55 protein-coding genes, 1 other RNA gene, 4 pseudogenes and 2 riboswitches (2 of these 62 cut by a window edge) are annotated in these 54981 nt (G+C 70.8%); of the genes and pseudogenes, 30 read left to right on the forward strand and 30 right to left on the reverse strand.

Annotated elements, in window-relative coordinates; genetic code table 11:
- Positions 1-617 carry the 5' portion of an SCO2322 family protein gene (locus ACFY1L_RS13675; protein WP_388822779.1) on the reverse strand. Its footprint begins 22 nt before the window's first position, so the window shows 617 of its 639 coding nt (coding positions 1-617); the start codon lies at positions 615-617; its stop codon lies beyond the left edge, outside the window.
- Positions 614-1843 carry a prenyltransferase/squalene oxidase repeat-containing protein gene (locus tag ACFY1L_RS13680; RefSeq protein ID WP_388822781.1) on the reverse strand — a complete coding sequence of 410 codons (1230 nt, stop codon included), beginning with the start codon at positions 1841-1843 and terminating at the stop codon, positions 614-616. The genes ACFY1L_RS13675 and ACFY1L_RS13680 overlap by 4 nt, the downstream gene beginning before the upstream one ends.
- A 151-nt stretch (positions 1844-1994) precedes the next feature.
- Positions 1995-2068, reverse strand: a riboswitch (cobalamin riboswitch).
- Between the two features lie 91 nt (positions 2069-2159).
- Here ACFY1L_RS13680 and ACFY1L_RS13685 point away from each other — a divergent pair.
- Entirely contained in the window at positions 2160-2843 is a 684-nt protein-coding gene (locus ACFY1L_RS13685; RefSeq protein WP_388822783.1) for a phosphotransferase, read from the forward strand.
- Between the two features lie 22 nt (positions 2844-2865).
- On the opposite strand, the gene ACFY1L_RS13690 is transcribed toward ACFY1L_RS13685, so the two are convergent.
- Positions 2866-3870 carry a PP2C family protein-serine/threonine phosphatase gene (locus ACFY1L_RS13690; protein WP_388822785.1) on the reverse strand — a complete coding sequence of 335 codons (1005 nt, stop codon included), beginning with the start codon at positions 3868-3870 and terminating at the stop codon, positions 2866-2868.
- A 184-nt stretch (positions 3871-4054) separates the two neighbouring features.
- On the opposite strand from ACFY1L_RS13690, the gene ACFY1L_RS13695 reads away from it, so the two are divergent.
- A complete protein-coding gene (locus tag ACFY1L_RS13695) occupies positions 4055-6172 on the forward strand; it encodes an ATP-binding protein (RefSeq protein WP_388822787.1) in 2118 nt (705 codons plus the stop codon).
- A gap of 12 nt (positions 6173-6184) precedes the next feature.
- On the opposite strand, the gene ACFY1L_RS13700 is transcribed toward ACFY1L_RS13695, so the two are convergent.
- From ACFY1L_RS13700 to ACFY1L_RS13710, 3 genes and pseudogenes are all read right to left on the reverse strand, one after another.
- Positions 6185-6574 carry a RidA family protein gene (locus ACFY1L_RS13700; protein ID WP_388822930.1) on the reverse strand — a complete coding sequence of 130 codons (390 nt, stop codon included), beginning with the start codon at positions 6572-6574 and terminating at the stop codon, positions 6185-6187.
- A gap of 27 nt (positions 6575-6601) precedes the next feature.
- Positions 6602-7039 (reverse strand): annotated as a pseudogene (locus ACFY1L_RS13705) (nuclear transport factor 2 family protein); the annotation flags it as partial.
- A 41-nt stretch (positions 7040-7080) separates the two neighbouring features.
- The gene (locus ACFY1L_RS13710; RefSeq protein WP_388822788.1) at positions 7081-8109 is read right to left on the reverse strand and encodes an MBL fold metallo-hydrolase; all 1029 of its coding nucleotides are present in this window, start codon (positions 8107-8109) and stop codon (positions 7081-7083) included.
- Positions 8110-8279: 170 nt separating this feature from the next.
- On the opposite strand from ACFY1L_RS13710, the gene ACFY1L_RS13715 reads away from it, so the two are divergent.
- Positions 8280-9737 carry an aldehyde dehydrogenase gene (locus ACFY1L_RS13715; protein WP_388822790.1) on the forward strand — a complete coding sequence of 486 codons (1458 nt, stop codon included), beginning with the start codon at positions 8280-8282 and terminating at the stop codon, positions 9735-9737.
- A gap of 6 nt (positions 9738-9743) precedes the next feature.
- The gene (locus ACFY1L_RS13720) at positions 9744-9977 is read left to right on the forward strand and encodes a ferredoxin (protein WP_388822792.1); all 234 of its coding nucleotides are present in this window, start codon (positions 9744-9746) and stop codon (positions 9975-9977) included.
- Positions 9978-10045: 68 nt separating this feature from the next.
- Positions 10046-10221, forward strand: a riboswitch (TPP riboswitch).
- Positions 10222-10233: 12 nt separating this feature from the next.
- Here ACFY1L_RS13720 and ACFY1L_RS13725 read toward each other — a convergent pair.
- The gene (locus ACFY1L_RS13725; RefSeq protein WP_388822794.1) at positions 10234-10860 is read right to left on the reverse strand and encodes a TetR family transcriptional regulator; all 627 of its coding nucleotides are present in this window, start codon (positions 10858-10860) and stop codon (positions 10234-10236) included.
- A gap of 210 nt (positions 10861-11070) precedes the next feature.
- On the opposite strand from ACFY1L_RS13725, the gene ACFY1L_RS13730 reads away from it, so the two are divergent.
- The 3 genes from ACFY1L_RS13730 to ACFY1L_RS13740 are packed head-to-tail and all read left to right on the forward strand — an operon-like array spanning position 11071 to position 14314.
- The gene (locus tag ACFY1L_RS13730) at positions 11071-12504 is read left to right on the forward strand and encodes a glycosyltransferase family 4 protein (protein WP_388822796.1); all 1434 of its coding nucleotides are present in this window, start codon (positions 11071-11073) and stop codon (positions 12502-12504) included.
- Positions 12498-13247 (forward strand): class I SAM-dependent methyltransferase, encoded by a 750-nt coding sequence (locus ACFY1L_RS13735; RefSeq protein WP_388822798.1) that lies wholly within the window; start codon positions 12498-12500, stop codon positions 13245-13247. The genes ACFY1L_RS13730 and ACFY1L_RS13735 overlap by 7 nt, the downstream gene beginning before the upstream one ends.
- Complete coding sequence (locus ACFY1L_RS13740; RefSeq protein WP_388822800.1) at positions 13244-14314, forward strand: prenyltransferase/squalene oxidase repeat-containing protein; 1071 nt, start codon at positions 13244-13246, stop codon at positions 14312-14314. The genes ACFY1L_RS13735 and ACFY1L_RS13740 overlap by 4 nt, the downstream gene beginning before the upstream one ends.
- 22 nt (positions 14315-14336) lie before the next feature.
- Here the strand turns inward: ACFY1L_RS13740 and ACFY1L_RS13745 are convergent, their stop codons facing one another.
- The 6 genes from ACFY1L_RS13745 to ACFY1L_RS13770 all read right to left on the reverse strand — a co-directional run bounded on the left by ACFY1L_RS13745 (position 14337) and on the right by ACFY1L_RS13770 (position 18694).
- Positions 14337-14624: a hypothetical protein gene (locus ACFY1L_RS13745; RefSeq protein ID WP_388822802.1), complete on the reverse strand. Its 288-nt coding sequence runs from the start codon at positions 14622-14624 to the stop codon at positions 14337-14339.
- 58 nt (positions 14625-14682) lie between these two features.
- Positions 14683-15693, reverse strand: coding sequence for an LLM class F420-dependent oxidoreductase (locus ACFY1L_RS13750; RefSeq protein WP_388822804.1), 1011 nt, complete (start codon positions 15691-15693; stop codon positions 14683-14685).
- Between the two features lie 107 nt (positions 15694-15800).
- Positions 15801-16619, reverse strand: a complete 819-nt coding sequence (locus ACFY1L_RS13755; protein WP_388822805.1) for a hypothetical protein — start codon at positions 16617-16619, stop codon at positions 15801-15803.
- A gap of 83 nt (positions 16620-16702) precedes the next feature.
- Positions 16703-16996: an N-acetylmuramoyl-L-alanine amidase gene (locus tag ACFY1L_RS13760; RefSeq protein WP_388822932.1), complete on the reverse strand. Its 294-nt coding sequence runs from the start codon at positions 16994-16996 to the stop codon at positions 16703-16705.
- Positions 16972-17505 (reverse strand): hypothetical protein, encoded by a 534-nt coding sequence (locus ACFY1L_RS13765; protein WP_388822807.1) that lies wholly within the window; start codon positions 17503-17505, stop codon positions 16972-16974. Before ACFY1L_RS13765 ends, ACFY1L_RS13760 begins: the two co-directional genes overlap by 25 nt.
- Positions 17506-17710: 205 nt before the next feature.
- Positions 17711-18694, reverse strand: coding sequence for an N-acetylmuramoyl-L-alanine amidase (locus ACFY1L_RS13770; protein WP_388822809.1), 984 nt, complete (start codon positions 18692-18694; stop codon positions 17711-17713).
- A gap of 315 nt (positions 18695-19009) precedes the next feature.
- Here ACFY1L_RS13770 and ACFY1L_RS13775 point away from each other — a divergent pair, with 315 nt between their 5' ends.
- Entirely contained in the window at positions 19010-19240 is a 231-nt protein-coding gene (locus ACFY1L_RS13775) for a hypothetical protein (protein ID WP_388822811.1), read from the forward strand.
- A gap of 59 nt (positions 19241-19299) precedes the next feature.
- On the opposite strand, the pseudogene ACFY1L_RS13780 reads toward ACFY1L_RS13775, so the two are convergent.
- Both ACFY1L_RS13780 and ACFY1L_RS13785 read right to left on the reverse strand, forming a co-directional pair.
- Positions 19300-19511: pseudogene (locus tag ACFY1L_RS13780) on the reverse strand (hypothetical protein).
- A gap of 60 nt (positions 19512-19571) precedes the next feature.
- Positions 19572-19739 carry a hypothetical protein gene (locus tag ACFY1L_RS13785; protein WP_388822813.1) on the reverse strand — a complete coding sequence of 56 codons (168 nt, stop codon included), beginning with the start codon at positions 19737-19739 and terminating at the stop codon, positions 19572-19574.
- 154 nt (positions 19740-19893) lie between these two features.
- Between ACFY1L_RS13785 and ACFY1L_RS13790 the strand changes: the two genes are divergently transcribed.
- The 4 genes from ACFY1L_RS13790 to ACFY1L_RS13805 all read left to right on the forward strand — a co-directional run bounded on the left by ACFY1L_RS13790 (position 19894) and on the right by ACFY1L_RS13805 (position 22303).
- Positions 19894-20532, forward strand: coding sequence for a hypothetical protein (locus ACFY1L_RS13790; RefSeq protein WP_388822815.1), 639 nt, complete (start codon positions 19894-19896; stop codon positions 20530-20532).
- Positions 20533-20799: 267 nt separating this feature from the next.
- Complete coding sequence (locus ACFY1L_RS13795; RefSeq protein ID WP_388822817.1) at positions 20800-21009, forward strand: hypothetical protein; 210 nt, start codon at positions 20800-20802, stop codon at positions 21007-21009.
- A 17-nt stretch (positions 21010-21026) separates the two neighbouring features.
- Positions 21027-21533 carry a DUF6879 family protein gene (locus ACFY1L_RS13800; protein ID WP_388822934.1) on the forward strand — a complete coding sequence of 169 codons (507 nt, stop codon included), beginning with the start codon at positions 21027-21029 and terminating at the stop codon, positions 21531-21533.
- A 173-nt stretch (positions 21534-21706) separates the two neighbouring features.
- Positions 21707-22303, forward strand: coding sequence for a hypothetical protein (locus ACFY1L_RS13805; RefSeq protein ID WP_388822819.1), 597 nt, complete (start codon positions 21707-21709; stop codon positions 22301-22303).
- A gap of 7 nt (positions 22304-22310) precedes the next feature.
- On the opposite strand, the gene ACFY1L_RS13810 is transcribed toward ACFY1L_RS13805, so the two are convergent.
- The 4 genes from ACFY1L_RS13810 to ACFY1L_RS13825 form a co-directional block, all read right to left on the reverse strand.
- Complete coding sequence (locus ACFY1L_RS13810; RefSeq protein WP_388822821.1) at positions 22311-22739, reverse strand: hypothetical protein; 429 nt, start codon at positions 22737-22739, stop codon at positions 22311-22313.
- A 418-nt stretch (positions 22740-23157) separates the two neighbouring features.
- A complete protein-coding gene (locus ACFY1L_RS13815; protein WP_388822823.1) occupies positions 23158-23877 on the reverse strand; it encodes a class I SAM-dependent methyltransferase in 720 nt (239 codons plus the stop codon).
- Positions 23878-23962: 85 nt separating this feature from the next.
- Positions 23963-24946, reverse strand: a complete 984-nt coding sequence (locus ACFY1L_RS13820) for an AraC family transcriptional regulator (protein ID WP_388822825.1) — start codon at positions 24944-24946, stop codon at positions 23963-23965.
- Positions 24947-25084: 138 nt separating this feature from the next.
- On the reverse strand, positions 25085-26821 hold the full coding sequence (locus ACFY1L_RS13825) for an MFS transporter (RefSeq protein ID WP_388822827.1): 1737 nt from the start codon (positions 26819-26821) through the stop codon (positions 25085-25087).
- A gap of 160 nt (positions 26822-26981) precedes the next feature.
- Here ACFY1L_RS13825 and ACFY1L_RS13830 point away from each other — a divergent pair.
- From ACFY1L_RS13830 to ACFY1L_RS13845, 4 genes and pseudogenes are all read left to right on the forward strand, one after another.
- Positions 26982-28188, forward strand: a pseudogene (locus tag ACFY1L_RS13830) (lipid-transfer protein).
- Positions 28189-28260: 72 nt separating this feature from the next.
- Complete coding sequence (locus ACFY1L_RS13835) at positions 28261-29679, forward strand: DHA2 family efflux MFS transporter permease subunit (RefSeq protein ID WP_388822829.1); 1419 nt, start codon at positions 28261-28263, stop codon at positions 29677-29679.
- 480 nt (positions 29680-30159) lie between these two features.
- Positions 30160-30702, forward strand: coding sequence for a SigE family RNA polymerase sigma factor (locus tag ACFY1L_RS13840; protein ID WP_361274704.1), 543 nt, complete (start codon positions 30160-30162; stop codon positions 30700-30702).
- Positions 30702-31520 carry a hypothetical protein gene (locus tag ACFY1L_RS13845; protein WP_388822832.1) on the forward strand — a complete coding sequence of 273 codons (819 nt, stop codon included), beginning with the start codon at positions 30702-30704 and terminating at the stop codon, positions 31518-31520. The genes ACFY1L_RS13840 and ACFY1L_RS13845 overlap by 1 nt, the downstream gene beginning before the upstream one ends.
- Positions 31521-31542: 22 nt before the next feature.
- On the opposite strand, the gene ACFY1L_RS13850 is transcribed toward ACFY1L_RS13845, so the two are convergent.
- Positions 31543-32184, reverse strand: a complete 642-nt coding sequence (locus tag ACFY1L_RS13850) for a response regulator (protein ID WP_388822834.1) — start codon at positions 32182-32184, stop codon at positions 31543-31545.
- Positions 32185-32388: 204 nt separating this feature from the next.
- Here ACFY1L_RS13850 and ACFY1L_RS13855 point away from each other — a divergent pair, with 204 nt between their 5' ends.
- The gene (locus tag ACFY1L_RS13855) at positions 32389-33987 is read left to right on the forward strand and encodes an alpha-L-arabinofuranosidase B (RefSeq protein ID WP_388822836.1); all 1599 of its coding nucleotides are present in this window, start codon (positions 32389-32391) and stop codon (positions 33985-33987) included.
- On the opposite strand, the gene ACFY1L_RS13860 is transcribed toward ACFY1L_RS13855, so the two are convergent.
- From ACFY1L_RS13860 to ACFY1L_RS13870, 3 genes are read right to left on the reverse strand one after another with little or no spacing between them, the layout of a single operon-like run.
- Positions 33965-35242, reverse strand: coding sequence for a sensor histidine kinase (locus ACFY1L_RS13860; RefSeq protein ID WP_388822838.1), 1278 nt, complete (start codon positions 35240-35242; stop codon positions 33965-33967). The genes ACFY1L_RS13855 and ACFY1L_RS13860 overlap by 23 nt on opposite strands.
- 17 nt (positions 35243-35259) lie before the next feature.
- Positions 35260-35976, reverse strand: a complete 717-nt coding sequence (locus ACFY1L_RS13865) for an ABC transporter permease (protein WP_388822840.1) — start codon at positions 35974-35976, stop codon at positions 35260-35262.
- Positions 35976-36878: an ABC transporter ATP-binding protein gene (locus ACFY1L_RS13870; protein WP_388822842.1), complete on the reverse strand. Its 903-nt coding sequence runs from the start codon at positions 36876-36878 to the stop codon at positions 35976-35978. The genes ACFY1L_RS13865 and ACFY1L_RS13870 overlap by 1 nt, the downstream gene beginning before the upstream one ends.
- Before the next feature lie 283 nt (positions 36879-37161).
- Here ACFY1L_RS13870 and ACFY1L_RS13875 point away from each other — a divergent pair, with 283 nt between their 5' ends.
- The 3 genes from ACFY1L_RS13875 to ACFY1L_RS13885 are packed head-to-tail and all read left to right on the forward strand — an operon-like array spanning position 37162 to position 40108.
- A complete protein-coding gene (locus ACFY1L_RS13875) occupies positions 37162-38019 on the forward strand; it encodes a MaoC/PaaZ C-terminal domain-containing protein (RefSeq protein ID WP_388822844.1) in 858 nt (285 codons plus the stop codon).
- Between the two features lie 32 nt (positions 38020-38051).
- Complete coding sequence (locus ACFY1L_RS13880; protein ID WP_388822846.1) at positions 38052-39128, forward strand: Zn-dependent alcohol dehydrogenase; 1077 nt, start codon at positions 38052-38054, stop codon at positions 39126-39128.
- A 41-nt stretch (positions 39129-39169) separates the two neighbouring features.
- Positions 39170-40108 (forward strand): 3-oxoacyl-ACP reductase, encoded by a 939-nt coding sequence (locus ACFY1L_RS13885; RefSeq protein WP_388822848.1) that lies wholly within the window; start codon positions 39170-39172, stop codon positions 40106-40108.
- A gap of 52 nt (positions 40109-40160) precedes the next feature.
- Here ACFY1L_RS13885 and ACFY1L_RS13890 read toward each other — a convergent pair whose 3' ends face one another.
- Together ACFY1L_RS13890 and ACFY1L_RS13895 are read right to left on the reverse strand one after the other, a co-directional pair.
- On the reverse strand, positions 40161-40319 hold the full coding sequence (locus ACFY1L_RS13890) for a hypothetical protein (protein ID WP_388822850.1): 159 nt from the start codon (positions 40317-40319) through the stop codon (positions 40161-40163).
- A 96-nt stretch (positions 40320-40415) separates the two neighbouring features.
- Entirely contained in the window at positions 40416-41642 is a 1227-nt protein-coding gene (locus ACFY1L_RS13895) for a hypothetical protein (protein ID WP_388822852.1), read from the reverse strand.
- Positions 41643-41864: 222 nt separating this feature from the next.
- Here ACFY1L_RS13895 and ACFY1L_RS13900 point away from each other — a divergent pair, with 222 nt between their 5' ends.
- Genes ACFY1L_RS13900 through ACFY1L_RS13910 form a run of 3 tightly spaced genes read left to right on the forward strand, consistent with a single transcriptional unit; the run spans position 41865 to position 44916 of the window.
- Complete coding sequence (locus ACFY1L_RS13900; RefSeq protein ID WP_388822854.1) at positions 41865-42722, forward strand: Nif3-like dinuclear metal center hexameric protein; 858 nt, start codon at positions 41865-41867, stop codon at positions 42720-42722.
- Positions 42719-43462 (forward strand): zinc ribbon domain-containing protein, encoded by a 744-nt coding sequence (locus ACFY1L_RS13905; protein WP_388822936.1) that lies wholly within the window; start codon positions 42719-42721, stop codon positions 43460-43462. Before ACFY1L_RS13900 ends, ACFY1L_RS13905 begins: the two co-directional genes overlap by 4 nt.
- A gap of 32 nt (positions 43463-43494) precedes the next feature.
- Positions 43495-44916, forward strand: coding sequence for a bifunctional RNase H/acid phosphatase (locus ACFY1L_RS13910; protein ID WP_388822856.1), 1422 nt, complete (start codon positions 43495-43497; stop codon positions 44914-44916).
- On the opposite strand, the gene ACFY1L_RS13915 is transcribed toward ACFY1L_RS13910, so the two are convergent.
- On the reverse strand, positions 44904-45704 hold the full coding sequence (locus ACFY1L_RS13915) for a helix-turn-helix domain-containing protein (RefSeq protein ID WP_388822858.1): 801 nt from the start codon (positions 45702-45704) through the stop codon (positions 44904-44906). The two genes, ACFY1L_RS13910 and ACFY1L_RS13915, sit on opposite strands and share 13 nt — an antisense overlap.
- A 99-nt stretch (positions 45705-45803) precedes the next feature.
- Between ACFY1L_RS13915 and ACFY1L_RS13920 the strand changes: the two genes are divergently transcribed.
- Complete coding sequence (locus ACFY1L_RS13920; RefSeq protein WP_388822860.1) at positions 45804-46823, forward strand: NAD(P)-dependent alcohol dehydrogenase; 1020 nt, start codon at positions 45804-45806, stop codon at positions 46821-46823.
- Here ACFY1L_RS13920 and ACFY1L_RS13925 read toward each other — a convergent pair.
- Positions 46807-47457, reverse strand: coding sequence for a bifunctional 4-hydroxy-2-oxoglutarate aldolase/2-dehydro-3-deoxy-phosphogluconate aldolase (locus tag ACFY1L_RS13925; protein ID WP_388822862.1), 651 nt, complete (start codon positions 47455-47457; stop codon positions 46807-46809). The two genes, ACFY1L_RS13920 and ACFY1L_RS13925, sit on opposite strands and share 17 nt — an antisense overlap.
- Before the next feature lie 75 nt (positions 47458-47532).
- Positions 47533-48315, reverse strand: a complete 783-nt coding sequence (gene yaaA, locus ACFY1L_RS13930) for a peroxide stress protein YaaA (protein ID WP_388822864.1) — start codon at positions 48313-48315, stop codon at positions 47533-47535.
- 76 nt (positions 48316-48391) lie between these two features.
- Here yaaA and ACFY1L_RS13935 point away from each other — a divergent pair, with 76 nt between their 5' ends.
- Positions 48392-49834 (forward strand): RNB domain-containing ribonuclease, encoded by a 1443-nt coding sequence (locus ACFY1L_RS13935; RefSeq protein ID WP_388822866.1) that lies wholly within the window; start codon positions 48392-48394, stop codon positions 49832-49834.
- Here the strand turns inward: ACFY1L_RS13935 and ACFY1L_RS13940 are convergent.
- Together ACFY1L_RS13940 and ACFY1L_RS13945 are read right to left on the reverse strand one after the other, a co-directional pair.
- Positions 49785-50399: a hypothetical protein gene (locus tag ACFY1L_RS13940; protein ID WP_388822868.1), complete on the reverse strand. Its 615-nt coding sequence runs from the start codon at positions 50397-50399 to the stop codon at positions 49785-49787. The genes ACFY1L_RS13935 and ACFY1L_RS13940 overlap by 50 nt on opposite strands.
- Entirely contained in the window at positions 50396-51169 is a 774-nt protein-coding gene (locus tag ACFY1L_RS13945) for a MerR family transcriptional regulator (protein ID WP_388822870.1), read from the reverse strand. The genes ACFY1L_RS13940 and ACFY1L_RS13945 overlap by 4 nt, the downstream gene beginning before the upstream one ends.
- Positions 51170-51332: 163 nt before the next feature.
- On the opposite strand from ACFY1L_RS13945, the gene ACFY1L_RS13950 reads away from it, so the two are divergent.
- The 5 genes and pseudogenes from ACFY1L_RS13950 to ACFY1L_RS13970 all read left to right on the forward strand — a co-directional run.
- Positions 51333-51911, forward strand: a complete 579-nt coding sequence (locus tag ACFY1L_RS13950; RefSeq protein ID WP_388822872.1) for a Uma2 family endonuclease — start codon at positions 51333-51335, stop codon at positions 51909-51911.
- 45 nt (positions 51912-51956) lie between these two features.
- Positions 51957-52778, forward strand: a complete 822-nt coding sequence (locus ACFY1L_RS13955; RefSeq protein WP_388822874.1) for a helix-turn-helix domain-containing protein — start codon at positions 51957-51959, stop codon at positions 52776-52778.
- An 85-nt stretch (positions 52779-52863) separates the two neighbouring features.
- Positions 52864-53583, forward strand: a pseudogene (locus ACFY1L_RS13960) (DMT family transporter); the annotation flags it as partial.
- A gap of 133 nt (positions 53584-53716) precedes the next feature.
- An RNA gene (gene rnpB / locus ACFY1L_RS13965) (RNase P RNA component class A) lies at positions 53717-54120 on the forward strand.
- Between the two features lie 520 nt (positions 54121-54640).
- Positions 54641-54981 carry the 5' portion of a DNA/RNA helicase domain-containing protein gene (locus tag ACFY1L_RS13970; RefSeq protein ID WP_388822876.1) on the forward strand. 1549 nt of this gene lie beyond the right edge of the window, so 341 of the gene's 1890 nt are visible here — the first part of the coding sequence; the start codon lies at positions 54641-54643; its stop codon lies off the right edge, out of view.

Genomic DNA, 54981 nt, shown 5'->3' on the forward strand with positions numbered 1-54981 from the left:
GCCTGCCACACCGCCGCCGCGCCCAGCAGCGCAACCGCACCCGCCCCTGCGAACAGCCCCACCGAAGGCCCGCCGTCCCGGTCGCCCTTCTTCTCCGCAGCTGTCGGCTTCTTTGCCGCCGAGACCTGCTCCCCGCACCCCTTCTCCGGATACCCGGCGATGGCGCACAGCAGGGCATCGGTGTCGTACCGGAGCGGCTTCGCCACCGAGGCCAGTGCCTCTGCCGTCGTCCCGTCGGACGGCACCCGCGCGCAGGCCGTACGGCGGGCCGGTGGTGTCTCGCCCGACGGGGCGTCCGCCGCCGTGCCGAAGTCGATGACCAGAGCCACCCGCTTCCTGCCCTCCTGGGCCGGCGTCCGGGCGCAGATCACCGCGAACGACGCCTGGCCGCGCGGTTTCGCCGAGTCCTGCGAGTCCTCGCTCACCGAGAAGCGGAAGCCCTGGACGTCGCCGTCGTAGGGGCGGGCGGTGGACGGGCCCTGGGTGGCGTACGTCCAGCGGCCGTTGTCGTAGTCCCAGAAGGACCAGTAGCGATAGCCGACCGCCTGCGCCTGGCCGCTGATCGCGGCCAGGGTCAGGAACAGCGCGGCCAGCAGGAAGACAACGCGGCGGATCACGGCTGCTTCTTCTTACGGCCGCTGATCAGGAACCCGACCCCGATGCCGCCGACGAGCCCCACCCCGATGATCCACCACACGCTGACGCCGGAGTCGTCCTTCGTGTCCACCTTGTTCGAGTCGCCGGGGGTGGGGGAGGCGGTCGCCGGGACGGAAGCCGGCTTCGGGCCGGTCGCGTTGAGGAGCTTCACCAGGTCCTGGCCGCCGAAGTCGTGGACGTCGAAGGTCTCCGCGTGCGCCGCGAGGATCAGCTGCGCGTACGCGGCCGGTCCGCCCTGCTGTGCCCAGGCCTTGGAGTTCGACTCCAGCCAGCGCATGGCGTCGGCCGCCTTGTCGCCCTGGCCGGCGGTCGCGAGGGCGAGGACCGCGTCGGCCGTGTTGCCGTAGTCGGGCTGGGGCTTGGCGCCGGCGAGCGTCGACGTCAGGTGCTTGTCCTTGGCCAGGGCCTTGACGAGGTACGCGGCACCGTTCTGTGCCGCCGGCTCGGGGTCGACGGCCTTCTTGCAGGTCGGCTTGGTGTCGGTGGGCTTCGGGGCGTCCCCGGCCAGCCCCTTGCCCAGCGCGCCCACCACGGCCGCCGCCGTCGCGTCCGCGTTGGCCGCCAACTTGCCCTTCTTGTCCGGCTGGTAGGCGAAGGCGCCCGCACCGTCTCCGTCGCAGGGCAGCGCGAGTGCGAGCAGGGTGTCGTACGGAGACTTGCCGCCCTTGCCGTCCTTGGTGACCTCACCCGGCTTCTCGCCTACGGCGGCCAGCGCGCCGATGACGACGGACGTGGAGTTCGCGTCGCTCGCCCCGCCCGGCGCGTAGCCCCAGCCGCCGTCCTTGTTCTGCACGGACTTCAGCCAGGTGACCGCCTTGCCGGTGGCGGAGTCGTGTCCGCCGAGCGCGGCGAGTGCCTGGACGGCGGCGGCCGTACTGTTCGTGTCGACCGCGACCTTGGCGTCGCAGGCCTTCGCGGCATCGGCGCGGAACGCCGCGAACGACCCGTTCGCGCACTGCTGGCCCACCAGCCAGTCCACCGCTGTCGCCGCCGGCTTCACACCCACGGTGTCCTGCGCGAGCAGCGCCAGCGACTGGCGCCAGACGCCGTCGTACTTGGGGTCCGTGCTGCCGTACAACCCCTCGGGTATCGACGGAGCGGGCGTGGCGGCCATGGCGGGGACGGCGGCACCCAGGACGACGGTGGCGGCGGCCAGCGCCGCGGCGCTGCGGCGGACGACGTTCATGATCGGCGGGTGCCTCTCTGTGCTGCTTCTCGGTTCGCTGCGGGAGCGCGGGCAGCAGCACGGGAGAACCCGGGCGGCTCGGCTCCGTATGCCTCGACGGTGCCGTGCGCCGACGGGCTGCCGACACACGTGAGCCGGTCACGACCGCGCGGGGCAATCCGGCTGACCGCCCTCTGCGGGCGGTTCACGGTTGCGGGTCAGCGCCGGAATTGCACCGGCTTCCCCCCGTACGGTGTGATGACGACCCGGCCATGCTACCGGCCCGTAGGAACACGCTGAGAGCCCCCTGTGAGGCGTGGGCCGGTACGTTCGGGTCATGACAACGGGGAGGGTCATGGCGACGGGGAAACTGCTCGGCACGGGCCGCGTCAACGACGTGTACGAGATCGACGAGGCGTGGGTGTTGCGCCGCGACCGGCACGGATGGGGCGATGCCACCGCGGAGGGCGCCGTGATGGAACACGTACGCGCCCACGGCTACCCCGTGCCCCGAGTACGGCTCGCCGACTCCACGCGCACCGACCTGGTGATGGAGCGGCTGTCCGGGCCGACGATGCTGCAGGCGTGCCTGGAGGGTTCGCTGGGCGCCGACGAGGCGGGCGCGACCGTGGCCGACCTGCTGCGGCGCCTGCACGCCGTCCCCGCCCGCGAGTCCGCCGACCCCGGCTGCCGGGTCCTCCACCTCGACCTGCACCCGGACAACGTGATGCTCACGCCCGACGGTCCGCACGTGATCGACTGGTCCAACGCGGAGGAGGGCCACCCGGGCCTCGACTGGGGCATCTCCGCCATGATCCTGGCCCAGGTCGCCGTCGACGACGAACCGATCGCCGACGGCGCCCGCGCCATGCTGACCGCCCTGCTCGCCGACCCCTCCCATCTCACCGAGGCGGGCCTGACGGAGGCCCGGCGCCGACGCGCGGCCAACCCGACGATGAGCCGACGGGAGGTCGAACTCCTCGGGGAGGCCGAGGAGTTGATCCGTACGCTGCTGCGTTGACGGTGCGCCTTCCGGGTGGGCGTCAGGTCACCGCGGCCCTCGTCGGCATCGTCGCCTCCGTCGGCTGGCACAGCATCAGGGTGAGGTCGTCGTACGGAGGTGTGCCCCCGTGGGCGATCGCGCGGTCGTACAGGTGGTTCAGCGCGTCTTCAGGCAGCGGCTCACGCAGGGCCCGTGAGGCCTCCGCCAGCAGGGGGAAGGTCGAGCCGTCGGGGGCGCGGACCTCGCTCAGACCGTCGGTGTAGATCAGGAGCCGGTCGCCCGGCTGGAGGCGGACGCGGCACTGACGGGGCTCGGGACCGAGGCCCAACGGCGTCGTGGGGGTGAAGGGTTCGAGCAGTTCGACACGGTGCCCGGCGCGCAGCGGCGCCGGATGGCCGCAGTTGACGAGGCGGACCTCGCCCGGTGCGAACTCGGCGAGCACGACCGTCACGAAGTCCTCCGGGCCGAGCTCGGCGGCGAGTCGGGTGTCCAGGCCGGTGACGAGTTCGGGCAGCGAGGGCTGCGTGTAGGCCAGTTCACGGAAACCGGTGATCGTCGCCGCGGTCAGCCGCAGCGCCTCCAGGCCGTGCCCGCGCACATCGCCGACCAGCACCCGCAGGCCGTACGGGGTCACCGCGACGTCGTACAGGTCGCCGCCGACCGTCGACTCGCGGGCGGCGCAGTGGTGGCGCGTGCGCACATGCGTGCCGCAAAGGCTGCGGGAGATGGGCTGTTGGATCACCCCCTGGGTGATCCGGTTCACCTCGCGCGCCCGGGTGAGCGCCGACTCCAGCTCGGTGCGCCGGTGTGCCGCGTACACGGTGATCCCGCCGCCCAGCAGGAGAGCACCGCCACGGGCAACGAGGTCGAGCAGCGACGGTCGCCCGAACGCGACGTCCGCTCCCAGCGCCAGTGCCGCCGCGCCGCCGCAGACGAGGGCGGTGTGCCGCGCGCCGAGCCGTGCGCAGGCCAGCAGCGGCGCTACGAACAGCAGTACGGTCAGGGTGGCCGGAGGACCGACCACTCCGGTGTCCATGACGCCCATGGGGCACCTCTTGCTCCCGATCGCCCCGCACAGTGAGGGACGACTATCTCTCATCAGGCCGTCACGGAGAGTGAGTTGACCGCATCGCGTCGAATGTGTCCGGCGATGTCGACTCCTGTGGCCCCTTTGTCCGGCTCGCGTGCTTCGGCCCCTGGGCGGGCGGAATGGCGGCACACTGTGCGACGTGCCTTGGAACACGGTCGGGGGCGGCCTCGGCAACCTGCCTCCGGAGACCCGCGGTTTCGTCGGACGTGAGGCGGAACTGGACCTGCTGGCCGCCGAGTTGGCGTCCGACGGCGGCAGCCGGCTGCTGAGCCTGGTGGGCGTCGGCGGGGTCGGCAAGACCCGGCTCGCCCTGCACACCGCCGCCCGGGTGCGCGCGGCGTATCCCGACGGCGTGTGGCTGGTGGAGCTGTCCGCCCTGCACACCGACGGCCTGGTGCCCTTCGCCGTCATGGAGGCGCTCCGGCTCGCCGACCAGACGGCGGACTCGGCCGTCGCGGCGATCGCCGCCTGGGCCCGGGACAAGCGGCTGCTGCTGATCCTCGATTCCTGTGAGCACCTGTCGGCGGAGTGCGGCGCCCTGGCCGTGGCCCTGACGGACAAGGTGCCCGGACTGCGCGTCCTCGCCACCAGCCGGGTGCGGCTGGGACCGCCGGGGGAGTGGACCATGGCGGTCGAACCGCTGCCGGTGAGTGACGCGGGCGGCAAGGAAGGCGCCAAACCCGCCGTCGCCGACACCCTGTTCGCGCAGCGGGCCGCCGCCGCGGATCCCGGCCTCGTCCTCGACGCCCCGGCCCGGCGACGGATCGCCGCCATCTGCCGCGGCCTCGACGGCATCCCGCTCGCCATCGAGCTGGCCGCCGCCCGGCTGTCCGACCTCGGCCTGGACGAGCTGCACACCCGCCTCGGTGCCGACCGGCCCTCCCGCCTCGACCTGTTGACCTCGCAGGACGGCGACGCTCCCGCGCGCCATCGCGCGCTGCGCACCACGATCGGCTGGAGCCACGAGCTGTGCGCCCCGCTGGAACGGCTCCTGTGGGCCAGGCTGTCCGTCTTCGCGGGTGGGTTCGACACCGAGGCCGCCGCGTTCGTCTGCGCGGGCGGCCCGTTGCCCGCCGAGCGGGTGGGCGAGCTCATCGAGAAACTCGTGGCCTGGTCGATCGTCCGGCCCGACCGCACCGACCCCGCCCGCTACCGGATGCTCGACACGGTCCGTGAGTACGGCGGCGACTGGCTGCGCGAACTCGGCGAGGAGGAAGCCGTACGCCTGCGCCACCGCGATCACTACCGCCGGCTGGCCCGGCAGGGCTGGGCCGAGTGGAACACCGGACGCCAGGTCGCCTGGGCCGTACGCGTCCTGGCCGACCGGGCCAATCTGCATACCGCACTGGACTTCGCCCTGGCCGGTCCGGATCGCGCCGCCGCCGTGGAGATGGCGGGCCACGTCGGCCTCATGTGGCGCCACTGCGGTGTGCTGCGCGATGCCCGGCACTTCCTGGACCGGGCGCTCGCCGACGACCCGCCGGCCGGCCCGGCCCGTACCCGGGCCCTGTGGGCGTGTGCGGCGGTGGCCGTCTTCCAGGGGGATCTGGAGGAGGCGGCGAACCTGGCGGTGCGGTGTGCCGACTCGGCCCGGGAGGAGGGGGACGCGGTGGCGCAGGTCGCCGCCGTGTACCTGCGGGGTACCTACCTGGTGCAGAGCGGGCGCATGGCCGAGGCGATCGAACTCGTCGACACGGTGCCGCGGCTGCCCGTCCAGCCGCACGGGTTCGGTGCCGCCCAGTTGCAGATAGGACTCGTGGCCGCCTTCGCGCACATGATGCGCGGCGAGTTCGAGGCGGCCCGTGCCGCCGCCCTGGAGGTCCGCCGGGCCGGCGCCGAGTGCGGCGAGTGCTGGGCGGGATCGGTCACCGACTATCTGATCGCCCAGATCGACCTGACCCAGGGAGATGCGGCCACGGCCGTCCGGGGCGCTCGCACGGCGATCGCCAAGAGCGCGCTGATGCACGACATCGTGGTCTCCGCCGTCTCCCTCGACGTGCTGGCCGCCGCGGTCGTGGCGCGCGGCGACGGACTCCACGCGGCGCGCCTTCTCGGCGTCGGCAGCCGTATCTGGGAGCTGACCGGCGGCGACCAGCTGAACTCGCCGGACCTCATCGCGGCCCGCCGCTCCCATGAAATCCGGGTCCGCGGCGAGATCGGCCATGAGATCTACGAGACGGCCTTCGCGGAGGGACGCGCGATGTCGTACGAGGAAGGACTGCGGTACGCGGCGCAGTCCACCGGCCCCCAGGAGTGAACGCCCGGCGCCTCAGCCCACGACCGCCACCGCGTCCACCTCCACCAGCACCCCCTCCCGCACCAGCCGCGCCAGCACCGTCGTACGGGCCGGCAGCGGTGCGCAGTCCGCGAAGAACTCCCGGTAGACGCGGTTGAATTCGGCGAAGTGGGCGGGGTCGGCCAGATAGCAGGTGCAGCGCGTGATCGACCGCCGGTCGCCGCCCGCCGCCTCGACCACCGCCTCGACGTTGGCGAGCACCTGCCGCACCTGCGCGGCGAAGTCCGCGGGCATCTCCCCGGTCGCCGGATCCAGCGGCCCCTGCCCGGAGGTGAACACCAGCGGCCCGTTGCGCACGCCCTGGGAGAGCGGCGGCTCGCTGCCGTCGGGGAAGCGGACGAAGGGGGCGCGGTCGGTGCGCACGGGTTCGAGGGCGCCGCGGCCGACGTGCGGGGTGGGTCCGCCGAAGGGGAGGTGAAGGACCCGGGAGGCCAGCAGCCACCGTCCGTCGAGGCGGCGGAACGTGTCCTCGTAGTGGCCGACCTGGACGGGCGGGCCGGCGGGCACCATGCCGCCCGACCAGCCCTCGATGCGGTACGTCGTGAAGTACGAGGTGGCCTCGGCGGTGTCCTCGGACGTCACGGTGACCCGGATGTTGGACATGATCCGCCGCGAGAGCTTGTCCGCGGGGCGTGAGCCGAAGTACTTCCGCAGCGCCGCCCGCCCCTCGGACCGCCGCCCGTCCCCCGGAGGCGGCCACTCCCACCGGCCGTCCTCGGTGAACAGCTCGGCCACGGAGGCCGGTTCACCGAGGTCCAGACGGTGGACGAAGTCGAGGATCAGGCGCTCGCAGGCGCGTTCGGCGAGGAGTTGCTGCAGCGGGTCCATGGTCATTGGGTACCAGTGGGCACCCAGGAACCACGAGCGAATTACACCGCCACGTACGTCACCGGATCGCTCCCCGCCACCGCCTCCGCCCGCCCCAGCTTCACCAGCCGCCGCAGATGCGCCTCGGCCTCCGAGACCGCGATGTTCCTTGATCCGTACGGGATTTGGTCCCAGGGCCGGTTCCACTCCATCCGCTCGGCCACCTGCCAGGGCGTGAGCGGCTCGACCAGCAGCGACTGCAGCCCGGTGAGCCGCTGCTCGTGGTGGTCGAGCAACTCCCGTACGCGGGCGGCCGCGTCGGTGAGCACGTACTGGTGGGCGGGGAGCACTTCGGCGGGGGCGAGCCGGCCGACGCGCTCGAGGGAGTCGAGATAGTCGCCCAGGGGGTCCGTGATGGTGGCGTCGTCGGGATCCTCGTAGAGACCGATGTGCGGGGTGATCTCGGGCAGCAGGTGATCGCCGGAGAACAGCCGCCCGTGGCCCGGGAGTTGAGAGGGGTGCTCCTCTTCCAGGTGCAGACAGACGTGGCCGGGCGTGTGCCCCGGCGTCCAGATCGCGCGCAGTCGCCGCCCCGGGATGTCGAGGAGCTCGCCGGGGACGATCTCCCGGTCGGGCAGGGCGGGGGAGAAGCCCGGCAGGGTGGTGCGCGGGGCGGCGTCCCTGAGCGGCGCCACATGCTCCTCGGGCGCACCGGCGGCGACGAGCTTGGCGGTCATGTACGCGAACCAGCGTCCGGGCCGGGTCTCCCGGGTGCGCCGCACGATCGCGGTGTCCGCGGCATGCATGGCGATCCAGGCGCCGGACGCCTCGCGCACCTTGCCGGACAGGCCGTGGTGGTCGGGGTGGTGATGGGTGATCACCACACCATGGATCTCGGCGGGCGAGGTCCCGCACGCGGCCAGCCCCTCGCCGAGGGTGTCCCAGGACGCGGGGTCGTCCCACCCGGTGTCGACCAGCACCGGCCCGCGGTCGGTGTCGACGACGTACACGAGCGTGTACCCAAGTGGATTGTCCGGAATGGGGACTCGGACGGACCGCACGCCGCCGCCGTGGTCGGTGACCTGTGTCATGGACTCCCCTGTCGCCGCGTTCCAGCCACTATAACTAGAACGGGTTTCGATGGGAGCCCAAGTCACCCTTCCGGGGTGCTGTGAGGTCTGTGGACTCCTCCCAGTGGAACTGGTATCAGTTCCCGTATCTGATGAACCGTCAGAGTCAGCTCCCGGGGAGGCAGTCGGCCATGACCGAGCTCGTGGAACACGGACAGCTGTTCATCGGCGGGGAGTTGACCGACCCCCTCGGCAAGGACGTCATCGAGGTGATCTCCCCGCACACCGAGGAGGTCATCGGGCGGGTGCCGCACGCCTCGCGGGAGGACGTCGACCGCGCCGTCGCCGTCGCGCGCCGTGCCTTCGACGAGGGGCCCTGGCCGCGGATGTCGCTGGACGAGCGGATCGAGGTCGTCACCCGGATCAAGGACGCGATCGCCGTACGGCACGAGGAGATCGCCCGTGTGATCTCGTCCGAGAACGGGTCGCCGTACTCCTGGAGCGTCCTCGCGCAGGCGCTCGGCGCGATGATGGTGTGGGACTCGGCGATCACGGTCGCGCGCAACTTCACGTACGAGGAGACCCGCGACGGCGTGCTCGGCCGGATCCTCGTGCGCCGCGAACCGGTCGGCGTCGTGGCGGCCGTAGTGCCGTGGAACGTCCCGCAGTTCGTGGCCGCCGCCAAGCTCGCGCCCGCGCTGCTCACCGGCTGCACGGTGATCCTCAAGCCGTCGCCTGAGTCGCCGCTGGACGCGTACATCCTCGCCGACATCACGAAGGAGGCCGGGCTGCCTGAGGGTGTCCTGTCCATCCTTCCCGCCGACCGCGAGGTCAGCGAGTACCTGGTCGGACACCCGGGCATCGACAAGGTGTCCTTCACCGGCTCGGTCGCGGCCGGCAAGCGCGTGATGGAGGTGGCGTCGAAGAACCTGACCCGCGTCACCCTCGAACTGGGCGGCAAGTCGGCGGCGGTCGTCCTCCCGGACGCGGACATCGCCACCTCCGTCGCGGGCATCGTCCCGGCGGCCTGGATGAACAACGGCCAGGCCTGTGTCGCCCAGACCCGCATCCTCGTACCGCGTTCCCGCTACGACGAGTTCGCGGACGCCTTCGCGCAGGCGGCGAGCGCGCTGGTCGTCGGCGACCCCCTGGACACGGCCACCCAGGTCGGCCCACTGGTGGCGCAACGGCAGCAGCGCAGGAACCTCGACTACATCCGCATCGGCCAGGAGGAGGGCGCCAAGATCCTCACCGGCGGCGGCCGCCCGCCGGGCCTGGACCGCGGCTGGTACGTCGAGCCGACCCTCTTCGGCGACGTCGACAACTCGATGCGGATCGCCCGGGAGGAGATCTTCGGCCCGGTCATCTGCCTTCTCCCGTACGGCGACGAGTCCGAGGCCCTGAAGATCGCGAACGACTCGGACTACGGGCTGAGCGGAAGCGTGTGGACGGCGGACGTGGCACACGGCATCGAGGTCGCGCGGCAGGTCCGTACGGGAACGTACTCGGTGAACACCTTCAGCCTGGACATGCTCGGCCCGTTCGGCGGCTACAAGAACTCGGGCCTGGGTCGGGAGTTCGGCCCCGAGGGCTACGGCGAATACCTCGAACACAAGATGATCCATCTCCCGGCCGGCTGGGAGGGCTGAGCGGCCATGGGCGACCGCTGGCACGTCGAAGTCGACCGCTCCATCTGCATCGGCTCCGCCCAGTGCACCCACCGGGCCACCGGCGCCTTCCGCCTCGACTCCGCCATGCAGTCCCACCCGGTCGAACCGGAGACCGACGCCAACGAACGCGTCCTGGAGGCGGCCGAGAACTGCCCGGTGGAGGCGATCGTGATCACCCTGCTGGGGAGCGGGGAGCCGGTGTTTCCGCCGGAGGAGTAGGGGTCCAAAAAATCATTCTTTGGGGGGTTTCATTCAGGCACGAGCGTTCTATTCTGGAAATTGGCCTACGGGACGAGTGAGGGAGTCCGACCGGAGTAGCCGACTTTGGCGAGACGCATCAGCATCCGCTGGGGCCGACGTCGACGGTCGGGCTGAGAGGCCGGAAGGCAGTGGTCAGGCCGGAAGGCGACCCCCAGAACCTGATCCGGGCAATGCCGGCGAAGGGAACCCGTCTCGTAGGTCCTTTGCGTGCGTCCTAGCTCTTTTTCCCGGGGTCCGTCAAGTCGATGAGGCGGCACACCGTCTCGATGTCGATCTTGACCTGGGCGATGGACGCCCGCCCCGACAGCCAGGTGATCAGCGCCGAGTGCCAGGTGTGCTCGATGACGCGGACCGCGGAGAGCTGCTCGGGGGTCGGGTCCGCGAGGCCCATCGCGTCCAGGATGATCAGCGTCGTCTGCCGCGAGACCTGGTCGACCTCCGGCGAGACGCTGCGGTCGGCGAAGGTCAGGGCGCGCACCATCGCGTCGGCGAGGTGCGGTTCGCGCTGCAGCGCGCGGAAGGCGCGCATCAGGGTCTCGGCGACGCGCTCGGCCGCCGTGTCACCCTGCGGCGGCTTCTTCCGCAGCGTGCCGTGCATGTGCTCCAGCTGGTCCTGCATCGTGGCGACCAGCAGATGGATCTTGGACGGGAAGTAACGGTAGAGGGTGCCCAGCGCCACCTGCGAGGACTCCGCGACCTCCCGCATCTGCACCGCGTCGAAACCGCCCCGGCTGGCCAGCTGCGCGCTCGCGTGCAGGATGCGGCGACGGCGCGCCTCCTGTCGCTCCGTGAGGGGCGGGGAGGTGCGCCCGGTGGCTTCGAGCTTGGCTTCCGCAGGCATGGGTCCCGTTCCGTGACAGTCGGTGAGGGCTGGTGATCGCACCGAGCATGGCAGGGCGTCCGCCGTGGCGCGAATCACCTGATCCACTGCTCACTGTGCCCCTACCTGCCGGTAGATTCAGTGCCTCCTGGACGATCAAGTCTGAAACTTGTTCTAGATTAGCGTCCCGGCGTAATCTCGCGGGACAGTGCAGGCAGAAGGGGGCCCAGAGTGACCGCTGAGGCCAGTCAGGCGGGTCCCCAGGAGGACCTCGCCGCCGACGGCGAGCGACCGCTCCACATCGCACTCCTCACCTATAAAGGGAACCCGTTCTGCGGCGGCCAGGGCGTCTACGTCCGCCATCTCTCGCGCGAGCTGGCCCGCCTCGGCCACCGCGTCGAGGTCATCGGCTCCCAGCCGTATCCCGTCCTCGACGAGGGCGCGGACTACGCCGGCCGGCTGAGCCTGACCGAGCTGCCGAGCCTGGACCTGTACCGCTCGCCGGACCCCTTCCGTACTCCCGGGCGCGACGAGTACCGCGACTGGATCGACGCGCTGGAAGTCGCGACCATGTGGACCGGCGGCTTCCCCGAGCCGCTGACGTTCTCGCTGCGCGCCCGCCGTCATCTCCGCGCCCGCCGCGGTGAGTTCGACGTCGTGCACGACAACCAGACGCTCGGATACGGGTTGTTGGGGGATGTGGGCGCCCCTCTGGTGACCACCATCCACCACCCCATCACCGTGGACCGGCAGTTGGAGCTGGACGCCGCCGAGAACTGGCAGCAGCGGCTGTCCAAGCGGCGCTGGTACGCCTTCACCCGCATGCAGAAGCGCGTCGCGCGCCGCCTGCCCTCGGTCCTCACCGTCTCCGGCACCTCGCGCGCCGAGATCGTCGATCACCTCGGCGTGCGCGACGACCGTATCCACGTGGTCCACATCGGCGCCGACACCGACCTCTTCTCGCCGGACCCGTCCGTGCCCGTCGTGCCCGGCCGGATCGTGACGACGTCCAGCGCGGACGTACCCCTCAAGGGCCTGGTCTTCCTGGTCGAGGCGCTCGCGAAGGTGCGCACCGAGCACCCCGACGCCCACCTCGTCGTCGTCGGCAAGCGGCCCACGGAGGGCCCGGTCGCGCAGGCCATGGAGCGCTACGGCCTTGAGGGCGCCGTCGAGTTCGTCAAGGGCATCTCGGACGCCGAACTGGTCGACCTGGTCCGCTCGGCGGAGGTCGCCTGCGTGCCGTCCCTGTACGAGGGCTTCTCCCTGCCGGCCGCCGAGGCCATGGCCACGGGCACACCGCTGGTCGCCACGACCGGCGGCGCGATCCCCGAGGTCGCCGGGCGCGACGGGGAGACGTGCCTTGCGGTACCGCCGGGCGACCCGGGCGCGCTGGCCGCGGGGCTGAGCCGGCTGCTGGGCGACCCGGAGCTGCGGGCGCGGCTCGGCGCGGCGGGCCGCGAGCGGGTGCTGCGGCACTTCACCTGGGCACGGGCCGCCGAGGGCACGGCCGCCAGGTACCGGGAGGCCATCGCCCGCTCCGCCGCCGCTCAACCCCCGGCCGCGGCACGAGCGTCCGTACCACCGACCGCAGCCGCAACGCCGATCACGGCTGCAGCAGCCACCCTCGAACCCCACGCAGACTCCGAAAGCAGGGCCACGTGCTGACCGTCGACTTCTCCCGGTTCCCGCTCGCCCCGGGCGACCGCGTCCTGGACCTCGGATGCGGGGCCGGCCGGCACGCGTTCGAGTGCTACCGGCGCGGCGCCCAGGTCGTGGCGCTCGACCAGAACGGCGAGGAGATCCGCGAGGTCGCGAAGTGGTTCGCGGCGATGAAGGAGGCCGGCGAGGCACCCGAGGGCGCGACGGCGACCGCCATGGAGGGCGACGCCCTGGCACTGCCCTTCCCCGACGAGTCCTTCGACGTCGTCATCATCTCCGAGGTGATGGAGCACATCCCGGACGACAAGGGCGTACTCGCCGAGATGGTACGGGTGTTGAAGCCCGGCGGCCGCATCGCCATCACCGTCCCGCGCTACGGCCCCGAGAAGGTCTGCTGGGCGCTGTCCGACGCCTACCACGAGGTCGAGGGCGGCCACATCCGCATCTACAAGGCGGACGAACTGCTCGCCAAGATCCGCGAGGCCGGCCTCAAGCCGTACGGCACCCATCACGCGCACGCGCTGCACTCGCCGTACTGGTGGCTGAAGTGCGCGTTCGGCGTCGACAACGACAAGGCGCTGCCGGTGAAGGCGTACCACAAGCTGCTGGTCTGGGACATCATGAAGAAGCCCCTGGCCACCCGGGTCGCCGAGCAGGCGCTGAACCCGCTGATCGGCAAGAGCTTCGTGGCGTACGCGACCAAGCCGCACCTGCCGCGCCTTTCCGAGACCGGGGCGGCCGCCAAGTGACCACTCCCCGGACAGAACACCTCGTCCTGCCCGGGGTCCTCACCGCCGGGCAGGCCGCCGCGACCGTCGCCGGCATCCTCGCCGTACAGCGGGAGGACGGTGCGATCCCGTGGTTCCGGGGACACCACCTGGACCCCTGGGACCACACCGAGGCCGCGATGGCGCTGGACGCGGCGGGCGAGCACGAGGCCGCCGAGCGGGCCTACGAGTGGCTCCTGCGGCACCAGAACGAGGACGGCTCCTGGTACGCGGCGTACGCCGACGGGGACTTCGCGGACGTCACCGACCGCGGGCGCGAGACGAACTTCGTCGCGTACATCGCGGTGGGCGTCTGGCACCACTACCTGTCCACCGGCGACGACATGTTCCTGGACCGCATGTGGCCGGCCGTCCACTCGGCGATCGAGTACGTGCTCCGACTCCAGCAGCCCGGCGGCCAGATCGGCTGGAAGGGCGAGGACGACGGAGGCTTCACCACCGACGCCCTGCTGACCGGATCCTCCTCCATCCACCACGCCCTGCGCTGCGCGCTCGCCATCGCCGAACAGCGCGAAGAGCCGCAGCCGGACTGGGAGTTGGCGGCGGGCGCACTGCGGCACGCGATCCGCCGGCACCCCGAGCGGTTCCTCGACAAGGACCGCTACTCGATGGACTGGTACTACCCGGTGCTGGGCGGCGCGTTGACGGGCGCGGAGGCCAAGTCCCGTATCGAGGAAGGCTGGGAGCGCTTCGTCGTCCCGCACCTCGGCGTGCGCTGCGTCGTCCCCAACCCGTGGGTGACGGGCGGCGAGTCCGCCGAACTCGCCCTCACCCTGTGGGCGATGGGCGAGTCCGACCGTGCGCTGGACATCCTGCAGTCGATCCAGCACCTGCGCGACGCGGACAGCGGCCTGTACTGGACGGGCTACGTCTTCGAGGACGAGACCATCTGGCCCCAGGAGCTGACCACTTGGACCGCCGGATCGCTGCTGTTGGCGGTCGCCGCCCTCGGCGGCCACGAGGCGACGTGCGCGGTGTTCGGCGGCGAACACCTGCCGACGGGGCTGGACCCGGACTGCTGCGCCTGACCGACTCCGGTCGCAGCGGTGATCAGTGCCGCTGCATCCGTCCGGCGATCGCGTGGCCGACGAACAGGTACACCACGGCTGCCAGGCCGTAGCCTGCGATCACGCGGGCCCAGGCCTTGTCGAAGGTGAACAGGTCACGCGACCAGCCGGCCAGCCAGTTGGCCGCGTTGTGGACGAACTGCACCAGGTCGTTGGCACGGTTGGCGTCCAACAGGTACATCAGGATCCACAGGCCCAGGATGAGGGCCATGATGTCGGCGACGATCGCTACGACCGCCCCGGCCCGATTACCGCTGCTATATCGAGACATACTCTGCGGATTGCCGCCGCATCCAAGATGAAACCCGAACGAGTTCCCTGTTCGGTTCCTACGAGTTCAGCTCCGCCAGCACCCGCAGCGACTCCCGGTCCGGGGCGAGGGCCAGCAGGTCCGTCACCGGCCCCTTGCGCCACAACTCCAGCCGCTCGGCGATCCGTTCACGCGGCCCGACCAGCGAGATCTCGTCGGCGAAGGCGTCCGGCACGGCGAGCACGGCCTCCTCGCGGCGGCCCTCCAGGAAGAGCTGCTGAATGCGCCGGGCCTCCTCCTCGTAGCCCATCCTCGCCATCAGGTCGGCGTGGAAGTTGCGGGAGGCGTGGCCCATGCCGCCGATGTAGAAGCCGAGCATGGTCTTCACGGGGAGCAGCCCGTCGCGTATGTCGTCGCAGACCTGAACGCGCGCCATGGGGGCCACGATGAACCCCTCGGGAAGATCCTCAACTGCCGGTCCGTAGACGTCCGGACGGGTCGGCGACCAGTACAGCGGCAGCCATCCGTCGGCGATACGGGTCGTCTGCGCGACGTTCTTCGGCCCCTCGGCACCGAGGAGGACGGGAAGGCCGGGGCGCAGGGGGTGGGTGATGGACTTGAGGGGCTTGCCGAGACCGGTGCCGTCCGCCCCGCCGTACGGATGCGAGTGGAACCGCCCGTCGAGCGCGACCGGAGCCTTGCGCCGCAGCACCTGCCGTACGACGTCGACGTACTCCCGCGTCGCGGTCAGCGGCGACTTCGGGAACGGCCGCCCGTACCAGCCCTCCACCACCTGCGGCCCCGACAGCCCCAGCCCCAGCATCACACGTCCGCCGGAGAGATGGTCGAGCGTGAGCGCATGCATGGCGGTGGTGGTCGGCGACCGGGCCGCCATCTGCGCAACCGCCGTACCCAGCTTGATCCTTGAGGTCTGCGCCGCGATCCAGGTCAACGGCGTGAAGACGTCCGAGCCCCACGACTCGGCGGTCCACACGGAGTCGTACCCGAGCCGCTCGGCCTCCTGCGCCAGCGGCACGTGGTCGGGGGAGGGGCCGCGGCCCCAGTAGCCGAGGGCGAGACCGAGTCGCATGACGCCTCCTGAATTCTGACGGGTAGTCAGTTACGAAGCTGCGAGCTGCGACTGTACGACAACGGCCCCCCGCCCGGAAGGGCGAGGGGCCGCTCGTGCGGTGGGTGTCAGCCGCGCTGGATGCCGGAGGTGTCCTGCAGCACGCCACGGCGGCCGTCCTGCGTCTGGGCGACCAGGCCCGGACCGCGCTGCTCGACGGCCAGGTACCAGGTACCCGGGGCGAGTTCGGCGATCGGCGCGGGCGAACCGTCCTCCGCGAACAGGGGCCGCGGCACCGGTACGGCGAACCAGAACGGCGAGAAGTCCCCGGCGGGCGCTGGCGGCTGCGCCTGCGCCTGCGGCGGCTGGGCACCGTAGGGCTGCCCGGGCTGCGGCTGCCCGCCGTACTGCGGCTGCTGGGCACCGGGGTAGCCGTAGCCACCCTGGGGCGGCTGGGCGCCGTAGGGCTGGGGGGCGGCGGGCTTGGGGGCGGGGACCAGGGCGGCCTGGAGGGCGGGGACGAGGGGGGTGGCGACGGCCGCGCCGGCCATGACCAGGGTGGCGACCAGGGCGAGGATCAGGCCCGTGCCGGCGCTCGGCCCGTCGTTGGAGCTGCCGATGTTGTCCGCGCCGCCCGCCGGGTCGATGACGTTGCCGAGGGCGCTCCACGCGGCGAAGACCGCGAAGGCGACACCGAAGGCGCCGAGTTCGAGACCCGCGACCTTGCGGGGCTGCGGCAGGCCTCGGGCCACGACGACGAGGGCGGCCGCGATGATGCCCGCCAGGACGACACTGAGCAGGACCGGTCCGCTCTCCCAGAGGTTCGGGAGATCGACGCTGTCGGGTACGCCGTCGTACGAGTAGTTGTCGAGGAACGACGCGATGAACAGCAGTACCGCTGCTCCGATCACCACGCCGTCGCCTCGAGTGAGGGAGCGGATATTCACTTCAGGTCCTTCGTAGGTCGTCTCGTCGTCGGTTGACCCTATCGTCACCCCGACCAGGGTGTCCGCCGGGATCAGCCCGTCGATCACGAAGCGCGCAGGAAACTCACGATTCCATCAGAGATTCCTTGCGCGGCCTTCTGTCGCCAGGCGCCGCTGGTGAGCAGTGCCGCGTCCTTGCTATCGCGCATGTTGCCGCACTCGATGAACACCTTGGGAACCGTTGACAGATTGAGACCGCCCAGGTCCTTACGCGTGACGAGACCGGTGCCGCCGGCGGTGCGGTCAGCGAGAAGCGGCTCGCCGTGGGAAGTCGCGGCGAGCCGCTTCGTCTGAAACGAGAGTGTCCTGCCGTCTACCGCTGCGTGTACTTGAAGCAGACCCCGATCGGCTTGTAGGCCTTCTTGTTCCTCTGAAGGATCTTGTCGCCGAACTGGCTAGGCTCTTGTACGTCGAACTGCTTCCCCGAGTACCTCGTGTACGCCGTGAGGACGCCGTGCTTCCCCCGCGGTACCTCCTTGGAGCCGCTCACCGTGATGCTGCGCGACTTCGTGACGTCCCAGCCCACAGCGACGGTGATGGCCTTGTAGCTGGCGCTGATGTTCTTTGACAGGCTGGTGCTCAGGGACTTCGTTTCGTCTATTCGCAGCGTCATCCCCGTCCCGGACGCCTCAGCGATGACTGTCTTGCCGCACTTGCCCGCTATGGAGCGCACGTGGACCACACGGTTGAAGCGGTCTGCCCAGGCCTCGCTCGACACTTGCGCGTGGACGGTGGTCGCGGTCGCCGTCGAGTTGAGCGGGGCTGCGTGCGCGGTGGTGGCGATGCCTGTGATGCACATCGCCACCGCGGCTGTTGCCGCTGCGCGTCGCATGAGCTGACGGTTCATGGGTTCCCCTCTGGTCTCGACCGAGGTTTCGGTCGCGTTTGGTCGAGACGAGTCCATCAGGGATGAATGTGCGTCAGCAATTGATCTGAGGTAGATCTGAGCATGATCAATTTTGGGTGTTCGCCGACTGCGGCGTGCAGGCATTCCTGCCGGAGAGGGGGTGAGGAAGGGGAGGCGATGGGTGCGCTGAACAGCAGATTGGCTGCTATGAAGTGAGGAAATCCGCAATGCCGTCGGAGATTCCTTGCGCGGCCTTCTGTCGCCAGGCGCCGCTGGTGAGCAGTGCCGCGTCCTTGCTATCGCGCATGTTGCCGCACTCGATGAACACCTTGGGAACCGTTGACAGATTGAGACCGCCCAGGTCCTTACGCGTGACGAGACCGGTGCCGTCGCCGATGTAGTTGGACGGCGGTTCACCCGTGACGCGCACGAAGTTGCCGGCGACGCGCTCGCCGAGTTCGGCGGACGGGGCGACGATCTCACGGGTGTCCGCGGCGCCCGCGTGCACGGAGCCGGGAAGGATGACGTGGAAGCCGCGGTTGCCGGCCGCCGAGCCGTCCGCGTGGATGGAGATCGCGGCGTCGGCACGGGCCTTGTTGCCGATCTGCGCCCGCTTGTCGACGCACGGGCCCCAGGCCGGGGAGCCGTCGTCGTGGGTCAACTTCACCGTCGCGCCCTGCTTCTCGAGGAGCGCCTTGAGCCGGTGCGAGACGTCCAGCGTGAACTGGGCTTCCGTGTAACCCGAGTTCGTGGACGTCCCCGTCGTGTCGCACTCCTTGACGTTCGTGCCGATGTGCACCTTGCGGTTGATCTCGGTGGCGTGCTGGAAGTTGCCGGGGTTGTGGCCCGGATCGATGACGATGACCTTGCCCTTGAGGGGGCCGGAAGCCGCGGGCGCGGAGGAGGTGGGGGAGGCGAGCGTCGGCGTGGGGCTCCCCGGGTTCTTGTCGTCGCCGGTGGACGAGGACGCGGATCCGCCGGACGCGGCTGCGCTGGACGCGGGCGTCGACGACGTCGTCCGTACGGTCGCCCTGTCCGCACCGCCTCCGCCCCCCGAGCCGCCCACCGCCTCGTACACCAGCCACCCCAGCAACGCGCCCGGCACGAGCGCGGCGACCGCAACGGTCAGGGGGCGGAAACGGGGACGGCGGGGCTGAGGAGGATCGAAGTCCGGGCCTACGTACGACACGTCTGCCACCCTAGCGGCCGTCCATGGTGTCCACGTGGTCCATGACGGCCGATGGAATGACGAAGACACGTGTGAGACGGCCGCCGCTGTCCTGAGGGGCCAGCGACCGTCGCGGACTCGCGGGCGCGGCGCGCCTTGCCGCTCGGCGAGTGCGGCTTGCCTTTGCCGAGGGTGGACACGTGGCTGCGGCGGTTACGGCAGCGCCAGATGTCTACGGTCATGCCCGCCACCCGCTAGGGCTCGCCGGTGCACCTATCACAGCAAGCCCGACGGCCCCTATCGGGTTAGCGTTCCTTCGACAGAACTGGACCCAGAATGGACGGTACCCAGACCACCGCAAAGAAGCCCTCCGGGCGGGGCACGATGCTCGTCACGTCGATCGCATTCGGGTCGGGCAATCGCGGATTCGGTGCTGGCGTTTTTGCTCGTCTCGTGGGCGACCTGAGCGTCTACGAGGCGACCGCCAACGGCTTCGGCTTCGGCGCGGCAGCGTTCGCCATCGGCCTTTGCGTCGCGAGGTTCGTGCGCAAGGGGGGCATGCTGTAGATCCGGCAACACACCATCGAAGCCCCGTCGTCCTCCTAGGATGGCGGGCGTCGCGGCGTTCAGTGAGTCCAGATATCCGACCCGCCGCGCCACTCGATCAGCCCGGACGCCGCGAGGTACGCCTCGTCGACGTCGTCGAGGCCTGCGCGGCGCAGGAACTCGGCGATGTCCCGCAGCCCGTACGCGCGGCGAGGATCTCCCCGTCGACGAGCACCCGTCGCCCGCCGTCCTCGGCGGGCGGATACACGACCACGGGCATCACGGAAGCCATGCCGCCAGCCTCCCCCGGACACGAATAGCTCGCACCGCGCCCCATTCGTACAAGCACCGTTCAGGACTTGACGCGCTTCCAGCTGCCGAGGGCACCCGCGCCGAGCAGCGCGCTGATGACGAGGTCGCCGATCACGGACGGGCCGTCAGCACCCTTCGCAGCGCTCATGAGGCCGCCGATGGTGAGGCAGGTGAGCAGGACGGCGAGCAGCAGCCAGAAGACCTTCATCGTGCCCCCAAGGCATACAAGACGAGGGCGACACGGTACGGCCGGGGCGTACGCTCCGTCACCCTGCCCTCGGTCACAACACAGACACATATCCCACGCACTGCCTTCACAGGACGCATGATGCCCCTGCAGTACACATGCCCTGGGGGATTTTATGAGCAACGACGTCACGCCGCCGCCCATGCCTGCCTATGACCCGCCTTCGGCGCCAAAGAAGAGCCGTACCAACGCGATCATCATCGGATCAGCAACCGCCGTCATCGCCGCCATCATCGGCACGGGCATCGTGGTCGTACAGGCCCGCGACGACGACAAGCCACAGGCCACCGCAGAAATCAGCGCGCCGGCCGACGACACGGTCACCGCGGCCGTCGAGGAGGAGGCCACCCCGGAGGACACCGAGCCGGCGGTTATGGGGCTCACGGACGGGGTGAGCTACGAGGACGGCGTGGAGCTGTCGCTGTCCGACTACAAGCGGGGCACGTCGTCGGCGTGGGCGGCGCCGGAGAACACGCCGTACGTGGCGTTCACCGTGAAGATCGACAACAAGTCTGAGTCGGTCGTGGACATCGGGACCGGCTACGTCATGTGCTACTACGGCGACGACAGCCAGGAGTCCGAGCAGATCTTCGACGACGGGCTGGACGGGCTGCCGTCGATGAAGCTTCGGCCGGGCCGGACGGCAAAGGCGAAGGTGGCGTGCGAGATGCCGAAGAGTGAGGAATATCTGCAGGTCGAGGTTTCGCCGTCGATGGATGATGAGACGGCGATCTTCGCGGGCAACGTGAAGTAGCGTGATCGCGGTAAGGGGGCACGGCACCCGCCTTTGGGCGGGGCGCCCGCATTGCCGACTGCGTCGGATCAGCGAGCCCCCAGCGCGGCCGCGGCGGGCCGTCTGGGGCCTCCTGCATGTGTGGGGCCCGTGCTTGAAGCCGCGGGGGTTGAGCGCAATCAGGCCAGCCCTCAGGACTGAGCGTGCAATTCCGCGCAATTTCCCAGCACCGATCAGCTAATCCACCGCATGGCGATGGTTCACCGACGTAACGAGTCGGTAGACACTATGGCCCTACAGCTCCGCATGCTCAGCACCACCGGTGAAGAAGGCAACTGCCCCACCCTGTACGAGGACGTCGCGACCGGGAAAATCGTCGTACAGGGATATACCGTCACCGATCCGGAGGACGCCGCGCAGCTGCAGGACGTCCCGGCCGACGAGTCGTTCGTCCGCGTTCCGCGCGAGCTGCTGACCCGCTTCGCCCCCAAGAAGTAGACCGCGCGCCGGAGTTCATCAACGACGACACGTTCGGCTCGTACTTCGAGGAGTTCGAGCACACCGCGTGGCGGCTGGAGACCCGCCGAGGCTACGCCTGCGACCGTGCGGGCGAGAAGTGCCGCCGCTACGTCGAGACGAGCACCGTGCCCGATGACTCGCATCGCCCTTGGCACGCCGACGTCTGCGCACAGGTCGGGCAGGGCAAGTGGTTCCAGCGTGTCCGTGTCGTCGACACACCGCCCACCCTGGAGCAGCTGTTCCTTCTACGACAAGTGCATCCGCTCCTGCAGCTCATCGAGGACGACCGCCGCGGCAACAACAAGTCCGCCGAAGCTACGGCGCTCGTGATGGTCCTCTGTCGGACCGCCGGCATCGGCCTCTCTGCGGCCTACTACGTCGAGGCGGACAGGGACCCGAACAACTGCTTCGCCCGCGCCCGGCCCACGGAAGAGGAGTTCGTCCGCATGCTCCGAGAGGTCACCGACTTCATCGCCAACCTTGAGGATGCAGACCGCCTGTAGCGGTAGGGCCGCGCGCTCGTCGAGGAGCTGGGACCTACCGGAGTCCCCGGCAGTCCCGAACACCCTCACGGCAGGACGACACCAACGTGGCTGCCTCGCCCCAACTCCGCGGATGCCAGGCACACGGCATGGCTCCGGTAGCACCGACCAGCTGCGTGGCAAAGTGGCCGGCCGTGGATCCGAAGATATGGGCCGCCGCGATTGGCGGCATCGCGACGGTCATCGGCGTCGTGGTGGGCCTCGTGGCCAGCCACTTCAAGGACAGGGCGGCCCGCCGGGCTACGGCTGCCAGCAATGCCCGTGTCGCTGTACAGGAGCTGCTGCGGGCGGCTCTCGATACCAAGGCCGCGATGGCGATCTGGGAGACCCGCTGGCGGGACAAGCGGACGATCGCGGGGGCGCTGGCGCATTCGATCACTCAGATCCTGGCAGGCTACAGGGACGATCGCGTCTTTCACGGCGCAGCAGATGGGCTCGCGTCTGCCCTGGCATGGCGGCGGGCGTCCGAGGCCGCTGAGGAAGCCCTCGTCACCGGCCCCCTGTCTCGGGTCTCCGCGGCCGCAGCGCAGCTCGCCATGCTCAACGATGACGAGCTGCGTGCGGCCTCTACCGCTGTGACCGAGGCCCTGGGCGAACTGGTGGGCGCCTACATGGAGAAGCCGAAGTCTGACGCGCGCACGCGGGCCGATCGTGCCCTGGATGAGGCGATAGGCAGGCTTGGCGATGCCGGTCGCGCCTATCGGGGGCGTCCGGGCCGCCGCACCCGCTGACGCGCGGCTATGCCCCCGGGCCGCCTGTTTCACGGCCTGCAATCCACAGACCCGAGCGTGTCTCGAGATCGATGACCTCTTCCCACTCGGCCATCGGTACGGCCCGCTCGATGACGAACCACTCCTCTGGTTTCCCGTTCCACTGGTTCGGTGTGCCTACCACGGTGGGGTCGCTCGATGCCGTCAGTGACCACAGCTCTTCAGGCTCGAGGTGTTGCTTCGCCCACTCCTGCCAGGGGTACGCCTCGGCGTCCGGCACCCGAACCAGGATGCGGACCCGCCGGGTCCTCAGTGCCCACGGAAGCGACTCGGGGTCGCCGCCCCGGGAGAGGTGCACCGTTGACGGGCTCATTCGCCGCTGCCACGTGGCTCGTATCTCGGCCGCCGCGAGGATCGCGGGCCAGTGCTCGGTGTCGGTGAAGTGGTAGAGAAGCACTGTCGCACCATACGGGGCACGGCCGCGGCCGATGCCCTACGGCCTCAAGCCGGTACACCGCCGCATCGTCTACCAGACAGCGGGGCAGTCTGCCCCGTTCACTCCCCGACGCCGACCTCTTGGGCCAGGCGGCTTTCTCATGGAGCGGACGTGTCTACAACCGACGATGAGCCCATCAACCGCCCCCAGACGCAGCCGGAACCGCCAGCCTCCAGGCAGCGCTGGCGCCGTATGGCGACCACCACTCGGGACGTCTCCACTGGCGTCGGCATCGCCTGTATCGCGGTGTTCAAACCGCACTACTTCCTGCTCGTACCCGCGATTACAGGGATATGGGCCGGGATACGGATGTGGATCGCACCACGGTGATCTGACGGCCCACTGCATGCTGACCGCCTAACGCGTGGCGGACGGGTTTTCATGCCCGAGCTGGCCGCCCTCGAGCGACAACGAGGGCGGCCAGCATCCTCAGCGGCTCTAACCGGGCCCTCAGCCCCGCTCCCGTTCGCCGCAGCACGCGCAGTGAGTCGGTCACCGAGACCTCCGTGAAGGCGCCGGACTCGAGGGCCCTGAGGTAGACGCGGTACGGGGCCTGGCCGGTGAACTCGTCCTTCGGGTCGGGGAAGACGTCGTGGATGAGGAGGAGGCCGCCTTCGGCCACATGGGGGGCCCAGCCCTCGTAGTCGGCGGTGGCGTGCTCGTCGGTGTGGCCGCCGTCGATGAAGACGAAGCCGAGGGGAGTGCCCCAGATCTTCGCGATCTGCGGGGAGCGGCCGACCAGGGCCACCACGTGCTCCTCCAGGCCTGCCTTGTGCAGGGTGCGGCGGAACGTCGGCAGCGTGTCCATCAGGCCGAGCTCGGGGTCGACCGTCTCCGGGTCGTGGTAGTCCCAGCCCGGCTGCTGCTCCTCGCTGCCGCGGTGGTGGTCGACCGTCAGCGCGGTGACGCCGGCCTCGCGGGCGGCGTCGGCGAGCAGGATCGTGGAGCGGCCGCAGTACGTGCCGACCTCCAGCAGCGGCAGCCCGAGCGCACCCGCCTCGACGGCCGCCGCGTATAGCGCGAGCCCCTCGTCCACGGGCATGAACCCCTTCGCGGCCTCGAACGCGGCGAGGATCTCGGGCTTGGGTGCCGCGGGCATGGGGCCTGCCTCTCGGGATGGGGGCGTGTGTACGTTTGGGGACCATGCTGCCGTACTCGTCGGTAGTCGGGCAGCCGAGGGGTGGCTACCCCTGCTCGGACAGCGCCCGCAGCCGGTACTCCCTCGGCGAGATCCCGTACTCGGCGCGGAACGCGCGCGTGAAGTCCGAGGCGCGGGGCAGGCCCCATCGGGCGGCGATCGCGTGGATCGGGGTGGTGCGCTGGGCGGGGTCCGCGAGGTCGCGGCGGGCGGCCTCCAGGCGTTGGGTGCGGATCCAGGCCGCGACCGTCTCGCCCTGCGTCTGCTGCTGGAAGATGCGGTGCAGGTAGGAGAGGGAGATGTAGTGCGCGGCGGCGATCGTGCGGGGTGTCAGCGCCGGGTCGTGCAGGTTGCGGTGGATGAAGGCGCGGATCTGTTCCGCCGTGGTCCGTTGTCGGGTCTCTGGCTCCAGCGTCGCCTCCGCCTCCAGTAGCTGTGCGAACAGGGCCGTCACCAGGTCGAGTACGACCGTGCCCAGGCGCGGTGCGTCGGACGGGCGGAGGGTGTCGGCCTGGCGTTCCAGGCCGGTGAGGAAGCCGGCCAGCAGGGCGCCGATGCCGTCCTGCGCGGGAAGGCCGCGGCCCAGCAGCTCCCGGACCCGGTGCGGGGGCAGCGGCAGCAGGGCCTTGGGGAAGTCCACGCCCACGCCCTTGACGACCGCGCTCTCGTGCGGCTGGCGCAGGTCGAACGGCTGGGAGCTGTCGGCCAGGTGCAGGTCGCCGGGGCCGAAGATGTCCCTGCGGTCCGCGTGGTCGAGCGCCAGCCCGCCGTCGAGCAGCAGCGTCAGGTGGTAGGCCTCGGGGTCGGACTGGCGCACCTGTCTGGGGCCGCGCAGGTAGCGGGTCGGCAGGCAGGCGATCGATCCGACCGTCACCGGGCCCAGTTCCAGCAGCCGGTGTTCCGCCCAGAAGTCGGCGGCGTGGGCGCTGCTGATGTCGGTGGGGGAGCGGGTGCGGCCGAGCAGTTCCCGCCAGAAGTCGAATCTGTCCTCGGCCGGTACGTCCTCGCTTCGGAACACCGTCCCGATCATCGCGCCCCTCCCGGCCAATGCGCCCCACCCCGGCGTTCGGGGCGACATCTTCGCATGCGTACGAGAACGGCCCTCTCCCGTCGGGTGTGACGGGAGAGGGCCGCTTCGGAAGGCGTCAGGGAGGCTCTTCAGAACGCGTCAGCGCGCGCCGACCGCCTCACCCGGCAGCGACAGGTCCAGCTCCACCGGCAGCTCCTCGCCCCCGTGCGTCGCGGACGAGGCCAGCGGGCCGTGCCCCGCCGCCCGCGCGGCCAGGACGTACGCGCCCTCGGTCGGCACCGCGAGCGCATAGCTGCCGTCCTCGTCGGACAGCGTGGCGCCCGCCTGGCGGCCGCGGCGGTCGATCAGGGTGACCTTGGCGCGGGCGACCGGGGTGCCCTCGGCGTCCAGGACGCGGCCGCGGAAGCCGCGCAGGATCTCCTCGGCGCGCTCGATGCCCGCGTCCTCCTCGCTGCTCGCACGCAGCTGCGGCGCGCGGTTCGCCTTCGGCAGGAACAGGGCCATCAGCAGGCCGATGGCGACCGCGCCGGTGGCGATGAGGAAGGAGACACGGAAGCCGTGCATGGTCGGGATCTCGACGCCGCCGACGTTGTTCGCGGTGTTCGCCAGCACCATGCCGATGACGGCGCTCGAGACGGACGTACCGATGGAACGCATCAGCGTGTTGAGGCCGTTGGCCGCACCCGTCTCCGAGGCCGGGACCGCGCCGACGATCAGCGCGGGCAGGGAGGAGTAGGCGAGGCCGATGCCGGCGCCGAGGACGACGGCGATGACCAGGCTCTGCCAGGCGGCGCTCATCAGGCCGAGGCCCGCGCCGTAGCCGATGGCGATGATCAGCATGCCGAGGATCAGGGTGACCTTCGGGCCGTACTTCGCGGAGAGGCGGGCGTAGACCGGGGCCGTGACCATCATCGTCAGGCCGAGCGGGGCCACCAGCAGGCCCGCGACGACCATCGACTGGCCGAGGCCGTAGCCCGTCGCCTTCGGGAGCTGGAGCAGCTGGGGAAGGACGAGCGAGACGACGTAGAAGGAGACACCGACCATGATCGAGGCCAGGTTGGTGAAGAGGACGGCGGGCCGGGCCGTGGTGCGCAGGTCCACCAGCGGGGCCGCCACGCGCAGCTCCATCACGCCCCACAGGACCAGTACGACGGCGGACGCGGCGAACAGGCCGAGCGTGGTGCCGGAGGTCCAGCCCCAGTCGCTGCCCTTGGTGATCGGGAGGAGGAAGAGGACCAGGCCGGCGGAGAGGCCGAGTGCGCCCAGGACGTCGAAGGAGCCCTCGGCGCGCATCGGGGACTCCGGTACGACGAGGAGGGTGAGGAGGATCGAGAGGACGCCGAGGCCGGCGGCGCCGTAGAAGAGGGCGTGCCAGTCGGCGTGCTGGGCGATGAGGGCCGCGAGCGGCAGGGCGAGGCCGCCGCCGACGCCGATCGAGGAGCTCATCAGGGCCATCGCCGAGCCGAGCTTCTCGCGGGGCAGCATGTCGCGCATCAGGCCGATGCCGAGCGGAATGGCGCCCATCGCGAAGCCCTGGAGCGTACGGCCGGCGATCATCGTGAGCAGTTCGCTGGTGAGGGCGCTGATCAGGGCGCCGACCACCATCACGGCGAGGCTGAGGATCAGCATCCGCCGCTTTCCGTACAGGTCGCCGAGGCGGCCCATGATCGGCGTGGCCACGGCTCCCGAGAGCAGCGTCGAGGTCAGGACCCAGGTGGCGTTGCTGGGCGCGGTGTCCAGCAGCTGCGGCAGGTCCTTGATGACCGGGACGAGCAGGGTCTGCATCACCGCGACAACGATGCCCGCGAAGGCGAGCACCGGAACCACGGCCCCGCTCGCTCTCCGCGTGGGCTGGTCGGTCGTCGTGTGCGTCATTGAGTGAGGCCTCCCGTGAGATAAGTGCTGGGTAAACCTCGTATGCACAGGCAACTATTCCGTTGCTTCGGGACTCTAATCAATTCTTGACCGACCCATGGGTTTCTGATCATCCGTCAGGGCTGGTGAGTTCGTAGAACGTGTTCTACTCTCGCGCGCCATGAAGGCCTACATCGCCGGAGTGGGCATGACCCGCTTCGAGAAGCCCGAGACCCGTGACTGGCAGTACTGGGACATGGCGCGGGAGGCGGGGAGCGCGGCCCTCGCGGACGCCGGGGTGGCGTACACCGACGTGGAACAGGTTCCCGTCGGCTACTGCTTCCAGCCCTCCACCGCCGGCCAGCGCGCCGCCTACGAGCTCGGCCTGACCGGCGTCCCCGTCTACAACGTCAACAACAACTGCGCGACCGGATCGACGGCGTTGATGCTCGCCCGGCAGCTGGTGGAGGGCGGGGCCGCCGACTGCGTACTGGCGCTGGGCTTCGAGAAGATGAAGAAGGGGGCGCTGGGGGGGAGGGGCGGATGGTGGTGACTTCTCGACCTCCCCCGTCGCCCGGCACTACGGGATCATGGCCGCGCGGCACGGCTTCGAGATGACGCCGCCCACCGCGCAGATCTTCGGCGACGCGGCCCGTGAGCACATGGAGCGGTACGGCACGACCGAGGCGCAGCTCGCCGCCGTGGCCGCCAAGAACCACCGGCACTCGGCGCACAACCCGAACGCGCAGTTCCGGGACGTGTACGAGGTCGACGACATCCTTGCCGCGCGGACGGTCCACCGGCCACTGACCAAGCTGCAGTGCTCGCCGACGTCGGACGGGGCGGCGGCCGCGGTCGTCGTGTCCGAACGGTTCGTGGAGCGGCGGGAGTTGGGCGGGAGGGCCGTCGAGATCGTCGCGCAGGCGATGACGACCGACACGGAGGAGTCCTTCGCGTCCGGGTCCTGCATCGACGTCGTCGGGCAGCCGATGTCCCGGGAGGCGGCCCGGCAGGTGTACGAGGGTGCAGGACTCGGGATCGAGGACGTGGACGTCGTAGAGCTACATGACTGCTTCTCCGTCAACGAGCTGCTGACGTACGAAGCCCTCGGGATGTGCGGGGAGGGGGAGTCCGGGAAGCTGGTGGAGTCGGGGGCGACGACGTACGGCGGGCGGTGGGTGGTGAATCCGTCCGGTGGGCTGATCTCCAAGGGGCATCCGCTGGGGGCGACCGGGATCGCTCAAATGGCCGAGCTGGTGTGGCAGTTGAGGGGCGAGGCGGGGGAGCGGCAGGTGGCGGGGGCGCGGGTGGGGCTGGCGCACAACATCGGGCTGGGTGGGGCGGCGGTGATGACGATGGTGCGGGCGGGGGACTGGGCGGGGGACTAGGACTCCCGGCCGAGGGCGGGTGCAGCGAAATCCCGATGCAAGGGGTGTAACGGGGTTGAGAGCATGACAGGCATGTTGGAAGCCGCTGACGTCACCCGGATATCCCGTCGTACCGCGCCTCCCATGTGGTTGGTGGTGGCGCTCGCCTGCGCGGGCCAGTTCCTGGTCGTGCTGGACGTGTCCGTCGTCAACGTGGCGCTGCCGTCGATGCGGGCCGATCTGGGGCTGAGCGCGCAGGGGCTGCAGTGGGTGGTGAACGCCTACGCGATCGCCTTCGCCGGGTTCATGCTGCTCGGCGGGCGGGCCGGGGATCTGTACGGGCGCAAGCGGATGTTTCTGGTGGGGCTCGCCCTGTTCACGCTGGCGTCGCTGGGCGGCGGGCTCGCGCAGGAGGGCGGTCAGCTGCTGGTCGCGCGGGCCGTGCAGGGGCTGGGGGCGGCCGTGCTCGCGCCGTCGACGCTGACGATTCTCACGTCGGCGGTTCCGGAGGGGGCGGCTCGGGCGCGGGCGATCGCGACGTGGACCGCGGTGGGTGCCGGTGGCGGAGCCGCGGGTGGGCTGGTCGGCGGGGCGCTGGTGGACGGGCTGTCGTGGCGGTGGGTGCTGTTGATTAACGTGCCGATCGGGGCGGTCGTGCTGGCCGGGTCGGTGCGGTGGCTGGCGGAGAGCCGGAACGGGGGCGGGCGGCGGCTCGATCTGCCGGGTGCGGTGCTGGTGACTGCGGGGCTCGCGACTCTGGCGTACGGCATCTCGCAGACGGAGGCGGAGGGGTGGACGGCGGCGGCCACGGTCGTGCCGCTGGTCGCCGGGTTCGCGCTCATCGGGGTGTTCCTGGTTGTCGAGTCGCGTACGGCGGTTCCGTTGATGCCGCTCGGGCTGTTTCGGGTGCGGGCGGTGTCGTCGGCGAACGTGGCGATGTTCCTGTGCGGGTCCGCGATGTTCTGCATGTGGTTCTTCATGACGCTGTACGCGCAGAACGTGCTCGGCTACACGCCGTTGGAGGCGGGGCTGGCGCTGGTGCCGAGTTCGCTGGCGGTGCTTTTGGGCTCCAAGGTGGCGCCCCGGTTCATGCCGGTGCTCGGGGTGCGGAATGTGGCTGTGCTCGGGACGGTCGTGGCTGCGGTGGGGTTCGGCTGGCAGTCGTTGATGACGCCGGAGGGGGACTATCTGACGGAGATCATGTTCCCGGGGATCCTGATGATGCTGGGTGCGGGGCTGACGGCGACTCCGCTCGCCGCGCTCGCCACGTCGGGGGCGGCGCCGGGGGAGGCCGGGCTGGTGTCGGGGCTGGTCAACACCTCGCGGACGATGGGTGGTTCGCTGGGGCTCGCGGTGATGTCGACGATTGCGGCGACGAGGTCGGGGGGTAGCGATGCGGCCGGGGCGCTGACGGAGGGGTATGCGTTGGCGTTCCGGACGGGGGCGGTGGTGTTGGTTGTGGGGGTGGTGTTGATGGGGGTTTGGCTGCCGCGGAGGACTGCCGGGCGGTGAGGCGTCGGTTGGGTCGTGGGGTGCGGGCTGAGGTGGGATGCCTGCGGCGGCCTGTGCGGGATCGGTGGGAGTGCGCGTAGCGCCTTGCGGTGTGTTGTGGGTCGGGGCCGGTGCGGGGGGTGTCCGTCCTCGGTCCGGCGGTGCTGGTGGCCTGGGTTGTGCTGTGTCGTGACGCCGGCCGCTGCGGGCGGACACCCCCCGCCCCGTCCCCTTCCCGCCGTACGCGGCTGCTGGTGCCATCCGGCCGAGCCGGGTGGGGTGGTCTGTCCCCTCTCCTTCGGGTGGTGCGCGGCTGCCGGTGCCATCCCGCCGACTCGGGTGGGGGTGGTCCGTCCCGACTCCTTCGCGTCGTGCGCGGATGCGGGCCGTTGTGTGGCTGGGGACGTCGGCTGGGCGCGGCGGGGCGGGGGAAAATTCTCGTTCGGGAGAGGCAACGGTCCAAGCGGCCCATGGACTCCTTTAGACATCTAGGAGGTGCCCATGGGGGATCGCAAGGAAGCCCGGGACACGGAGTTCCAGGGCTTTGTCATCGGTCGCTGGCCGCGGCTGATGCGGACGGCATTTCTCCTCACGGGGGAGCAGCATGCCGCGGAGGACCTCGTCCAGTCGACGCTCGAGCAGGTCTACGTCGCCTGGCGCAGGGTCGGCTCGGCGGACGACCCGGAGGCGTATGTACGGCGCGTGATGATCAACGCGCATGCGCGCAAACACCGTAGGCGGCTACGGGAGTTCCTGGCGCCGAAGGACGACTCGGGCCTGGTGCGCGAGGTCGCCGACACCGGTGACCGCATCGCCCAGGCCGAGGACCGGGGCGTCCTGCTGAAGGCGCTCGCCCAACTGCCCGTGCGGCAGCGGGAGGCGGTGGTCCTGCGGTACTGGGAGGACCTGACGGAGACACAGACGGCGGAGGCGATGGGCTGTTCCGTCGGCGCGGTGAAGAGCAACGCGGCCAAGGGGATCGCGAAGCTGCGTGCCATACCGGGACTGGCGGACATGGTGGCTACTGGGGGAGGGCGTAAGTGATGGGTGCGGACCGGGAGATGAACCAGCACATGACGGACAGCGACATCGCCCTCCTGCTCGCCGAGGCCGCCGACGGGGTCGAGATCGGTATAGCCCCCACGCAGGCGGTGATCCGCGGCGGACGGCGTCGCAGGGCGCGGCGGTGGGCGGTGGTCTCGGCGGCGGCGCTGGTGATCGCCGGGTCGACGGGGACGCTGGCGGCGGCGGGCCTGATGCACGGGGACGGGAACAGCCCGTCACGGGTGGCGACTCAGCCACCGGCGCCAAAGGAGCGCCACGTGGACGAGCCCCGGACCAGCACGCTCGCGATCGGAATGGACCACAACAAGCATTGGGAGGTCGACCTCCAGGTGTGGGACGCTCCGCGCAACAAGGCTGAGGCCCAGGCCCAGTTCGCGGAGATGGCGCTGTTCGGGCAGTTGCCGGCGGGCGCGCCCCACGCGTCCGACCTGATCGGCAAGACCTCGTACTTCGTCAGCCGCGTCTACGGGGACAGCAGCAGGCCGAAGACGGTCATTTTCAACACGGTCAAGCACTGGGACGCCATGGCCGGCAAGGACCTCGAGGCCGGCGCGGTCCCGCTGGCGGGCAACGGCGGACCCCAGCGACTCGTCATCGGCCAGGTGGCGAAGACGGCGCGCGAGGTCACCTGCACCTGGAAGGACGGCACCAGCACGGTCGTCCGCCGGGCGACCGACGACACCAGCGTCAACATGGGTGATCTGGTCATCCGCAAGGCCGACGGCAGCCCGGTCAACTGGTTCGTCTGCCTCGCGCCGAAGAGCACGTCCTACAAGTCGGCGGAGGTGACGAAGTAGCGGGGAGCGGTGCGGCCCGGCGTCAGAGCCACCCCTGCTGACGGGCCTCCTGCATCGCCTCCATGCGGTTGCGGGTGCCGGTCTTGCCGATGGCCGAGGAGAGGTAGTTGCGGACCGTCGACTCCGACAGGTGCAGCTTGGCGGCGATGTCGGCGACCGTCGCGCCGTCCACGGACGCTTTGAGGACGTCGCACTCGCGGGCGGTCAGCGGGTTCGGCCCGGCGCTGAGCGCGGCGGCGGCGAGCGCGGGGTCGATCACGGTCTCGCCGGTGAGCACCCGGCGGATCGCGGCGGCCAGCTCCTCGACGGGGCCGTCCTTCACGAGGAAGCCGGCGGCTCCGGCCTCCATGGCCCGGCGCAGATAGCCGGGCCGTCCGAAGGTGGTCAGGATCAGCACCCGGCAGTCGGGGACCTGGTCGCGCAGCTCGGCCGCCGCGTCCAGGCCGCTCATGCCCGGCAGTTCGATGTCCAGCAGGGCCACGTCCGGGCGGTGGTTCAGTGCGGCGTCCACGATCGCGTCACCCGCCGCGACCTGTGCGACGACCAGCAGATCCTCCTCCATGCCGAGCAGCAGGGCGAGCGCGCCCCGCATCATTCCCTGGTCCTCGGCGAGCAGGACCCTGACGGACTTGGCGGGCCGGTGGTCCCGCGGTATCTCGTTCACAGCCCAAGCGTAGCCAATTAAAGACTCTCTATTGTTCGGCGCAGCAGGGGTTGACGGCCTAGATCAGCGAGAAAACAATCGCCTCTGCATTTCCCCAAAGGGTCGGTATTTCGAGCAAGGAATGGGTTCGGTATTTCGATCGAACAGTGTCCGGTATATCGACCGACGGGTGCGCAAGCACCGCTCCCCAGCAATGGCACCCGCATGCCCTACGAGGAATCGAAGAGGTGCATCGTGTTCTCACGACCCCCACACACCCGTCCCCGAAGGCTCAGAAAGGCCGTGCTCTCCCTGCTCGCGGCATTCGCGACCGTCGCCGCGCTACTCATAGGCGTCGGCGCCCCGCAGGCGGCCGCCGCGAGTTCGCTGCCCTGTGACATCTACGCCGCCGCGGGCACCCCCTGCGTCGCCGCGCACAGCCTGGTCAGGGCGCTCTACTCCTCGTACAACGGCTCGCTGTACCAGGTGCAGCGCGCCTCCGACAGCGCCACCGCGAACATCGGTGTGCTGGCCGCCGGCGGTTACGCCAACGCGGCGGCCCAGGACTCCTTCTGCTCCGGGACCACCTGCATCATCACCAAGATCTACGACCAGTCCTCGCGCCACAACGACCTCACCATCGAGGGCGCGGGCGGCGCGGGCGCGGCCGATGTCGGGTCACCGGCCGACGCCCTGCCGGTGACCGTCGGCGGGCACCAGGTCTACGGCCTGGAGATCTCCGCCGGTATGGGCTACCGGGACAACTCCACCTCGGGCGTCGCCGTCAACGGGCAGGCCGAGGGGATGTACATGGTGACCTCCGGCACCCATGTCAACGGCCGCTGCTGCTTCGACTACGGCAACGCCGAGACGAACAACAAGGACACCGGCAACGGCCACATGGACGCGATCAACTTCGGCACCGAGTGCTGGTTCTCGCCGTGCTACGGCCAGGGCCCGTGGGTGCAGGCCGACCTGGAGAACGGCCTGTTCCAGTCGGACGCCGGCTACAGCAAGAACACGTCCAACACCGGCACCGGACCCCTGCCGTTCGTGACCGCGCTGCTGAAGAACAACGGCCAGAACCATTTCGCGCTGAAATACGGCAATGCGCAATCCGGCTCTCTCACCACAACTTATTCCGGCGGTGAACCCACCACCAGCGGCTACTCGCCCATGCACCAGGAGGGCGCGATCGTCCTCGGCACCGGCGGCGACAACAGCAACGGCTCCATCGGGTCCTTCTTCGAGGGCGTCATGACCTCGGGCATCCCGACGGACGCCGCCGACGACGCGGTGCAGTCGAACATCGTCTCCGTCGGCTACGGCGGCTCGACGGGCTCCACCGGTTCGCTGACGCCGGGCTCGGAGATCTCACTGAAGGCGACGACCTCGTGCTGCACGGGCGACTACATCCGCCACCAGAACAACACGGCGGTCATCTCCCCGATCACCTCGAGCAGTTCGGCGCTCGACAAGAACGACGCCACCTGGATCGTCCGCCGGGGTCTGGCCGGCAGCTCCTGCGTCTCCTTCGAGTCGCGCAACTATCCCGGTGACTTCCTGCGGCACTACAACTACCAGCTGCTGCGCCAACCCATGGACGGCACCGCGCAGTTCAGATCCGACGCGACGTTCTGCCCGACGACCGGCAAGAGCGGCACGGGCACCTCGTTCGCGTCGTACAACTACCCGACCAAGTTCATCCGCCACTACAACCTCAACGTCTACATAGCGAGCAACGGCGGCTCCAACACCTGGGACAGCTCCACGTCCTGGACGGACGACGTGAGCTGGGTCGTCAGCCAGCCCTGGGCGCCGTAACCGCCGCGGCGTCCTCGGACACACCGCCGGACTCCACCGGGAGTTCGGCGGTGACCGTGAAACCGGCTCGCGGTGACGGGCCGGCCTCGAGGGAGCCGCCGGCCGCCGCGAGGCGTTCGGTCAGGCCCTTGAGGCCGGTGCCGCCGATGCCCGGCACGGCCGGTGCGCTGGAGGTGCCTTCGCCGTCCCCGTCGTCGGTGATCGTCAGGCGCACCTGCTCGGCCGTGCTGTTCACGGTGATCTCGCAGCGGGTCGCCCCGGAATGCCGTACGACGTTCGTGACCGCCTCGCGCACCACCCAGCCGAGCAGGGCTTCGGTCTGCGGCGGCAGGGGCGAGCCCGAGCGGGACACCGTCGGCTCGATGCCGGCCGCGGACAGTGCGGAGCGGGCGCGGTCCAGTTCGGTGGCGAGGCTGCCCTCGCGGTAGCCGGTCACCGCCTCGCGGATCTCGGTGAGCGCCTGGCGGCCGACGGACTCGATGTCGGTGATCTGGGCGAGGGCCGCGTCCAGGTTCCGCGGGGCGAGCCGCCGGGCCGCCTCCGACTTCACCACGATCACCGACATGGTGTGACCGAGCAGGTCGTGCAGGTCGCGGGAGAAGCGCAGCCGCTCCTCCTCGACCGCGCGGCGCGCCAACTCCTCGCGGGCCGCGCGCAGTTCGCGCACCGCCTCGGACAGCGACATGATCGCCGCTGTCACCATCGTGGAGATCCAGGTGGCGTACGCGGTGTCGAGTCCGCCCCAGCCGTCGCGGTAGACGCAGACCGTACCGGAGAGCACGGTCAGGATCGCGCCGGCCCAGCGCAGGTGCGGCATCCGTAGCGCCGCACCCGTCGCGAGCCCGAGCAGGGGGAAGAACAGCAGCCAGTTGCCGCCGTACCCGAGGGCCAGGCCGGAGGTCACCACGCCCATCAGCAGCAGGGCCACCCGCGTCGAGGTCGCCTCCCGGGTCTCCTTCCTGAACGCGCGGAACGCCACATAGATGTAGAGCGAGTTGAAGGCCAGCAGGCCCATGCCGCCGATCAGGGGGTTGGGGGTCTCGCCCTGGAGCAGGTTGGAGATGGACCCCATGCCCAGCAGCAGCCAGGGCAGCAGGGTGAGGCCGGTGGGCGGCGGGCCCGGATGCTCGGGGAGCTTGCCGGTCCTGCGGGCGGCCTTCTCCTGCTCCTTGAAGCGCTGCATGTCCGCCTTCCACCGGGCTCGTGCGGCACGCAGCTCGTCCAGCTGACAGGCGATTCCTCGTGTCCAGGACATGTCCCTCGTTCCCCCGTTCAGACGGTCCGCCCGGACCGCCGGTACGACAGCACAGCGTACGAACCGAAGGCCAGCAACCAGAGGGTGAGGACGGCGATCGCGCCGAGCGCCGGGGCGTGGCCGTCGGCGACCGACGTGCCGAGCTGGGCGAAGCGGTAGGTGGGCGTGTAGGCGGACAGGGTGCTCAGCCAGCCCGGGAAGAGGGTGACCGGGAACCACAGGCCGCCGAGGACGGCCAGGCCCAGGTTGCAGGCCATGTTCGTCACGCCCGTGGTCTGCCCGGTCAGCCGGTAGCCGTTGCCCAGGCCGAGCAGGGTGAAGGGCACCGAGCCCAGCCACAGCAGCAGTGCGATCGCCGCCCACTGCCAGGCGGCCAGCCGTACGCCGTTGACCAGTCCGCCCGCCAAGAGCACCGCGACGATGGCCGGCAGCACCGTCACCGAGCCGGTCAGCGTGCGGCCGACGACGACTTGGCGCGGGGTCATCGGGGTCACCCGCAGCTGCCGCAGCCAGCCGATCGCCCGGTCCTCGGCGACCCCGCCGCCGGTGTTCAGGGCGCAGCCGACCGCCCCGTACCCGGCCATCCCGACCATCGCCGCGGTCTTCCAACTGCCCTCGTTCGCACCGAGGTTGGTGAACAGCAGATACATCAGCACCGGCATCGCGATCCCGCCGATCACAAAGCCCGCGTCGCGCAGCGTCCGGCGCACCTCGAGCCGCAGGTAGTCCAGCATCACGCCGCCTCCGTCTCACGTGCGGTCAGGGTCAGGAACGCGTCGTCCAGCGAGGCCGGCGCGACCTCCAGGCCGCGTATCGCCCCCAGCTCGGCCAGCGCCACCACCGTCGCGTCCGGGTCGTCGGTGCGCAACCGGGCCCGGTCCCCGCGCACTTCCAGCGAGCGCACGCCGGGCAGCAGCTCCAGGCCCTCCGTGCCCCGTCCCGCGAGGTCGACGGCGACCAGGCTGCCGCCCACCGACCGCTTGAGCTGCTCGCCGGTGCCGTCCGCGACGATCCGGCCCCGGTCGATGACGAGGATGCGGTCGGCGTGGGCGTCCGCCTCCTCCAGGTGGTGCGTGGAGAACAGGACGGTGTGGCCGAGGCGGGCGTAGGAGCGCATCGACGCCCAGAACGCGTGCCGGGCCGCCACGTCCAGGGCGGCGGTGGGCTCGTCCAGCACGATCAGCGAGGGGTTCCCGGCGAGCGCCACCGCGAACCGCACGCGCTGCGTCTGACCGCCGGAGAGCCGGTCCACGCGCCGCTCCGCCAGCTCGCCGATCCCGGCCAGCTGCAGAGCCCGCTCGACGGGCATCGGGGCCGGGTAGCGGCGGGCCACGAAGGTCACCAGTTCCCGCACGGTGACCCGGGGCACCGCCCGCCCCTCCTGCAGCATGGCGCCGACCCGCCCGGCGCGCACCGACGCCTCGGGGGGAGCGCCGAAGAGCTCGACGGTGCCCTCGTCGGGCTCGTTCAGGCCGAGCAGCAGGGAGATGGTGGTGGACTTGCCGGCGCCGTTGCGGCCGAGGAGGGCGACCGTCTCGCCGGGCGCGATGGCCAGGTCGACGCCGTCGACGGCACGTACGGTGCCGAAGGTCTTGACCGCCCCCGTGAAGGACACGGCGCATTCCGTCTGTGTCATGCCTACGACGCTACGAATCCGGGGCGTCCGTCCGGCAGATGCGCATGTACGGATTCGGGCAGGACAAATGTCACGGGTGGCCCGGCACCCGCCGGGCCGGCCGACCCGGCGCCCACTTAACTGACACAGTGTCAGGAGCCTTCACAAGTGCGGAGCGCTGGGCTATACAGAGGGCGCCGGACTGGAACGCGTTCTAGATCGGCACTCGTGACGACCTCGGTCGCGGCCGACGGTGCGGACGGCCGCGCCGAGGTCTTGAGCCAGCTGAGCCACCAGGAGCCGTATGCCCATCGACGCAGCCTTGGCCCTCGCCGCGGAACCCCGTTCCAGCGAGATCACCTGGGACCGCAAGGACGTCCAGCTCTACCACCTGGGCATCGGCGCCGGAATCCCGGCGACCGACCCCGACGAGCTGCGCTACACCCTGGAGTCCCGGCTGCACGTCCTGCCGAGCTTCGCCACCGTCGCGGGCAACGGGTCCCCGGGGGTGATCAGCGGCCTGTCCATGCCGGGCGTCGACGTCGACCTCGCCAAGGTCCTGCACGGCGGCCAGACCCTGACCCTCCACCGTCCGATCCCCGTCGAGGGCACCGCGACCGCCACCGGCCGTATCGCCGCCGTCTACGACAAGGGCAAGGCGGCCGTCCTCGTGATGCGCACCGAGGTCGCCGACGCCGACGGCCCGCTGTGGACCAACGACGCCCAGATCTTCGTACGGGGAGAGGGCGGCTGGGGCGGCGACCGCGGACCGTCGACTCGCCTCGAACCGCCGGCCGGTGAGCCCGACCGCACCGTCGAGCGCCCGATCCGCGAGGACCAGGCCCTGCTCTACCGCCTCTCCGGCGACTGGAACCCGCTGCACGCCGACCCCGACTTCGCCAAGACCGCCGGCTTCGAACGGCCCATCCTGCACGGGCTGTGCACCTACGGCACGACGCTCAAGGCGGTCGTCGACACGCTGCTCGGCGGCGACGTGACCCGGGTGCGGTCCTACGCCACCCGGTTCGCCGGGGTCGTGTATCCCGGCGAGACCCTGCGCATCCGTATGTGGCGCTCCGAGCACTCCACCAGGGTCGCGGTGAGCGCCCTCGAGCGGGACGACGCGCCCGTCCTCGCCGACACGATCGTCGAACACTCCTGAGCCATAACGCCGTTGTTGAGGGGAGCCGCACCATGCGCGCAGCCGTACTGCACGAGATCGGCCAGGACAAGCTCGAGGTCCTCGACGACGTCGAGGCGGTGGGCTTCGGGCCCGGCAAGGTGAGGATCCGGGTGCGGGCCACCGGGCTGTGCCACTCGGACCTGTCCGCGATGAACGGGGTGCTGCCCCAGCCGGCACCGTTCGTGCCCGGGCACGAGGGCGCGGGCGAGATCCTCGAAGTCGGCGAGGGCGTAAGCCACTTGAAGCCCGGCGACCGGGTGGTCGTCTGCTGGCTGCCGGCCTGCGGCGTCTGTCCCGCCTGCAAGCGCGGCCAGACCGAGCTGTGCCTGGCCGGGTTCATGAACGCCGGCACCCCCAACTTCCGCCGTCCCGGCGGGGACCTCTTCGGCTTCGCGGGCACCGGCACCTTCACCGAGGAGGTCGTCGTCGCCGCGGGCTGCGCGGTGCCGATACCCGACGACGTGCCCTTCGACATCGCCGCGCTGATCGGCTGCGGGGTGACCACCGGACTGGGCGCCGCCCTCAACACCGCCGATGTGGAGGCCGGTTCGTCGGTCGCCGTCATCGGCTGCGGGGGTGTCGGCATCGCCGCGATCCAGGGCGCGCGGCTCAAGGGCGCCGCCGAGATCGTCGCCGTCGACCCGGTCGCCTCGCGCCGCGAGTCCGCCCTCAAGTTCGGCGCCACCAGGGCCGTTTCGCCGGACGAGCTGGCCGACGCCAAGCAGAACGTCACCGGCGGCGAGGGCTTCGACTACGTCTTCGAGGTCGTCGGCAAGGCGGCCACCGCCCGCACCGCGTACGAGAACACCCGGCGCGGCGGCACGCTCGTCGTCGTCGGCGCGGGCGCCATGGACGACTTCCTGCAGCTCAACATGTTCGAGCTGTTCTTCGACGAGAAGCGAATCCTGCCGTCGATGTACGGCGGCGGCGACGTCCTGCGCTCCTACGAGCGCACCATCGCCCTGTGGCGGGCCGGCCGCGTCGACCTCGAGGGGCTGATCACCCACCGGGTGCCGCTGAGCGAGATCAACGAGGCGCTGGACCAGATGCGGACCGGCGCGGCGCTGCGTACGTGCATCGAGATCTGACGGGAAAGTCCCTCGCACATCGAGATCTGACGGGAGTGTCCGTGTCGCTGCCACTCGAAGGACTGTCGGCCGTCGTCACCGGAGCCGGCCGCGGTCTGGGCCGGGCCGAGGCGCTCGAACTCGCCCGGCTCGGCGCGGCCGTCGTCGTCAACGACTTCGGTCAGCCGGGCCGGGACGGCTCCGGGGATGCCTCGGCGGGCCCCGCCGAACAGGTCGCCGCCGAGATCCGGGCCGCGGGCGGCAAGGCGCTCGCGCACACCGGGGACGTCGCCGACTTCCAACAGGCCGAAGAGCTAGTCCAGTTGGCGATCGCCGAGTTCGGCAAGCTGGACATCCTGGTCAACAACGCGGGCATCCTGCGCGACCGCATGGTCTTCTCCATGACCGAGGACGAGTGGGACTCGGTGATCCGGGTCCATCTCAAGGGCCACTTCAACACGACCCACTTCGCGGCCGCGCACTGGCGCGAGCGCTCCAAGGCGGCGGGCGGTGCGGTGTACGGCCGTATCGTGAACACGTCGTCGGAGGCCTTCCTCGCCGGTTCAGCCGGGCAGCCCAACTACGCGGCGGCGAAAGGCGGAATCGTCGGCCTGACCACCTCCACCGCCCTCGCTCTGGCCAAGTACGGCGTCACGGCCAACGCCATCTGCCCGCGCGCCCGCACCCGGATGACCGCGGACGTCTTCGCCGGTTTCGAGCAGCCGGCCGACGGCCTCGACCCGCTCGCCCCCGAGCATGTCGCCCCGCTCGTCGGCTACTTGGCCTCGCCCGCCGCGGCCCGCGTCAACGGGCAACTGCTCGTCGTGCACGGCGGCATGGTCGCGGTGATCGAACGCCCGCGCGTACAGGCCAAGTTCGACAGCAAGCAGGACACCTTCACCTACGACGAGCTGGACGCCGTACTGACGGCGCACTATGCGGAACGCCCGGACGGGGAGACGTTCGCGGCGGCGGAGGTGCTGGGGCTGAAACGGGGTTAGGAACAGCGAAGGGGCCCGCACACCGAACGGTGTGCGGGCCCCTTCCTTGCGCCTACCGGCGGGCAGCCTCGGCGTCCTCGGCCGGCTTGCGGTGCCGGCCGCGAGGGGCCGAGTCACCGTCGTGGACCGAGACCGAACCCCGGTGCCGGCCGTGGCCGGCGTCTTCCTGGGCATCGGCGGACAGCGGCTGCATGGTGCTTGCGTCGCTCATCGGAAAAATTCACCCCGTCAACACGATCTTTCAAACAGCCGGGCGAGTTTAACCGGCCACCCTCTGTTCGAATCCAGCCGCCCACGCCCATCGGCACTACTTCGTTACAAGACGTCCCAACGGCGCCTGCTGCAACGGCACCGGACGCAGTGCAGCAGGCCCCGGAGGATCCGATTCCGACGGCTCGCCCGGCGCCGGGTGCCAACTCCCCGGTGCCGCCTGGGCGTCCGTACCGTCCCGGACCGGATCCTCCGGGCCCGTGCCCCCCGATTCCCCCGATCCCCCCGGATCCCCCGTTTCCCCCGAGGGCGCCACCATCCGCGCCACGCCGCACGGCACCTCGGCCGTGGCGTAGGGCAGTTGCAGCACCCCGTCCCTGGTCCACAGCCCGGCGCCCGCCAACCAGCCTTCGGGCGCCGGGAGATGGTGCACGTGGCGCCGGTCCGGCCGCCACAGCCCGACCCAGCTGCCCATGGGCCCGTCGATGCGCAGCCCCACCCCGCAGCTCTCCGGCACCAGCACCTGCCCGGGCTGAATGGCGAACGGCGTGACGGCACAGTCGGGCACCCGCAGACACTCCGGAAAGCGCACCGGCAGCGTGCTGCCCAGCACGCCCCAGCCCAGCCGCTCCTCGCCCGGCGACGGCGCGTCCGAGCCGATCAGCAGCAGCCCGCTGTCGGGGTCGGCGAGCAGCAGCCGGTCGTCGCTGGAGTCGGCGATCTGCAGCAGGGGCGAGACCTCGCCGCCGCGCTCCAGGTCGACCACGATCGCCTTCGTCCGGTCCCCGACCTCCCGGTCCAGCGCCAGCATCCGGCCTGCGTGATCCAGCCACACCCCGCCCGAGCAGCGCCCGGGGATCTCCGCGATGTGCTCGGGCCCGAACGCGCCGCCCGCCACCAGCCAGATGGTGCTGGAGCGCCGGCCGACGGCGAGGGCGTACGCCTTCTCGCCGCCCGGCGCCGGCGGCAGCAGCCACAGCCGGGTGTCCTCGTCCGGGCACTCGACCGCGCCGATCAGCAGCTCGCCGGTGTCGGGCCCGGTCGGATACAGCAGGGAGAAGACGTGCCGCCCGTCCGAAGGCCGGCGGATGAGGACCCGCCCGTCGCCCATCGGCTGCACCTCGCTGCCGGGCTCCTCGGGCTGGTTGCCGGGCAGCGGCACGGCGTACGGCTCGGGGCCGTCCAGTGTCCAGCGCTCCGGGAAGAGGGAGTCGCCGTCCAGCGCGAGCCGGGCGGCGTAGGCGCCGTCCACCGTGATCGTGCAGCCCGCCGGGGCGGCCCCGTCCTCATGCCCCGCCGCGGGCTCGATCGCACAGGCCGTCATCGTCTGGTCACCTCCGGCGACGAAACTAGTTTTCGCACGCACAGACGTGGGACCGCGAGGCTTCCGCTTCACACATAAGGGTGGCAGCGGAACGATTCGCCTGAGGAAACGGAGACGGGTGTGCTGAGGCCGCGGGGACGGGTGTGGTGAGGGGGGTCGGCCCCCGACCCTGGCTTCCGGCATCGGTTCAACGCCACAGATCAGCCAGGTAGCCTTTCATCTGTGCCCCGTCTGTCTGAAGTCATCGCCGCGCTGGAGAACCTGTGGCCCGCCGAGCGGGCCGAGTCCTGGGACGCGGTCGGCACCGTCGTGGGCGATCCCGACCAGGAGGTCTCCCGGGTCCTGTTCGCGGTCGACCCGGTGCAGGAGATCGTCGACGAGGCGGTGAAGCTCGGCGCCGACCTGCTGGTCACCCACCACCCCCTCTACCTGCGCGGTACGACGACGGTCGCGGCGACGCACTTCAAGGGCCGCGTCGTGCACACCCTCATCAAGAACGACGTCGCGCTGCACGTGGCCCACACCAACGCGGACACGGCCGACCCCGGTGTCAGCGACGCGCTGGCCGGCGCGCTGGACCTTCGAGTCGTAGGACCCCTCGTGCCGGACCCCACCGACCCGGCAGGCCGCCGGGGCCTGGGCCGTATCTGCGAGCTCGACCACCCGCTGACCGTCCGCGAGCTCGCCGCCCGCGCCGCCGAGCGGCTGCCCGCCACCGCGCAGGGCATCCGCGTCGCCGGCGACCCCGAGGCGCGAGTCCGCACCCTCGCCGTCAGCGGCGGCTCCGGCGACAGCCTCTTCGACGTCGTACGGGCCGCCGGTGTGGACGCCTTCCTCACCGCGGACCTGCGCCACCACCCGGCCTCCGAAGCGGTGGCCCAAAGCCCCCTCGCGTTGCTCGACGCGGCGCACTGGGCCACCGAGTGGCCCTGGTGCGAGCTGGCCGCCACCCAGCTCGACGAGATCTCCGACCGGAAGGGATGGGGCCTGAGGGTCCACGTCTCGAAGACGGTCACCGACCCCTGGACCGCCCACGCGGCGTCCACCGCCACATCTGACCCACTGGGAGCCCCCAACTGAACGCCGCGCCCGCCGACCAGATCCGACTCCTCGACGTCCAGGCACTCGACGTACGCCTGCAGCAGCTCACGCACAAGCGCAGGTCGCTGCCCGAGCACGCCGAGATCGAGTCGCTGACCAAGGACCTCACCCAGCTGCGCGACCTGCTGGTGGCCGCGCAGACCGAGGAGAGCGACACCTCCCGCGAGCAGACCAAGGCCGAGCAGGACGTGGACCAGGTGCGCCAGCGCGCCGCCCGCGACCAGCAGCGCCTGGACTCCGGTGCCGTCACCTCCCCCAAGGACCTGGAGAACCTGCAGCGCGAGATCGCCTCCCTCGCCAAGCGGCAGGGCGACCTCGAGGACATCGTCCTGGAGGTCATGGAGCGCATCGAGTCCGTGCAGGAGCGGGTGCGCGAGCTGACCGAGCGGGTCTCCTCCGTCCAGTCGAAGATCGACGACGCGACCGCGCGCCGTGACGCCGCGTTCGAGGAGATCGACGGCGAGGTGGCGACGGTGACCAAGGAGCGCGAGGTCATCGCCGGCACGATCCCCGCGGACCTCCTCAAGCTCTACGACAAGCTGCGCGAGCAGCAGGGCGGCATCGGCGCGGCCAAGCTGTACCAGCGCACCTGCCAGGGCTGCCGCCAGGAGCTGTCCATCACCGACTTCAACGACGTCCGGTCGGCCGCCCCCGACACGGTGGTGCGCTGCGAGAACTGCCGCCGCATCCTGGTGCGTACGGCCGAGTCCGGTCTGTAAGAGGCCTTCGAAAGACGTAAGGGGCTTTGGTCGTGCGGGAGTTCATCGTCGAGGCGGACGGCGGGTCACGGGGCAACCCCGGACCCGCGGGCTACGGGGCGGTCGTGCTGGACGCGGCGACGGGGGAGACCCTGGTGGAGGCCGCCGAGTACATCGGCGTCGCCACGAACAACGTCGCCGAGTACCGCGGGCTGCTCGCGGGCCTGCGCGCGGCGCACGAGCTCGACCCTTCCGCGTCGGTCCATGTCCGCATGGACTCCAAGCTCGTCGTCGAGCAGATGTCGGGCCGCTGGAAGATCAAGCACCCCGACATGAAGCCGCTGGCGATGGTGGCGTCCCAGGTCTTCCCGCCGGACCGGGTGACGTACGAGTGGATCCCGCGCGAGCAGAACAAGCACGCGGACCGGCTCGCGAACGAGGCTATGGACGCGGGCAAGCGGGGCGAGCAGTGGTCGGCGGCGACGTCCACGGCCGAGCTGGACGCGGCTGCCGCGAGGTCCGCGGCCGCATCGGCACCCGAGCCGTCGGGCCCTCCGGGCGATGCGGCGGCGGGCGCGGCGAGAGCACGCGCGGCGTTGGCGGGGGCCGGGGCGTCCGCAGCCCGGTCGGATGCGTCGGCGACCGAGCCGTCAGGCCCGTCCGGGGATGCGGTGGCGGGCGCGGCGAAGGCTCGCGAGGCGCTGACGCGGGGGCGTGGCGCGGAGGGCACCTCCCCTGCGGCCTCTCCCGCGGGATCTGCCGCAGCGGCGGTGTCCCCGGGCGCCAAGGCCGACGCCGATGTGCGGGCCGCCACGACGGTGGCCAGTCCCGGCTGGGCCCCCGCCGACATGGGCGCACCCGCAACCTTCGTACTCCTGCGGCACGGTGAGACCCCGCTGACGCCTCAGAAACGGTTCTCCGGCAGCGGCGGCACCAACCCTTCCCTCTCCGACATCGGGCGGGACCAGGCCGAGCGGGTCGGAGCGGCACTGGCCCGGCGCGGAACGATCCAGGCGATCGTCGCCTCGCCCCTCACCCGCACCCGCGAGACCGCCGGCATCGTCGCCGCGCACCTCGGCCTCGAAGTGAGCGTCGACGAAGGCATCCGCGAGACCGACTTCGGCGCCTGGGAAGGCCTCACCTTCGCCGAGGTCCGCGAGCGCTACCCGGACGACCTCAACACCTGGCTGTCCGACCCCGAGGCCCAACCCTCGGGCGGCGGCGAGAGCTTCGCGGCGACCGCGACCCGTATCGCGGCGGCCCGCGACAAGCTGGTGGCGGCCTACGCGGGCCGCACCGTCCTGCTGGTCTCCCACGTCACCCCGATCAAGACGTTCGTCCGCCTCGCCCTGGGCGCCCCGCCCGAGTCCCTGTTCCGCATGGAACTCTCCGCGGCCTCCCTCTCGGCGGTGGCGTACTACGCCGACGGCAACGCGAGCGTACGGCTCTTCAACGACACCTCTCACCTGCGCTGACCGGCACGCTTGCGGAGTATCTCGGCCGTCTCCGCATCCGCCGGCAGAAACGCCTCCAGGTGCAGCTCGGCCAGCGTCACGTCGACGGCGGTGGCGAAGGACGTGAGCGTGGTCAGCAGCCGCAACTCGCCCTCCGCACACCGCAGTCGCAGCGGTACGGCGAACCCGAGATAGTCCTCGCCGGGTTCGCCCAGCGGCGGCAGGTACCCGGTCAGCTCCTGCGCCAGGTCGTCGAGCAGCGGGTCGGGACTGCGCAGGGCCCGCGCGCGCAGGTTCTCGATGATGTGCCGCCCCCACGCGTCCAGGTTCACCACCCGCGACGCCATCCCACGCGGATGCAGCGCCAGCCGCAGCACGTTGACCGGCGGCTTCAGCAGCGCCGGGTCCGCACCCTCCGCCAGCACGTCGAACGCCCCGTTCGCCGCGACGAGTTCACCCCGCGGCCCGGCGACGACCGCCGGATAGGGCAGATGCCCCTCCAGGATGCTGTCCAACGCCTCCCGTACGGGCCCCAGTTCGGTCGCGTCGAGCGGTGACTCGGGGAACGCGGGCGCGTAACCGGCCGCCAGCAGCAGCGCGTTGCGCTCCCGCAGCGTCAGTCCCAGCGACTCGGCCAGCCTGATCACGACCGCCCGCCCCGGCACCGAACGCCCCCGCTCGATGAAGCTCACATACCGCTGCGTGGTCCCGGCCCGCGAGGCGAGCTCCAGCTGACTGACCCGGCGGGCGGTCCGCCAGCGCAGCAGCTCCCGGGCGAAGGGCGGGGGTCGTTCGGCGGTGGTGGTCATGGGACCAGTTCTACGGCACAGGTACGACAACGGGGCCGAGCCATCGCCCATACCCTGCCGGGAATTGAGCCGTGCACCGCCTCCGACCAGCATGGCGGCATGCGCTCCTACCACCTGGAAGCCCCGGGCACCGTCGAAGGCATTGTCCCCCGGGACACGGCAGACCTCCCGGAACCCGGCCCTCGCGACATCCTCGTCCGCGTCCGCGCGGTCTCCCTCAACAAGCGCGATCTGCTGATCCTGAACGGCAGTTACCCACTCAAGGCCGCCCCCGACGTGATCCCGGTGAGCGACGGCGCGGGCGAGGTCGTGGCCGTGGGCGCGGAGGTCACCCGTTTCTCGGTCGGCGACCGGGTGACGGGGACGTACTTCCCGCGCTGGCTGGACGGCCGTATCACCCCGGCCCTGATCGACCAGCCCGGCGCCACCCTCCCCGGCATGCTCACCGAATACGCGCTCCTCGACCAGGAAGCCGCCGTCCGCGTCCCCGACCACCTCGGCTGGGAGGAGGCCACCTGCCTGCCCTGCGCCGGCGTCACCGCCTGGAACGCGCTGACCGGCGGCGATCCGCCGCTCCCCGGCGAGACGGTGCTGACGCTCGGCACCGGTGCACTCGCCCTGTTCGCGGTGCAGTTCGCGAAGCTGCTCGGCGCCGAGGTCGTCGCCACGACGTCCAGCCCGGCGAAGGCCGAACGCCTCAAGACGCTGGGCGCCGACCACGTCGTCAACTACGTCGAGAGCCCCGAATGGGCCGCCGATGTGCGGCAGTTGACCGGCGGACGCGGCGCTGACCTGATCGTCGAGACGGGCGGCCCGGAGACCATCGAACAGTCCGTCCGAGCCAGTGCGCTCTACGGCCGCATCGCCCTGGTCGCCGCCAACAGCCCCCGCAGGCCCTCCCTGGAGATCACGACCGACGCGCTCGCCTCGAGCCTGATCACCATGCGCCGCCTGTTCGTCGGCAGCCGCACCCACTTCGAGCAGATGAACCGCGCCATCGCCCTGCACGGCCTCCGCCCGCTCGTGGACCGGGTGTTCCCGTACGACGAGGTCCACGCGGCCTACCGCTACTACGCGACCGGCGCTGCCTTCGGAAAGGTCGTCATCCGCGTCGCCTGAGCCCCGCCGCCTCGCGCGCCAGCGCCTCGATCCGCCCCCAGTCACCGGCGGCGACGGCATCCGCCGGAATCATCCAAGTCCCGCCCACACAGGCCACGTTGGGCAGGGCCAGATACTCCGGTGCGTTCCCGGGCCCGACCCCGCCCGTTGGGCAGAACCGCGCCTGCGGCAACGGCCCGGCGAGCGACTTAAGATACGCCGTCCCGCCCGCCGCCTCGGCCGGGAAGAACTTCATCTCCCGCACCCCGCGTTCCAGCAGCGCCACCACCTCCGACGTGGTCGACACCCCCGGCAGGAACGGCACCCCGGACGCCCGCATCGCCTCCAGCAGTACGTCCGTCCAGCCCGGGCTGACCAGGAAGCGCGCCCCGGCGGCCACTGTCTCCTTCACCTGCCCCGGCGTGATCACCGTCCCCGCCCCGACGACCGCGTCCGGCACCGCCTCGGCGATCGCCCGGATCGCCTCCAGCGCGACCGGCGTCCGCAACGTCACCTCGATCGCGGGCAGCCCACCGGCCACCAGCGCCCGGGCGAGCGGTACGGCGTCGGCGGCGTCCTCGATGACGACGACCGGTATGACGGGGGCGAGGTCCAGCACGGAGGCAGGCAGAGGCGCGGGCAGCGGCGAGGTCATGGCCTCATCGTGCCCGCGCCGTACAACATGCGCAAAGCGCATTGCACATACTGCAACGTGCTCCGTGGAGGTGGGTCAGTGGATCTCGTCCACCAGCACGTCCAGCGTCCACGCCTTCCCGGCCCCCTTCGGAGGCTCCACCTCCACCACATACCCGAGGTCCCGCAGCGCCTCGACCAGCTCGGCCGGACCCTTCGGCGCGATCCCGGCCGCCAGCAGACTCCGTACGATCCGCCCCTTGGTCGCCTTGTTGAAGTGGCTGACCACCTTGCGGGTGGGCGCGTGCAGCACCCGTACGCTCGCCGTCCGCCCGGCGACCTCGCCCTTCGGCTTCCAGGCGGCCGCGTAGGCGGAGGACCGCAGGTCCAGGACGAGCCCGCCCCCGGCGGCCTCGGGCAGGACCTCCGCCATCGGCGCCCGCCAGTGCGCACCCAGTGCCCCGAGCCCGGGCAGCTTCACGCCCATCGAGCAACGGTAGGAGGGGATCTTGTCGGTCACCCCGACCGCACCCCACAGCCCCGAGAAGACGAGCAGCGACCGTCCCGCCCGCCTCTTCGCGGCGGCATCCAGAGAAGCCAGGTCGAGGGCGTCGTAGAGCACACCCGTGTAGATCTCCCCGGCGGGCCGGGCGCCGGCCGTCCGCAGCTCGGTGTTCTTGCCGATCTCGCCCCGCAGCCCCTCACTCAGGCCGAGCACCTCGCGCGCCTTCTCCTCGTCGCCGGCACACAGCTCGACCAGCTCGTCGAGTACGGCCTCACGGGCGGGGGTCAGTCCCGGCAGCGACAGCGTCTCCGTCTTGAGCGGGGCGCCACGGCCGGAGGAGGCCTTGCCTTCGGAGGGCGGCAGCAGGACCAGCACGGAAGATCTCCTTCTGTTTGAGCTCTGCGACAGCGTACGGCGTGCTACGGGGCCGCCCCGGACCTACTCTCGCTGTATGCCCCGCCGCCACATCCGCGTGATGGGCGCCCCCGAAGCCCCCCTCCGGGCCGCCCTCACCGCGCTGCGCACCGAACTCGGCGTCTCGGAGAGCTTCCCGCCCGAGGTGCTCGCCGAGGCCGAGCGGGCCGCGAAGGCCCCCGCCCTCCCACCCCTCGACGCCACGGACATCCCCTTCTTCACCATCGACCCGCCCGCCTCCCTCGACCTCGACCAGGCGATGCACCTGTCCCGGCAGGGCACCGGCTACCGCGTCCGGTACGCCATCGCCGACGTCGCCGCCTTCGTCGTACCGGGATCGGCGCTGGACGCGGAGACCCACCGCCGGGTGACGACCCTCTACTTCCCCGACGAGCGGATCCCGCTGCACCCCGCGCTGCTCAGCGAGGGCGCGGCGAGCCTGCTCCCGGACCAGGTCCGCCCGGCCACCCTGTGGACGATCGACCTCGACGCGGACGGCCGCACCCTCGCCCTCGCCGTCGACGTCCGCCGCGCCCTGGTTCGCAGCCGGGCGAAGCTCGACTACGCCGCCGTACAGAAGCAGATCGACGACAAGACGGCCGAGGAGCCGCTCGAACTCCTCAAGGAGATCGGGGAGTTGCGGGAGCGGCTGGAGGTCGAGCGCGGCGGCATCTCCCTCAAGGTGCCCGAGCAGGAGATCGTCGAGCGGGATGACGCGTACGAGCTGAGTTACCGGGCGCCGCTTCCCGCGGACGGCTGGAACGCCCAGATCTCCTTGCTGACGGGGATGACGGCGGCCGATCTGATGCTGGCGGGTGGGACGGGCATCCTGCGCACCCTGCCCGCCGCCCCCGACGGCGCCGTCGGCCGCCTGCGCCGTACCGCGCACGCGCTGCACATCGACTGGCCGCACCATGTCTCGTACGCGCAGCTGATCCGCTCCCTGGACCCGCGGTGGCCGCATCACGCGGCCTTCCTCCAGGAGTGCACGACGTTGCTGCGCGGTGCCGGCTACACCGTCTTCCGCGACGGCAACCTCCCGCCCATCACCACCCACGCCGCCGTCGCCGCGCCCTACGCCCACTGCACGGCCCCGCTGAGGCGATTGGCCGACCGGTACGCGTCGGAGCTCTGCATCGCGGCCGCGGCGGGCGAGGCACCGCCCGACTGGGTGCTCGCCGCCCTGGACGGGCTGCGGCACGAGATGGCCGACGGCAGCCGGCGTGCGGGCACGGTGGAGCGGGAGTGCGTGGACATCGTCGAGGCGGCGCTGCTGGCGGGCCGGGTGGGGGAGGTGTTCGACGGGTGCGTGGTGGACGTGGACGAACATCAACCCACCGTCGGCACCGTGCAGTTGGAGTCCCCGGCGATCATCGGTCGGGTTGAGGGCGGCGACCGACTGCCGCTGGGCGAACGGCTGCGGGTGCGCCTCACACAGGCCGATCCGGGAGCGGCGAGAGTGCTGTTCGCGCCTGCGTGATGGCGTGTACGAGGGCGTCGGCGTCGTCGGCGTGGAAGCGGACGAGGCGGATGTCGCGGTGGCGCCCGAAGAAGGTGAAGTGGGCGACGGGCTCGGAGAGTTCGAGGGTGACGGTGGTCTGCGCGCCGACGGGGAGGTCGAGTTCGCCTTCCGTGGGTTGGTGGGTGGTGCGCAGTTCTCGGCGCACGGTCGCGATCCGATCGACCGGTATGTGCAGGTCGACGTGGACGGCGCGGCGGATGCGCAGGACGTCGGGGTCGAGCACGTGTGGTCGTACGACGGAGGCGGCATGGAAGCCGACGACGAACAGCACGGTGTAGACGTCGAGAACGAACACGACCCGGTGCACGGCCGGATAGTCGCGCAGCAGTACGGACATGGTCAGCGTCTCGACCAGGCACACGAAGGCGAACCCGAACATGACCGCGCCCTGTCCGCGCGCATACCCGAAGGGCGCTCTGCCCCGTGTCCCGTGTGTACGCCGCGCGACCCACAACGCGAGGCTGACGAACAGCCGCAGCTCGTGCCGGACGAGGACGCAAGCGGTGACGTAGGCGGTCCTCATGACCGTTCTGGCCGTTCCTCTGCGATGATCCGCAGCGCGCGGCGGAGGGCCTCCGCCTGGGCGGGAGAGAAGTCCGCGTAGAAGGCGCGCATGAAGTTGTCGTCGTCGTTGATCGCCACCTCGGGGACGAGCTCCCGGGGCATGCAGTCGGCGAGAGTGCGGGCGGCCTCCTCCACGCGTGGGTCGGCCGGGCCGATGCCGGCGTCGTCGGCGAGTTCGTCGAGCAGGGCGTACGCCCTGACCGCCCGCGCCCTTGCTTCAGGGGAGGCGAGGGCGTCGTGCAGCAGCCCCATCAGCCGCTCCCGGTCCTCCACGGCAGCCATGGTGTCGATCAGCGCGAGCATCTCGCGGTCCTTGGCGGCCATGGGGGAGTCGGCCGCGACTTGCCCCAAGCCGCCAAGCAACGAGGCGAGTTGAGGCGAGACGGGCCCCTCGACGGTGAGGCCGTTGTCTGTTTCCCTCAAGACCCGAAGTCGCGCCCGCCGCTCCCGGATCTCCGCCTCCTGCCGGGCGAGATCCTCGTCGAGCTCGGCAAGCACCTCGGCGAGGTCCTTGCCCGCGTCGTCCGCGAGCACGTCCCGCACCTCGGCGAGCCCGAGCCCCAGCTCGGTGAGCCGGCGGATGCGGGCGAGCGCGACGGCGTGCCGCAGCGTGTAGTCCCGGTAGCCGTTGGCCAGCCGCTCGGGCTCCGGCAGCAGGCCCTGGTGGTGGTAGTGCCGCACGGTCCGCGTGGTGACGCCGACGGCGGCGGCGAGTTCTCCGATCCGCATGGGACCAGTAGAGAGGCTGACGTTGCGGCAGGGTCAAGCGGCTGGGTCGGCGCCTGACGGCCTAGCCCATCGTGTGCCACGATCGAGGGAACGGTTCCCGATCTCTCGGACAGGTGATCTCCCGATGCCCCAGTCTGGCGAGCGACCGAAGGAGGGGCGTGACATGACTGCCATGGCCCATGAGCCGCTCACGCAGGCAGAGGTCCTGCTCGAGGGCTTCCTCGCGCTGGACACGCCGGAGGGTTTCAGGGCCGAGCTGATCGAGGGGGAGATCGTTGTGACGCCGCCGCCGGACGGGGAGCACGAGAAGTACATCAGCCGGATCGTGCGCCAGGTGATCAAGCGTTCCCGGATCGAGATGGATTTCTCTGGGAACAAGGGCTTGAGGCTAAGGAGCGGTGAAGCCTTCCCGAAGAACCACGTAGTCCCGGACGCCACCCTCGCACCCCTTGAGCGTGACCTCTTCGGGGGTGCCGACTCCTGGATGCCCTGTGATGGCGTCGCCATGGTGCTGGAGGTGACATCCACCAAGCCCAAGGCTGACCGCGAGGCCAAGCGCCGTTGTTACGCCAGTGGCGGCATCCCCCTGTATCTGCTCGTCGACCGCGAGGCAGCCTCTGTCACGTTGTTGAGCGATCCGGAGAGGGACGACTACCGCGAAATCTGCACCCGCCCCTTCGGCAAGCCGCTCGCCCTCCCGGAGCCGTTCGCCTTCGACCTGGAGACCGCGGACTTTCTCTGACCCTCCCGGCGTTGCACCCTGTGGACGAAGAAATGGGGGCGGCGCATGGAGCAGGCACTGTGGACCAGGGCGCGACTGGGCCGCTGCGGCCCCCCGCTCGACCTCCTCACCGCCCGCTTCAACAAGCACGTTTACGCCCCGCACGCCCACGACGAGTACACGATCGGCGTCTGCGTCGACGGCTCCGAGGTCATCGACTACCGCGGCGGCCACATCCGCACGGGCCCGGGCTCGATCGTCGTCCTGGCCCCCGGCGAGATGCACACCGGAGGCCCCGGCAACGCCACCGACGGCTACGCCTACCGCGCCCTGTACGCCACCCCCACTCTCCTCATCGACGGCACCCTCGGCGCCGCGCTCCCGCACTTCCGCGAGCCGTTGATCGACGACCCCGAACTGGCCGCCGCCCTCCTCCGCACCCACACCGACCTGGGCACCTGCCCAGACCCCCTGGAGGCCGAGTCCCGCCTCCCCTGGCTGCTCACGGCCCTGTCCCGCCGCCACTCCACGGCCCGCCCGACGACGGATGTGATCCCCGGCGCGCACCGCATCACCCACGTCGTACGCGACCGCCTGGCGGACGAGCTGCTGGAACCACCCTCCCTGGCCGACCTCGGCGCCGAACTGGGCCTGTCCCGCTACCAACTCCTCCGAGCCTTCCGTACGACGATGGGGATACCGCCGTACGCCTGGCTCGCCCAGCACCGGGTAACCCGGGCCCGCGGCCTGCTGGAGTCGGGCCTGCGCCCGGCGGAGGTGGCCAGCCTCGTCGGCTTCGCCGACCAGGCGCACCTGACCCGCTGGTTCAGGCGGGTGCTGGGGGTGACCCCGGCGGCGTACCGCAACAGCGTTCAAGACCGCCGGTAGTGGGTCGGCCGAAACTGCACGCATGACTGCACGCGGCTGGTTCTTGTTCTCCCTGATGGGAGTGGTCTGGGGCATCCCCTACCTGATGATCAAGGTGGCGGTGGACGCCCCGCTCTCCCCGTCCATGGTGGTGTTCACGCGCTGTGCCCTGGGCGCCCTGCTCCTGCTCCCCTTCGCGATACGAGGCGGCGGCCTGACCCGAACCGTCCGCACCCACTGGCTCCCCATGCTGGCCTTCGCGTGCATCGAGATCATCGGCCCGTGGTTCACGCTCACGGACGCGGAGCGGCATCTGTCCAGCTCGACGGCGGGCCTGCTGATAGCGGGCGTCCCGATCGTGGGTGTGGTGCTGGCTCGCTTCTTCGGAGACACGGAGAGGCTGGGGGTACGGCGAATGACGGGCCTTGCGCTGGGCCTGGCGGGCGTAGGCGTCCTGACCGTCCCGCACCTGACCGGCGGCGACGCCCGCTCGTTGGGAGAGGTCATGCTGACGGTGCTGGGGTACTCGACGGCGCCGTTGATCGCGGCACGGTGGCTGAAGGATGTACCGACACTGCAGCTGACGGCGCCGTGCCTGGCACTGGCGGCGCTGGTCTACGCAACGCCGGCGGCAGCGACGTGGCCTTCCTCGGTCCCGTCCCCGTCGGTCCTGGTGGCCCTGATCGGCCTGGGCGTGATCTGCACGGCACTCGCATTCGTGGCCTTCCTGGAACTGATCAAGGAGGTCGGCCCGACCCGCGCGACGGTCTTCACGTACGTCAACCCGGCGGTGGCAGTAGCGGCAGGGGCCCTCTTCCTGGACGAGGAGCTGACGTGGGGCATCGGGGCGGCCTTCACCCTGATCCTGGCGGGCTCGGTCCTGGCGACGGCGGGACCGGTCCGGGCGAAGGTGGAACCGGCGTGCCCCGACAGCCCGGTAACATGGTCGACACGGCAGACGAGCCGGGCGGACGGCCGCGTGGAGTCCCCTTGACGGGGCTTCCCGAGGAACGTCCGGGCTCCAAAGGGCAGGGTGGTGGCTAACGGCCACCCGGGGTGACCCGCGGGACAGTGCCACAGAAAACAGACCGCCGGGGACCTCGGTCCTCGGTAAGGGTGAAACGGTGGTGTAAGAGACCACCAGTGCCCAGGGTGACCTGGGCAGCTAGGTAAACCCCACCCGGAGCAAGGTCAAAAGGGAGCGCCCCGGCGCTCCTGCGGGGACGTTCGAGGGCTGCCCGCCCGAGTCTCCGGGTAGACCGCACGAGGCCGGTGGCAACACCGGCCCTAGATGGATGGCCGTCTCCCCGGCCGCCGTGAGGCGACCGGGTGACAGAACCCGGCGTACAGCCCGACTCGTCTGCCGCTGTTAGTCGGCCTGACCTGTCGCCTCGACCCCTTGGACCGCAACAAAATCGGCGACGCATCCATCCCCTTCCGCTCTGCCTTATACCCGCTGATCTGCAGTGACGACGCAGTCCGCCTGAACGCGTGCTGCACGGAGTTCAAGGGGCAACGGGGATAACGCGCGATGCGAGCTCTCCCATGTCACCTCCTCCAGGTCCGCGACACTCTCGCCCGTTCCGCAGGTCGGCACCTTCCGGAGTTCCACGAAGAACCGGGCGCCCCGGAGCGGCGAGCCGGCACAGGGCCAGCATGAACGCACCGCGACAGCCGACGATGGGCGGTCTTGGACACGGCAGGGGCGATTGAGCACGGCAATTGCTGCCGTCACTGCGAGCACTGGTACGACTGTCAGTACCGCCAGGTACCCTCAAACACATCGTCAACGCGGTTCGACGGGCTTCCGCTCCACTCTGGTGGAGTCTCGAAGGACATGCCCCCACCCGCACGAGTCTTTTCGTGCTGCCTGGGGGAAGTCCTTGCTGTTCCGCGCGTCCGCGAAAACGGTCGCCGTCATGGCACTCGACGGTTCGCTGTTCCTGCACCTCACCGACAAGTTCGTCCACATGCACGGCTATCGGCCCGGCGCCTCGGAGGTGCGTTCCTGGGAGCGCAGCATCCCCGTCCTAGCTACCGCACTCAACGACGCCGGCCTGGGCGCTGTGGAGGTCATGCTGGAGTACTCGCTCCCGCTGAACAGCAAGCGCGCCGACGTCGTCCTTGCCGGAGTGCATCCGGTCACGGGCGAACCGTCGTATGTCGTGGTGGAGTTGAAGCAGTGGAGCCAGGCATTGCCCCACGAGGACGACTCCAGCCTGTG

The sequence above is a fragment of the Streptomyces sp. NPDC001663 genome, from assembly GCF_042893105.1.
Lineage (GTDB): Bacteria > Actinomycetota > Actinomycetes > Streptomycetales > Streptomycetaceae > Streptomyces.

Excerpts from the sequence above, each read along its gene's own strand:
- ACFY1L_RS13890 (WP_388822850.1), bottom strand. The coding sequence starts at position 40,319 with ATGAGCGACGCAAGCACCATGCAGCCGCTGTCCGCCGATGCCCAGGAA.
- ACFY1L_RS13785 (WP_388822813.1), bottom strand. The coding sequence starts at position 19,739 with ATGAAGGTCTTCTGGCTGCTGCTCGCCGTCCTGCTCACCTGCCTCACC.
- ACFY1L_RS13825 (WP_388822827.1), bottom strand. The coding sequence starts at position 26,821 with ATGACGCACACGACGACCGACCAGCCCACGCGGAGAGCGAGCGGGGCC.
- ACFY1L_RS13795 (WP_388822817.1), top strand. The coding sequence starts at position 20,800 with ATGGCCCTACAGCTCCGCATGCTCAGCACCACCGGTGAAGAAGGCAAC.
- ACFY1L_RS13840 (WP_361274704.1), top strand. The coding sequence starts at position 30,160 with ATGGGGGATCGCAAGGAAGCCCGGGACACGGAGTTCCAGGGCTTTGTC.
- ACFY1L_RS13725 (WP_388822794.1), bottom strand. The coding sequence starts at position 10,860 with ATGCCTGCGGAAGCCAAGCTCGAAGCCACCGGGCGCACCTCCCCGCCC.
- ACFY1L_RS13710 (WP_388822788.1), bottom strand. The coding sequence starts at position 8,109 with ATGACACAGGTCACCGACCACGGCGGCGGCGTGCGGTCCGTCCGAGTC.
- ACFY1L_RS13875 (WP_388822844.1), top strand. The coding sequence starts at position 37,162 with ATGCCCATCGACGCAGCCTTGGCCCTCGCCGCGGAACCCCGTTCCAGC.
- ACFY1L_RS13790 (WP_388822815.1), top strand. The coding sequence starts at position 19,894 with ATGAGCAACGACGTCACGCCGCCGCCCATGCCTGCCTATGACCCGCCT.
- ACFY1L_RS13765 (WP_388822807.1), bottom strand. The coding sequence starts at position 17,505 with ATGAACCGTCAGCTCATGCGACGCGCAGCGGCAACAGCCGCGGTGGCG.
- ACFY1L_RS13855 (WP_388822836.1), top strand. The coding sequence starts at position 32,389 with ATGCCCTACGAGGAATCGAAGAGGTGCATCGTGTTCTCACGACCCCCA.
- ACFY1L_RS13895 (WP_388822852.1), bottom strand. The coding sequence starts at position 41,642 with ATGACGGCCTGTGCGATCGAGCCCGCGGCGGGGCATGAGGACGGGGCC.
- ACFY1L_RS13815 (WP_388822823.1), bottom strand. The coding sequence starts at position 23,877 with ATGCCCGCGGCACCCAAGCCCGAGATCCTCGCCGCGTTCGAGGCCGCG.
- ACFY1L_RS13925 (WP_388822862.1), bottom strand. The coding sequence starts at position 47,457 with ATGACCTCGCCGCTGCCCGCGCCTCTGCCTGCCTCCGTGCTGGACCTC.
- ACFY1L_RS13680 (WP_388822781.1), bottom strand. The coding sequence starts at position 1,843 with ATGAACGTCGTCCGCCGCAGCGCCGCGGCGCTGGCCGCCGCCACCGTC.
- ACFY1L_RS13715 (WP_388822790.1), top strand. The coding sequence starts at position 8,280 with ATGACCGAGCTCGTGGAACACGGACAGCTGTTCATCGGCGGGGAGTTG.
- ACFY1L_RS13870 (WP_388822842.1), bottom strand. The coding sequence starts at position 36,878 with ATGACACAGACGGAATGCGCCGTGTCCTTCACGGGGGCGGTCAAGACC.
- ACFY1L_RS13820 (WP_388822825.1), bottom strand. The coding sequence starts at position 24,946 with ATGATCGGGACGGTGTTCCGAAGCGAGGACGTACCGGCCGAGGACAGA.
- ACFY1L_RS13720 (WP_388822792.1), top strand. The coding sequence starts at position 9,744 with ATGGGCGACCGCTGGCACGTCGAAGTCGACCGCTCCATCTGCATCGGC.
- ACFY1L_RS13745 (WP_388822802.1), bottom strand. The coding sequence starts at position 14,624 with ATGTCTCGATATAGCAGCGGTAATCGGGCCGGGGCGGTCGTAGCGATC.
- ACFY1L_RS13940 (WP_388822868.1), bottom strand. The coding sequence starts at position 50,399 with ATGAGGACCGCCTACGTCACCGCTTGCGTCCTCGTCCGGCACGAGCTG.
- ACFY1L_RS13860 (WP_388822838.1), bottom strand. The coding sequence starts at position 35,242 with ATGTCCTGGACACGAGGAATCGCCTGTCAGCTGGACGAGCTGCGTGCC.
- ACFY1L_RS13845 (WP_388822832.1), top strand. The coding sequence starts at position 30,702 with ATGGGTGCGGACCGGGAGATGAACCAGCACATGACGGACAGCGACATC.
- ACFY1L_RS13750 (WP_388822804.1), bottom strand. The coding sequence starts at position 15,693 with ATGCGACTCGGTCTCGCCCTCGGCTACTGGGGCCGCGGCCCCTCCCCC.
- ACFY1L_RS13685 (WP_388822783.1), top strand. The coding sequence starts at position 2,160 with ATGACAACGGGGAGGGTCATGGCGACGGGGAAACTGCTCGGCACGGGC.
- ACFY1L_RS13920 (WP_388822860.1), top strand. The coding sequence starts at position 45,804 with ATGCGCTCCTACCACCTGGAAGCCCCGGGCACCGTCGAAGGCATTGTC.
- ACFY1L_RS13775 (WP_388822811.1), top strand. The coding sequence starts at position 19,010 with ATGGACGGTACCCAGACCACCGCAAAGAAGCCCTCCGGGCGGGGCACG.
- ACFY1L_RS13865 (WP_388822840.1), bottom strand. The coding sequence starts at position 35,976 with ATGCTGGACTACCTGCGGCTCGAGGTGCGCCGGACGCTGCGCGACGCG.
- ACFY1L_RS13835 (WP_388822829.1), top strand. The coding sequence starts at position 28,261 with ATGTTGGAAGCCGCTGACGTCACCCGGATATCCCGTCGTACCGCGCCT.
- ACFY1L_RS13955 (WP_388822874.1), top strand. The coding sequence starts at position 51,957 with ATGGAGCAGGCACTGTGGACCAGGGCGCGACTGGGCCGCTGCGGCCCC.
- ACFY1L_RS13945 (WP_388822870.1), bottom strand. The coding sequence starts at position 51,169 with ATGCGGATCGGAGAACTCGCCGCCGCCGTCGGCGTCACCACGCGGACC.
- ACFY1L_RS13880 (WP_388822846.1), top strand. The coding sequence starts at position 38,052 with ATGCGCGCAGCCGTACTGCACGAGATCGGCCAGGACAAGCTCGAGGTC.
- ACFY1L_RS13915 (WP_388822858.1), bottom strand. The coding sequence starts at position 45,704 with ATGACCACCACCGCCGAACGACCCCCGCCCTTCGCCCGGGAGCTGCTG.
- ACFY1L_RS13935 (WP_388822866.1), top strand. The coding sequence starts at position 48,392 with ATGCCCCGCCGCCACATCCGCGTGATGGGCGCCCCCGAAGCCCCCCTC.
- ACFY1L_RS13950 (WP_388822872.1), top strand. The coding sequence starts at position 51,333 with ATGACTGCCATGGCCCATGAGCCGCTCACGCAGGCAGAGGTCCTGCTC.
- ACFY1L_RS13690 (WP_388822785.1), bottom strand. The coding sequence starts at position 3,870 with ATGGGCGTCATGGACACCGGAGTGGTCGGTCCTCCGGCCACCCTGACC.